At 74.2% G+C, this 57,671-nt stretch carries 48 protein-coding genes (2 of these 48 cut by a window edge); 26 read left to right on the top strand and 22 right to left on the bottom strand.

Annotation, left to right across the window (positions count from 1 at the left end):
* On the bottom strand, positions 1–209 hold the 5' portion of the coding sequence (locus IRY44_RS24345; protein WP_194802534.1) for a GNAT family N-acetyltransferase. It extends 328 nt beyond the left edge of the window; 209 of the gene's 537 nt are visible here — the first part of the coding sequence; it begins with the start codon at positions 207–209; its stop codon lies beyond the left edge, outside the window.
* A gap of 184 nt (positions 210–393) precedes the next feature.
* Here IRY44_RS24345 and IRY44_RS24340 point away from each other — a divergent pair, with 184 nt between their 5' ends.
* Complete coding sequence (locus tag IRY44_RS24340) at positions 394–1,044, top strand: LysE family translocator (protein WP_194802533.1); 651 nt, start codon at positions 394–396, stop codon at positions 1,042–1,044.
* Between the two features lie 49 nt (positions 1,045–1,093).
* Here the strand turns inward: IRY44_RS24340 and IRY44_RS24335 are convergent, their stop codons facing one another.
* Positions 1,094–3,094, bottom strand: a complete 2,001-nt coding sequence (locus tag IRY44_RS24335) for a beta-galactosidase (RefSeq protein ID WP_194802532.1) — start codon at positions 3,092–3,094, stop codon at positions 1,094–1,096.
* 115 nt (positions 3,095–3,209) lie between these two features.
* On the opposite strand from IRY44_RS24335, the gene IRY44_RS24330 reads away from it, so the two are divergent.
* The 5 genes from IRY44_RS24330 (at position 3,210) to IRY44_RS24310 (ending at position 12,658) form a co-directional block, all read left to right on the top strand.
* Entirely contained in the window at positions 3,210–5,573 is a 2,364-nt protein-coding gene (locus IRY44_RS24330; RefSeq protein WP_194802531.1) for a TIM-barrel domain-containing protein, read from the top strand.
* A gap of 47 nt (positions 5,574–5,620) precedes the next feature.
* A complete protein-coding gene (locus tag IRY44_RS24325; RefSeq protein WP_194802530.1) occupies positions 5,621–6,817 on the top strand; it encodes an ROK family transcriptional regulator in 1,197 nt (398 codons plus the stop codon).
* Positions 6,818–7,059: 242 nt separating this feature from the next.
* Positions 7,060–9,468: a beta-glucosidase gene (locus IRY44_RS24320; protein WP_194802529.1), complete on the top strand. Its 2,409-nt coding sequence runs from the start codon at positions 7,060–7,062 to the stop codon at positions 9,466–9,468.
* A complete protein-coding gene (locus tag IRY44_RS24315; protein ID WP_194802528.1) occupies positions 9,465–10,484 on the top strand; it encodes a LacI family DNA-binding transcriptional regulator in 1,020 nt (339 codons plus the stop codon). Before IRY44_RS24320 ends, IRY44_RS24315 begins: the two co-directional genes overlap by 4 nt.
* Complete coding sequence (locus tag IRY44_RS24310; protein ID WP_194802527.1) at positions 10,481–12,658, top strand: glycoside hydrolase N-terminal domain-containing protein; 2,178 nt, start codon at positions 10,481–10,483, stop codon at positions 12,656–12,658. The genes IRY44_RS24315 and IRY44_RS24310 overlap by 4 nt, the downstream gene beginning before the upstream one ends.
* Here the strand turns inward: IRY44_RS24310 and IRY44_RS24305 are convergent.
* From IRY44_RS24305 to IRY44_RS24290, 4 genes are read right to left on the bottom strand one after another with little or no spacing between them, the layout of a single operon-like run.
* Positions 12,655–13,164, bottom strand: a complete 510-nt coding sequence (locus IRY44_RS24305; RefSeq protein WP_194802526.1) for an NUDIX domain-containing protein — start codon at positions 13,162–13,164, stop codon at positions 12,655–12,657. The two genes, IRY44_RS24310 and IRY44_RS24305, sit on opposite strands and share 4 nt — an antisense overlap.
* Positions 13,165–13,174: 10 nt before the next feature.
* Positions 13,175–14,047, bottom strand: a complete 873-nt coding sequence (locus IRY44_RS24300) for an SDR family oxidoreductase (RefSeq protein ID WP_194802525.1) — start codon at positions 14,045–14,047, stop codon at positions 13,175–13,177.
* Positions 14,044–15,351: an NAD(P)/FAD-dependent oxidoreductase gene (locus IRY44_RS24295; RefSeq protein ID WP_194802524.1), complete on the bottom strand. Its 1,308-nt coding sequence runs from the start codon at positions 15,349–15,351 to the stop codon at positions 14,044–14,046. The genes IRY44_RS24300 and IRY44_RS24295 overlap by 4 nt, the downstream gene beginning before the upstream one ends.
* 54 nt (positions 15,352–15,405) lie before the next feature.
* Entirely contained in the window at positions 15,406–16,068 is a 663-nt protein-coding gene (locus IRY44_RS24290) for a TetR/AcrR family transcriptional regulator (protein WP_228532688.1), read from the bottom strand.
* Positions 16,069–16,141: 73 nt separating this feature from the next.
* Here IRY44_RS24290 and IRY44_RS24285 point away from each other — a divergent pair, with 73 nt between their 5' ends.
* From IRY44_RS24285 to IRY44_RS24275, 3 genes are read left to right on the top strand one after another with little or no spacing between them, the layout of a single operon-like run.
* On the top strand, positions 16,142–17,494 hold the full coding sequence (locus IRY44_RS24285; RefSeq protein ID WP_194802523.1) for an MFS transporter: 1,353 nt from the start codon (positions 16,142–16,144) through the stop codon (positions 17,492–17,494).
* Between the two features lie 12 nt (positions 17,495–17,506).
* Positions 17,507–18,679: a hypothetical protein gene (locus tag IRY44_RS24280; RefSeq protein ID WP_194802522.1), complete on the top strand. Its 1,173-nt coding sequence runs from the start codon at positions 17,507–17,509 to the stop codon at positions 18,677–18,679.
* 60 nt (positions 18,680–18,739) lie between these two features.
* Positions 18,740–19,330, top strand: coding sequence for a pyridoxamine 5'-phosphate oxidase family protein (locus IRY44_RS24275; RefSeq protein WP_194802521.1), 591 nt, complete (start codon positions 18,740–18,742; stop codon positions 19,328–19,330).
* A 6-nt stretch (positions 19,331–19,336) separates the two neighbouring features.
* On the opposite strand, the gene IRY44_RS24270 is transcribed toward IRY44_RS24275, so the two are convergent.
* Positions 19,337–20,818: a peptide MFS transporter gene (locus tag IRY44_RS24270; RefSeq protein ID WP_194802520.1), complete on the bottom strand. Its 1,482-nt coding sequence runs from the start codon at positions 20,816–20,818 to the stop codon at positions 19,337–19,339.
* Between the two features lie 223 nt (positions 20,819–21,041).
* Between IRY44_RS24270 and IRY44_RS24265 the strand changes: the two genes are divergently transcribed.
* The gene (locus IRY44_RS24265) at positions 21,042–21,383 is read left to right on the top strand and encodes an RNA polymerase-binding protein RbpA (protein WP_007070998.1); all 342 of its coding nucleotides are present in this window, start codon (positions 21,042–21,044) and stop codon (positions 21,381–21,383) included.
* 162 nt (positions 21,384–21,545) lie between these two features.
* On the opposite strand, the gene IRY44_RS24260 is transcribed toward IRY44_RS24265, so the two are convergent.
* The 3 genes from IRY44_RS24260 to lnt are packed head-to-tail and all read right to left on the bottom strand — an operon-like array spanning position 21,546 to position 24,542.
* The gene (locus tag IRY44_RS24260; RefSeq protein ID WP_194802519.1) at positions 21,546–22,085 is read right to left on the bottom strand and encodes an FxsA family protein; all 540 of its coding nucleotides are present in this window, start codon (positions 22,083–22,085) and stop codon (positions 21,546–21,548) included.
* Between the two features lie 53 nt (positions 22,086–22,138).
* A complete protein-coding gene (locus IRY44_RS24255) occupies positions 22,139–22,930 on the bottom strand; it encodes a polyprenol monophosphomannose synthase (RefSeq protein ID WP_194802518.1) in 792 nt (263 codons plus the stop codon).
* 22 nt (positions 22,931–22,952) lie between these two features.
* Positions 22,953–24,542 (bottom strand): apolipoprotein N-acyltransferase, encoded by a 1,590-nt coding sequence (gene lnt, locus IRY44_RS24250; RefSeq protein ID WP_194802517.1) that lies wholly within the window; start codon positions 24,540–24,542, stop codon positions 22,953–22,955.
* A 112-nt stretch (positions 24,543–24,654) separates the two neighbouring features.
* Here lnt and IRY44_RS24245 point away from each other — a divergent pair, with 112 nt between their 5' ends.
* The 4 genes from IRY44_RS24245 to IRY44_RS24230 all read left to right on the top strand — a co-directional run bounded on the left by IRY44_RS24245 (position 24,655) and on the right by IRY44_RS24230 (position 30,955).
* Complete coding sequence (locus tag IRY44_RS24245) at positions 24,655–25,971, top strand: low temperature requirement protein A (RefSeq protein WP_194802516.1); 1,317 nt, start codon at positions 24,655–24,657, stop codon at positions 25,969–25,971.
* 51 nt (positions 25,972–26,022) lie between these two features.
* Entirely contained in the window at positions 26,023–29,133 is a 3,111-nt protein-coding gene (locus IRY44_RS24240) for a BTAD domain-containing putative transcriptional regulator (RefSeq protein WP_194802515.1), read from the top strand.
* Positions 29,134–29,201: 68 nt separating this feature from the next.
* Positions 29,202–30,176, top strand: a complete 975-nt coding sequence (locus tag IRY44_RS24235; protein ID WP_194802514.1) for an ATP-binding cassette domain-containing protein — start codon at positions 29,202–29,204, stop codon at positions 30,174–30,176.
* Positions 30,173–30,955 (top strand): ABC transporter permease, encoded by a 783-nt coding sequence (locus tag IRY44_RS24230; protein ID WP_194802513.1) that lies wholly within the window; start codon positions 30,173–30,175, stop codon positions 30,953–30,955. The genes IRY44_RS24235 and IRY44_RS24230 overlap by 4 nt, the downstream gene beginning before the upstream one ends.
* 417 nt (positions 30,956–31,372) lie before the next feature.
* On the opposite strand, the gene IRY44_RS24225 is transcribed toward IRY44_RS24230, so the two are convergent.
* The 6 genes from IRY44_RS24225 to IRY44_RS24200 are packed head-to-tail and all read right to left on the bottom strand — an operon-like array spanning position 31,373 to position 38,044.
* Positions 31,373–32,695, bottom strand: a complete 1,323-nt coding sequence (locus tag IRY44_RS24225; protein ID WP_370585001.1) for a glutamate mutase L — start codon at positions 32,693–32,695, stop codon at positions 31,373–31,375.
* 14 nt (positions 32,696–32,709) lie between these two features.
* Positions 32,710–33,102, bottom strand: a complete 393-nt coding sequence (locus IRY44_RS24220) for a hotdog domain-containing protein (protein WP_194802511.1) — start codon at positions 33,100–33,102, stop codon at positions 32,710–32,712.
* On the bottom strand, positions 33,099–33,854 hold the full coding sequence (locus tag IRY44_RS24215) for an OAM dimerization domain-containing protein (RefSeq protein WP_030502414.1): 756 nt from the start codon (positions 33,852–33,854) through the stop codon (positions 33,099–33,101). The genes IRY44_RS24220 and IRY44_RS24215 overlap by 4 nt, the downstream gene beginning before the upstream one ends.
* Positions 33,851–35,410: a lysine 5,6-aminomutase subunit alpha gene (locus IRY44_RS24210; protein WP_194802510.1), complete on the bottom strand. Its 1,560-nt coding sequence runs from the start codon at positions 35,408–35,410 to the stop codon at positions 33,851–33,853. Before IRY44_RS24210 ends, IRY44_RS24215 begins: the two co-directional genes overlap by 4 nt.
* Positions 35,407–36,978 (bottom strand): amidohydrolase, encoded by a 1,572-nt coding sequence (locus tag IRY44_RS24205; RefSeq protein WP_194802509.1) that lies wholly within the window; start codon positions 36,976–36,978, stop codon positions 35,407–35,409. Before IRY44_RS24205 ends, IRY44_RS24210 begins: the two co-directional genes overlap by 4 nt.
* Before the next feature lie 4 nt (positions 36,979–36,982).
* On the bottom strand, positions 36,983–38,044 hold the full coding sequence (locus IRY44_RS24200; protein WP_269696961.1) for a zinc-binding alcohol dehydrogenase: 1,062 nt from the start codon (positions 38,042–38,044) through the stop codon (positions 36,983–36,985).
* A 143-nt stretch (positions 38,045–38,187) separates the two neighbouring features.
* Between IRY44_RS24200 and IRY44_RS24195 the strand changes: the two genes are divergently transcribed.
* Positions 38,188–39,594, top strand: a complete 1,407-nt coding sequence (locus tag IRY44_RS24195; RefSeq protein WP_194802508.1) for a KamA family radical SAM protein — start codon at positions 38,188–38,190, stop codon at positions 39,592–39,594.
* A 64-nt stretch (positions 39,595–39,658) separates the two neighbouring features.
* Here IRY44_RS24195 and IRY44_RS24190 read toward each other — a convergent pair whose 3' ends face one another.
* The gene (locus tag IRY44_RS24190; protein ID WP_073829538.1) at positions 39,659–39,853 is read right to left on the bottom strand and encodes a CsbD family protein; all 195 of its coding nucleotides are present in this window, start codon (positions 39,851–39,853) and stop codon (positions 39,659–39,661) included.
* Positions 39,854–40,013: 160 nt separating this feature from the next.
* Here IRY44_RS24190 and IRY44_RS24185 point away from each other — a divergent pair, with 160 nt between their 5' ends.
* A complete protein-coding gene (locus IRY44_RS24185) occupies positions 40,014–40,625 on the top strand; it encodes a histidine phosphatase family protein (protein WP_194802507.1) in 612 nt (203 codons plus the stop codon).
* Here the strand turns inward: IRY44_RS24185 and IRY44_RS24180 are convergent.
* The 5 genes from IRY44_RS24180 to IRY44_RS24160 are packed head-to-tail and all read right to left on the bottom strand — an operon-like array spanning position 40,558 to position 44,765.
* Positions 40,558–41,061: an Lrp/AsnC family transcriptional regulator gene (locus IRY44_RS24180; RefSeq protein ID WP_128138189.1), complete on the bottom strand. Its 504-nt coding sequence runs from the start codon at positions 41,059–41,061 to the stop codon at positions 40,558–40,560. The two genes, IRY44_RS24185 and IRY44_RS24180, sit on opposite strands and share 68 nt — an antisense overlap.
* Before the next feature lie 59 nt (positions 41,062–41,120).
* A complete protein-coding gene (locus tag IRY44_RS24175; RefSeq protein WP_013286269.1) occupies positions 41,121–41,336 on the bottom strand; it encodes a DUF433 domain-containing protein in 216 nt (71 codons plus the stop codon).
* A 9-nt stretch (positions 41,337–41,345) separates the two neighbouring features.
* Positions 41,346–42,488 (bottom strand): acyl-CoA dehydrogenase family protein, encoded by a 1,143-nt coding sequence (locus tag IRY44_RS24170; protein WP_194802506.1) that lies wholly within the window; start codon positions 42,486–42,488, stop codon positions 41,346–41,348.
* Positions 42,485–43,594 carry a Xaa-Pro peptidase family protein gene (locus IRY44_RS24165; protein ID WP_194802505.1) on the bottom strand — a complete coding sequence of 370 codons (1,110 nt, stop codon included), beginning with the start codon at positions 43,592–43,594 and terminating at the stop codon, positions 42,485–42,487. Before IRY44_RS24165 ends, IRY44_RS24170 begins: the two co-directional genes overlap by 4 nt.
* Positions 43,595–43,604: 10 nt before the next feature.
* On the bottom strand, positions 43,605–44,765 hold the full coding sequence (locus IRY44_RS24160; RefSeq protein ID WP_269696959.1) for an FUSC family protein: 1,161 nt from the start codon (positions 44,763–44,765) through the stop codon (positions 43,605–43,607).
* Between the two features lie 225 nt (positions 44,766–44,990).
* Between IRY44_RS24160 and IRY44_RS24155 the strand changes: the two genes are divergently transcribed.
* The 10 genes from IRY44_RS24155 to IRY44_RS24110 all read left to right on the top strand — a co-directional run.
* Positions 44,991–45,461, top strand: coding sequence for a hypothetical protein (locus IRY44_RS24155; RefSeq protein ID WP_269698100.1), 471 nt, complete (start codon positions 44,991–44,993; stop codon positions 45,459–45,461).
* On the top strand, positions 45,461–46,858 hold the full coding sequence (locus IRY44_RS24150) for a hypothetical protein (RefSeq protein WP_194802503.1): 1,398 nt from the start codon (positions 45,461–45,463) through the stop codon (positions 46,856–46,858). The genes IRY44_RS24155 and IRY44_RS24150 overlap by 1 nt, the downstream gene beginning before the upstream one ends.
* Positions 46,855–48,177, top strand: coding sequence for a VWA domain-containing protein (locus IRY44_RS24145; RefSeq protein WP_194802502.1), 1,323 nt, complete (start codon positions 46,855–46,857; stop codon positions 48,175–48,177). Before IRY44_RS24150 ends, IRY44_RS24145 begins: the two co-directional genes overlap by 4 nt.
* Before the next feature lie 13 nt (positions 48,178–48,190).
* Positions 48,191–49,303 carry an AAA family ATPase gene (locus tag IRY44_RS24140; protein WP_194802501.1) on the top strand — a complete coding sequence of 371 codons (1,113 nt, stop codon included), beginning with the start codon at positions 48,191–48,193 and terminating at the stop codon, positions 49,301–49,303.
* Entirely contained in the window at positions 49,300–52,104 is a 2,805-nt protein-coding gene (locus tag IRY44_RS24135) for a DUF5682 family protein (RefSeq protein ID WP_194802500.1), read from the top strand. The genes IRY44_RS24140 and IRY44_RS24135 overlap by 4 nt, the downstream gene beginning before the upstream one ends.
* Positions 52,105–52,145: 41 nt before the next feature.
* Positions 52,146–52,526, top strand: coding sequence for a YccF domain-containing protein (locus tag IRY44_RS24130; RefSeq protein WP_175438877.1), 381 nt, complete (start codon positions 52,146–52,148; stop codon positions 52,524–52,526).
* Between the two features lie 650 nt (positions 52,527–53,176).
* Entirely contained in the window at positions 53,177–53,923 is a 747-nt protein-coding gene (locus tag IRY44_RS24125; protein WP_194802563.1) for an FkbM family methyltransferase, read from the top strand.
* Positions 53,924–54,128: 205 nt separating this feature from the next.
* Complete coding sequence (locus IRY44_RS24120; protein WP_194802499.1) at positions 54,129–55,130, top strand: LacI family DNA-binding transcriptional regulator; 1,002 nt, start codon at positions 54,129–54,131, stop codon at positions 55,128–55,130.
* 117 nt (positions 55,131–55,247) lie between these two features.
* On the top strand, positions 55,248–56,924 hold the full coding sequence (locus IRY44_RS24115; protein WP_194802498.1) for an ABC transporter substrate-binding protein: 1,677 nt from the start codon (positions 55,248–55,250) through the stop codon (positions 56,922–56,924).
* A gap of 87 nt (positions 56,925–57,011) precedes the next feature.
* Positions 57,012–57,671, top strand: the 5' portion of a protein-coding gene (locus IRY44_RS24110) for an ABC transporter ATP-binding protein (RefSeq protein WP_194802497.1). It continues 429 nt past the right edge of the window; the window shows 660 of its 1,089 coding nt (coding positions 1–660); its start codon is at positions 57,012–57,014; the stop codon falls past the right edge of the window.

The following is a 57,671-nucleotide window of genomic DNA, read 5'->3' as shown; positions in this document are numbered from 1 at the left end:
ATGAACCGGTGCCCGGCCGCCCAGCCCTGGTGGCTGCGCCGCAGGAACACCTGCGCCTGCGCCGGTCCGGTCACCGGATGCCTGGTCCAGGCGCGCAGCACCGGATCCCGGTACGCCTCGATCAGCGCGTCGGCGTCACCGTCGCGCCACGGGCGCAGCAGCAGGGCGGGAGCGGTCGGGGTGGCCGGTGCGGACAGCACGATCGACATGCGGCAAGTATCACCGCCGCAGCACCGGCACCACCGCCCCCCGCCCCGGCGATCATGAGGTTGGCGGCGACAAATCGGGCACCGCCGGCAGTCAACTTCATGATCGACGCAGTGAGGGCGGGCGGGGACAGTGCGGGGCGGCGGGTGGGCGTAGGGTCCGGGAAGGCGGCAACGGGGAGGCGACGTGGTCACTGTCGGCGCGGTCATGGGAATCGCCCTGGTGGCGCTCGGTCTGGTGCTCACGCCCGGGCCGAACATGGTCTACCTGGTGTCCCGGTCGGTGACGCAGGGGCGGCGGGCCGGGCTGGTGTCGCTGCTCGGCGTGGCGGTCGGCTTCCTGGTCTACCTGGCCGCCGCGGTGGCCGGCATCGCCACCGTGTTCGTGCTGGTCCCGCCGCTGTACACGGCGGTGAAGCTGGCCGGCGCGGCGTACCTGCTGTGGCTGGCCTGGCGGACGCTGCGCCCCGGTGGCACGTCGGCGTTCACCCCGGCGCCGCTGCCGCCGGACCGGCCCCGGCGCCTGTTCATCATGGGCCTGGTCACCAACCTGCTCAACCCGAAGATCGCCATCCTGTACGTGTCGCTGCTGCCGCAGTTCGTCGACCCGGCGCGGGGGCACGTGGCGGTGCAGAGTCTGCTGCTCGGCCTGACCCAGATCGCCGTGGCGCTGACCGTGAACGCGCTCATCGTGCTGAGCGCCGGCTCGGTGTCGGCGTTCCTCACCCGCCGTCCGGGCTGGGCGCGCGTGCAGCGGTGGGTGATGGGCACGGTGCTGGCGGCGCTCGCGGTGCGGATCGCCGCCGACCGCTCCCGCGCCGCCGTCGCCACCCCCTGACCCGGGGTACGCGCGTCAGCGCCCGCCGCAGTCCCACCGCCGGAGCGCGTCACGGGATCTCCTCGCGTACCACCGCCACGCCACCGGGCGCCACCGTCAACTCGCCGTCGACGGTCGCGCCGGTCAGCAGCTCGAACCCGGCAGTCGGCACCCGCTGCGGCCGGTCGGTGTGGTTGAGCAGGTAGAGCAGGCCGTCGTGGCGGCGTACCGCCTCGACGCCCTCGGGCGCGCCGGGACAGGCCGGGGTCACACCGGCGAGCCCTGCTGCCTTGGTGAGCAGCCGCCGGTAGGTGTCGTCGTCGGGGCGGGTGGAGACGTACCAGGCGTACGCGTCACCGACCCGGTGCCGGATGATCGCGGGCCGCCCGTCCAGCACTCCCCCGGCGTAGGCGCGCACCGTCTCCGCGCCGGCCGGGTGCACCGTCTCCGACCAGATCCGGCCGGTCCCGCCCCCGCTCAGCGGCACGTGATCGTCGTCGGCGAGCGGGTGGAACTCCTCCACCCGCACCCCGAGCAGATCCCGGTACGCGCCCGGGTAGCCGCCGAGGCGTACCCGGGCGTGCTCGTCGGCGACGCCGCTGAGCCAGGTCACCAGCAGGTGCCCACCGTCGTGAACGTGCCGGCGTACCCAGTCGACTGTGGCGTCCGAGGCCAGGTAGAGGGCGGGTAGCACGAGCAGCCGGCAACCGTCGAGCGGGGTGCCGGGCGGCACCACGTCGGCGGTGACGCCCGCGTGCCACAGGGCCCGGTGCGCGACGGCGGCCTCGCCGGGGTGGTCGAGTGCGTCGCGGGGCATCCCCGGGTGCCGCAGCGCCCAGCCGCTCGCCGCGTCGTACGCGATGGCCACCGCCGCCTGGACGCGGCCCGCCACGGTTCCGGCGAGGCGGCCCAGCGCGGCGCCCAGGTCGGCGGCCTCGCGGAACACGCGGGTGTCCGCCCCGGCGTGCGACACCACAGCCGAGTGGAAGCGTTCCGCGCCGCCGGCCGGGGCGCGCCACTGGAAGAACATCACGCCGGCGGAACCGCGTGCCACGTGGGCGAGGCTGTGCCGGGTCATCCGGCCGGGTTCCTTGGTGTGCATGCGCCCGGCGGTGTGGATCTGGTTGGGGGCGCTCTCCATCAGCAGCCACGGCACCGGACGGCCGGCGCCGTGGCGGGCCCAGCCGCGGGCCACGTCGGCGGCGAACGCGGTCTGCTCCTCGGCGCCCATGCCGGTCGCGGACGGGTAGTGGTCGATCGCGACCAGGTCGACCTCGCGTGCCCAGCGGGCGTGGTCGACCGGCACCCAGTCGCCGAGCACGTAGTTGGTGGTGACAGGCACCGCCGGGTTGGCCACGCGGAGCAGGTCCCGCTGCTCGATGTACGCGGACAGCAACGTGTCGGACCAGAAGCGGCGGAAGTCGAGCAGCTGGCCGGGGTTGGCGAGGTACTGGGTGGCGCGGGGTGTGCCGACCTGAGCCCAGTCGGAGTAGTGCTGGCTCCAGAAGCTGGTGACCCAGGCGTCGTTGAGCGCGTCGAGGTCGCCGTAGCGGGTGGTGAGCCAGCGGCGGAACGCCGCCTCGGTGTGCGGGCAGTGGCAGGTGGTGCCGTACTCGTTGTGCACGTGCCACAGCGCGAGCGCCGGGTGGTGCGCGTACCGGGCGGCCAGCACCTCGGCGATGCTGCGGGCGGCGTCGCGGTACGCGGGCGCGGCGGCGCAGTAGGTGTCCCGGCTGCCGTGGGTCAGGCGTACGCCGTCGGCGGTGACCGGCAGCGCGTCCGGGTGCTGCAGCGAGAACCACGGCGGCGGCGACGCGGTGGGGGTGGCCAGCGCGGCCCGGATGCCGTTCGCGTGCAGCAGGTCCAGGACGTCGTCGAGCCAGCCGAGCGTGTAGCGGCCGGGTTCGGGTTCCAGCCGGGACCAGGCGAACACGCCGACGGTGACCAGGTCGACCCCGGCCGCGCGCATCAGGGCGACGTCCTCGCGCCACACCTCGGGCGGCCACTGTTCCGGGTTCCAGTCCCCGCCGTAGCAGAGCCGGCCGTCGTCCCACGGCGTTTTAGTTGGCATCCCGGCCAAAATAGGAACAGGTGAGAAGGAAAGTCAATGCCGTCGATCATTGACAGTTAGTTGGGCTTCCAAAGAAACTGGCGGGACCGCCCGTGGACGCCGCGAGGAGACGCCCATGCCGTACCGCCCGCCGCTGGTCCCGTACGAGACGTTCGTGGCCGACCCGCCCGACCTGCCGGTCCGCGCCCCCGGCGAGGAGGGCGCCGACGACGTGCTGCGGGCCGAGGTCGCCGCGACCGACGCGCACGGCGTCACGCTCACCGCGACCTGCGCGTCCGGCCGCACGCTGGTCGCGCGCGTCGAGGCCGCCGGAGACGGGATCATCCGGGTACGCCTCGCCGACGACCTCTCCGTCCGCAGCCGGTCCGCGGCCGCGCTGACGCTGGTCCACCCGCAGCCGCACCCGGCGACGGTGACCGTGGCCGACGGGCACGTCCGGGTGGGCGCCGGCGGCGTGGTCGCCGAGGTGCGCCTGGACCCGTGGGGGCTGCGCTTCCTCGCCTCCGACGGGCGGCTGCTGCTGGCCTCCGACGGTGGTACGCGGGACATCAGCGGCCGCCGCCGCACGCTGCCGCTCGGCCGCTCCACAGTCGACGGCGAGCCGGTCGCCTGGCACGAGAGCTTCGTGGCACCCGGCGACGAACGGTTCGTCGGCTTCGGCGAGAAGTTCACGCCGCTGGACAAGCGCGGCCAGCGACCGCTGATGTGGAACTTCGACGCCTTCGGCGGCGAGTCCGACCGCTCGCACAAGAACGTGCCGTTCTACCTGTCCGACCGCGGCTACGGCGTCCTCGTCGACAGCGGGCTGCCGGTGCAGTTCGACGTGTGCGCGAGCACCCACAGCAGCGTGCAGATCCTCGTCCCGGACGACCTGCTCGACTACTACGTGCTGGCCGGGCCCACCCCGGAGCGGGTGCTCGACCGGCTCGACTCGCTGACCGGGCGGCCGTACCTGCCGCCGCGGTGGGCGTTCGGCGCGTGGATCTCGTCCGGCTTCTTCCCGGACAGCCAGCAGCGGGTGCTGGAGCGGGCCCGGCGCCTCCGCGAGCGGGACGTCCCCTGCGACGTGCTGCACCTGGACTGCTACTGGCAGGTCGCCGGGCACTGGTCGGACCTGCGCTGGGACGCCGACGCCTTCCCCGACCCGGACGGCATGCTCAAGGACCTCACCGAGCAGGGCTTCCGGGTGTGCCTGTGGATGAACCCGTACCTGATGACCGGCAGCCCGCTCTACGCCGAGGCCGAGGCCGCCGGGTACTTCCTGCGCCATCCCGACGGCGGCACGTACGTCGCCGACACCTGGCACGGCAGCTACCCGGCTGGCGCCGTCGTGGACCTCACGAACCCGGCCGCGGTGCGCTGGTTCCAGGGCCTGCTGCGGCCACTGCTGGCGCAGGGCGTCGCGGTGTTCAAGACCGACTTCGCCGAGGGCGTACCCGCCGACGCGGTCGCCCACAACGGCATGACCGGTGTGGAACTGCACAACGTCTACGCGCTGCTGTTCAACGACGCGGTCGCCGACGTCACCGAGGAGGTGGCCGGGCACCGTACCGTGTGGGCGCGCTCGTCGTACCTGGGCGGGCAGCGGCACAGCGCCCAGTGGAGCGGCGACGTCAACGCCACCTGGCCCGGCATGGCCAGCACGCTGCGCGGCGGCCTGTCCCACGGGCTGTCCGGCGTGCCGTTCTGGAGCCACGACACCGGCGGCTTCCACGGCACCCCCGAACCGGACCTGTACGTGCGCTGGACCCAGTTCGGCGCGCTCTCCCCGCTGGTACGGCTGCACGGCACCACCAGCCGCCTGCCGTGGGAGTTCCCGCCCGAGGCGGAACGGCACGCGGTGGACGCGCTGCGGCTGCGCTACCGGCTGCTGCCGTACCTCTGGTCGGCGGCGGTGGCGAGCGCCCGTACCGGCGGCCCGATGATGCGGGCGCTGCTCGTCGACACCCCGGACGACCCGGCCGCCTGGACCGCCGACCTCCAGTACCGCCTCGGCCCCGACCTGCTGGTGGCGCCGGTGCTCGACCCGTCCGGCGAACGCGCCGTGTACCTGCCGGCGGGCGACGACTGGCTGGACGCGTACACCGGGCAGCGGCACCCCGGCGGCCAGCACCTGCGGGTGCGCGTACCCATCGACCGGCTGCCGCTGTACGTGCGGCACGGCGCGCTGATCCCCACGGTGGCGCCCGCGGCGACGGTCGGTACCGGCCCGTTCCGGGACGTCACGCTGGTGGCCTGGGGCGGCGGCGACGGCGTGGGCGTGGTGCGGGACCCCGACGGCGACACCACGATCACCGCCGCACGCGACGGGGACACGCTGCGTGTACGCGTGGACGGGCCGCTGGACGTGCGGCGGGTCAGCGTGGTCGGGGAGGATCCGCCGCGCCGGGTGGTGCTCGGCGGCGAGCCGGTCCCGGTGACGCCGTTCGCGCCGTGGTTCGGCGGCGGAGACCGGCCGGCCGGAATCTCGCCCATTTAGTTTAAGCTGTAGCCGAACTCGGGCCGGGCGCAGGAGGCGGGCAGTACGTGATCAGCATCGACCGGCCGACGGCCGATCTCGGCGACGTGCGGGTGACCAACCGGGCCGCGGTGCTCCGGCACGTCCGCCGGCACGCCCCCTGCTCCCGGGCCGACGTCGCCGCGCGCACCGGGCTGAACAAGGCCACCGTCTCCAGCCTGGTCGCCGAACTGATCGAGCACGGCCTGCTGCGCGAGACCGGGCTGACCGAGAACCGGGTCGGCCGCCCGGCCACCATGCTCGTGCTCGACGGCTCCCGCTACGCCGGGCTCGGCCTGCGCGTCGGCGCGGACGAACTGGTGGCGGTCGCCGCCGGGCTGGGCGGCGACCCGGTGCTCACCTGGCGGCGCGCGTTCCCCGCCGCCACCGCCGGCCCGGAGGAGACGGTGAAGGCGCTCGCCGCCCTGGTCCGGCGGGCCGTCACCCGCATCGGCGCCGACCGCACCGTGCTCGGCCTGACCGTTGCCGTACCAGGGCTGGTCGATCCGGACGGCGACGTGCCGGCCGCCCCGGCGCTGGGCTGGCGCGGTGTGCCGCTTGCCGCGTCGGTGCGCCGCGCGCTGCGCGACAGGGGCTTCCCCGTCACCGTCGACACCGAGGCCAACCTCGCCGTGCTGGCCGAGCGGCGGCACGGCCCGTACGCCGCCACCACCGACCTGGTGCACCTCACCGGCGGCCCGACGATCGGCGCGGGCCTGATCAGCGGCGGCCGGCTGCTGCGCGGCGGCCGCGGCTTCGCCGGCGACATCGGGCACCTGCCGCTGGCCGCCGACGGCCCGCCCTGCGACTGCGGGCGGCGCGGCTGCCTCACCGCGCTCCTCGGCGTGGACGCGGTGATCGGCCGGCTGCTGCCGGACGCCGGGCCGGTCACCGACCACCTGCCGGAGATCGAGCGGATCCAGGCCCTGGCCCGCGCCGGGGACGAGCCGGTACGGACCGGGCTCACCGAGATCGGCCGGCTGCTCGGGCAGGCGGTGTCGGTGCTGTCCGGGCTGCTCGACCCGGAGGTGGTGGTGGTCGGCGGCCACCTGGCGGCGCTCGCGCCGTGGCTGCTGCCGGCCGCCCACGCCGAACTCGCCGCCCGCACACCCGTCCCGCCCGGCGTACGGCTGGAGGTCAGCACGCTCGGGTCCGCGGCCGGCGCGCTGGGTGGGGCCACCGCCGCGCTGGCCACCGTGGAGGCGGGACGCCTGCCCGCCGGATGACCCCCTTGACTGCACCCGCCGGAAGGTGTCAACCTCGGTAGCGCCGCGTTCCGGGACCGGGCAACCTGCGAAGCGGCGTATTTTTCGGCGATTGTCGAAGCGCTTCACCACCGCTCCGGGCCGACACCGCCGAACCCCACCACCACCCCTTTCTCGCGTACGCGCCGCCGCATCACCGGCTCGTTCGTCGAAGCGCTTCGACGAAGGAGCGGCGGCCCGAACGCCGACCGGAGGCGCCCACCATGACCGACCTCGTCCCCCACCGTCTCGACGACCTGCTGGCCCGGCTCACGCTGCCGGAGAAGCTCGGCCTGCTGCACCAGTGGCAGGCGCCGGTGCCCCGGCTCGGCCTGCGCGCGTTCCGCACCGGCACCGAGGCGCTGCACGGCGTCGCGTGGCTCGGCACCGCCACCGTCTTCCCGCAGGCGATCGGCCTCGCCGCGAGCTGGAACCCGGACCTGATCCGGGCGGTCGGGTCCGCCGTCGGCGACGAGGTGCGGGTCAAGCACCGGGCCGACCCGGACCGCGTCGGCCTCAACGTGTGGGCGCCGGTGGTCAACCCGCTGCGCGACCCCCGGTGGGGGCGCAACGAGGAGGGCTGGTCCGAGGATCCGTGGCTGACCGGCCGGCTCGCCACCGCGTACGCGCTGGGGTTGCGCGGCGACCACCCGATCCGGCTGCGGACCGCGCCGACGCTCAAGCACTTCCTCGGCTACAACAACGAGACCGACCGGGCCACCACCTCCAGCGACCTGCCGCCGCGGGTGCTGCACGAGTACGAGCTGCCCGCGTTCCGCGCTCCCCTGGCGGCGGGCGCGGCGGTGGCGGTGATGGCGTCGTACAACCTGGTCGACGGCGTACCGGCGCACCTGAGCCCACTGATCGAGGGTGAGCTGCGCGGCTACGCCGACGACGAGATCATGGTGGTCGGTGACGCCGGGGCGGTCGGCAACATCGCCGGCGTGCAGGAGTACCTGCCCGACCACGTGGCCGGCTTCGCCGCTGCGCTGCGCGCCGGCATCGACAGTTTCACCGAGGACGACGAGGACAGCGCCCCCACAGTGGAGCGTCTCACCGAGGCGCTGGCGCGCGGGCTGATCGAGCCCTCCCACGTGGACCGGGCGGTGCGGCGGATCCTGTCCGTCCGGTCGCGGCTGGGCGACCTGGCCCCGGACCCGCACGACGACGTGCCGCCGGACACGCTCGACAGCCTCGCCCACCGGGAACTCGCCCGCGAGGCCGCCCGCCAGTCGGTGGTGCTGCTGCGCAACGACGGCCTGCTGCCGCTGCGCCCCGGCACCCGGGTCGCCGTGCTCGGCCCGCTCGCCGACACCGTGCTCACCGACTGGTACAGCGGCACCCCGCCGTACGCGATCAGCCCGTACGGCGGGCTGCTCGGGCGGCTGCCCGCTGTGACCACCCACCCCGGCACCGACCGGATCACCCTGCACGTCGGCGACCGGGCGGTACGCCAGGGCGACGAGGGCCCGCTGGCGCTCGGCGACAGCCCGGCCGAGTTCGACGTGGTCGACTGGGGGCAGGACGTGGTGGCGCTGCGCGCCGTGGACACCGGCCGCTACGTCGGCGCCGACGACACCGGGGCGCTCGTCGCCGACCGCGACGGGCCCGGCGGCTGGGTGGTACGCGAGACGTTCCGCCTGCACCACCGGCCCGACGGCACCGCGCTGCTGCACCACCTCTCCACCGGCCGGTACGTCGGCGTCGCACCTGACGGGCGGCTGAGCGTCGCCACCGGCGACCCGGCCGTGTTCACCGTGACGCTGCTCGTCGACGGAGCTGCCGCTGCCGCCGCGCTCGCCGCCGCCGCCGACGTGGCCGTGGTGGTGCTCGGCAACCACCCGATGGTCAACGGCCGGGAGACCGAGGACCGGGCCGACCTGGCGCTGCCCACCGGCCAGGCCGATCTGCTGCGGGCCGTGCACGCCGCGAACCCGCGTACCGTGCTGGCGCTGACCAGCAGCTACCCGTACGCGGCAGGCTGGGCGCAGGAACACGTGCCGGCGGTGCTGTGGAGCGCCCACGGTGGACAGGAGCACGGCAACGGGCTGGCGGACGTGCTGCTCGGCGCCGCCGACCCGGGCGGGCGGCTCACCCAGACCTGGTACGCCGACGCCGCCGAACTGCCCGACCTGCTCGACTACGACGTCATCGGCGCCGACACCACCTACCTGTACCACCGAGGTGAGCCGCTGTACCCGTTCGGGCACGGGCTCAGCTACGCCACGTTCGACTACGCTGACCTCCGGTTGAGCACCGGCACGGCGCGTGCCGGCGAGGAGGTGGAGGTGAGCGTCGAGGTCACCAACACGGGCCGCCGCCCGGGCACCGAGGTCGTGCAGCTCTACACCCGGCAGCGGCGCTCCCGGGTCAAGCAGCCGCTGCGGCAGTTGCGCGACTTCGCCCGCGTCACGCTCGACCCGGGCTGCGCCGCCCGGGTGACGCTGCGGCTGCGTACCGCCGATCTGGCCTGGTGGGACGAGACCCGCGCCGCGATGGTGGTGGAGGACGCCGTCCATTCCGTGCTGGTCGGCCGGTCCGCGCGCGACATCCGGCTGGCCGGCACGCTCGCCGTCACCGGCGGCGACGCCACGGCCGAGCCCGCGGGCACCAGCTTCGGGGCGGCCCGGTGACCGGCCGGACCCCCGGCGAGCAGGTCACCATCGCCGACGTGGCCCGCCACGCCGGGGTGGCCGCCAGCACCGTGTCGTACGTGCTCAGCGGCAAACGCACCATCTCGGCCACCACCCGCAGCCGGGTGCTCGCCAGCGTCCGCGCGCTCGGCTACCACCCGCACGCCGGGGCCCGCGCGCTGGCCAGCCGCAAGGCCAACGTGATCGCGCTGGTGCTGCCGCTGCGTACCGGCATGCAGGTGCCGGTGGTGATGCGTTTCGCCACCGCAGTGGTCACCACCGCCCGCGGCTACGACCACGACGTGCTGCTGGTCACCGCCGACGAGGGGCCGGCCGGGCTGCACCGCATCGCCGGCAGCGCACTCGTCGACGGCGTGCTGCTGATGGACGTGGAGCTGGAGGACTCCCGGGTGCCGCTGCTGCGGGACCTGGCGCTGCCGGGTGTCCTGATCGGGCACCCCGCCGACAGCACCGGGCTGGCCTGCGTGGACCTCGACTTCCGGCGCGCGGGCGAGCTGTGCGTGGAACACCTGGCCGCCGCCGGGCACCGGCGCATCGCGCTGCTCGGCGCGCCCGCCGCGGTCTACGACCGGGGCACCGGGTTCGCCCACCGCACCCGCGCCGGGGTACGCGCCGCCGCCGAGCGGCTCGGCGTCGACGCGGTGACCCGGCCCTGCGAGGAGGGACCGGCCGCGGTACGCCACGACCTGGAGGCGCTGCTCGCCGACCACCCGGACGTCACCGGGCTGGTGGTGCAGAACGAGTCGGCGGTCGGGCCGGTGCTCGCCACGCTGCCGCTGCTGGGCCGCCGGGTGCCCCGCGACGTGTCGGTGGTCGCGATCTGCCCGGACGAGCTGGCCGAACAATCGGGGCTCACCTGCGTACCGGTGCCCGCCGAGGAGGTCGGCAAGCAGGCGGTGGCGCTGCTGATGCGGCGGTTGAGCGGCGAGGGAGTGCCGGAGGTGACGTTGCTGGAGCCGCACCTCACCGTGCGGGACACCAGCGCCGCCCGGTGACGGCGCACCGCATCCACGACACCGCACCGGCAGGCCACTGGACGGACGCGTTCCTCACCGGCAACGGCGAGCTGGGACTGATGGTCCGCGGGCGGCCGCACGCGGAACGGATCGTGGTGAACCACCACCGGCTCGTCCTGCCCAACGGCACCCGGAACGCCCGCGCGCCCGAGCTGGCCGACCGGATGCCGCACATCCGCGCGCTGGTGCTCGCCGGGCGCCGGGCCGAGGCCGCCCGGCTGCTCACCGGCGGCCGGGAACTGAAGTGGACCCAGTCGTTCCACCCCGGGTACGCGCTCACGGTCGACGCGCCGCCCGGACCGGTACGCGACTACCGGCGCGACACCGACTTCACCAACGGCGAGGTGACCGTCGAGTGGTCGGGCGGGCGGCGGCGCTGCTTCGCCTCCCGCGCCGACGGCGTCGCGGTGCTGCACCTCGACCAGGGCGACTGCGTGGTGGGGGCGACCGGTGAGCTGCCCGGCAAGCCGGCCGACGTGGTCTACGAGCACGCCGCGTACCGCCGCGACGGGTTGGTGTTCCTGCGCGTACGCGCACGCTACCCGGACGCCGGCGGCGCGTGGGGGTTCGAGGGGCTGACCCTGCTGCGCGGCGACGTGACCGTCGACGGCGACCGGGTGCGGGTACGCGGACCGGCGCTGCTCACCACGCTCGTCGACCGGCCCGACGCGCCGCCCTGGCGGACCCGGGCCTCGGAGCGGCGGCTCGCCGCGGTGGCCGCCGACTACGGCACGCTGCTGGCCCGGCACGTACCTCGCCATCGTGGTCCGTACACCCGGGTCGGCCTGGACCTCGGCGTGCCCGCCGCCGACCGGGCGTTACCAGTCGGTGAGCTGCTGGCCAGGCAGGCCGCAACGCCGGACCGGCTGGACCCGGCGCTGCTGGAACGGCTGTTCCATGCCGGCCGGTACCTGCTGTTCAGCGCCAGCGGGGTGCTGCCGCCCCGGCTGACCGGGCTGTGGCTGGGCTCCTGGGACGCGGCGTGGGCCGGTGACTTCACCACCGACGCGAACCTGAACCTCCAACTGGCAGGCGCGAACGTGGGCGCGCTGCCGGAGGTGACAGCGGCGCACGCCCGGCTGGTCGCCGCCCAGGTGGACCACTGGCGTGCCAACGCCCGCGTGGTGTACGGGGCACGCGGGCTGCTGGCGCCCAGCCGCACCGACGGCGAGCACGGGCACCTGTTCCACGTCCACCCCGACTGGCCGTTCACCGCGTGGCTGGCCGGCGCGGACTGGCTGCTGCACCCGCTGCACGAACACCACCTGGTCACCGGTGAGCCGCTGGGCGAGGTGGCCGGCTGGCTGGCCGAGGTGGCGGACTTCTTCGCCGACGTGCTGACCGCAGTGGACGGCCGGCCGGCGCTGGTGCCGTCGTACTCGCCGGAGACCGGCCCGTACGACGGCACTCGCCGGATCGCGCCGGTCGCGGTGAACGCCACGATGGACGTCGCGGCGGCCCGGCACGCGCTGCGGCTGGCCGCCGAGGTGACAGGCGACGACAGGTGGGCCGGGGTGCGACCGCCGGACTACCTGGTGGACGGGCGCGGCGCGCTCGCCGAGTGGGCGTGGCCCGGCAGCACCGGCGACGAGGACCACCGGCACGTCAGCCACCTGTATCCGGTGTGGCCGCTGCACGAGATCGACAGGGACGACACCCCGGAGCTGGCCGTCGCCGCCCACCGGGCACTGACGCTGCGCGGCGACGAGAACCGGTCCGCGCACGGCAGCCTGCACCGGGCGCTGGCGGCGGCACGGCTGCGTGACGGCGACCTGGTCGCGGCGAACCTGCGCAAGATCGTCGGCGCGGACATGTTCTTCCGGTCGCTGATGAGCGCGCACAACCCGGGCCGGACCACGTACAACGCCGACGCCGCGCACGCGCTGCCGGCGGTGCTGATCGAGTCGCTGGTGCAGTCGCGCCCGGGAACGCTGCGGCTGCTGCCGGCGCCGCTGCCGGATCTGCCCGCCGGGACGCTGCGCGGCATCACCTGCCGGGGCCGGGTCACCGTCGAGGAGCTGACCTGGGCGCCGGGCCGGATCCGGGCGCGGCTGGTGTCGCCGGTGGCGCAGCGCGTGGTGGTGCACGCGCCCGGCGGCCACTGTGCGGTGGATCTGGCCCCGGACCGGCCGTACGAGGTGCTGTTCGCCTAGAGGTTGTCGGGCTGGTGCAGCGCCGGGTGGCTCTCGCCCGGCGCGGCGTACCAGGGCGGGGCGTCGTCGGTCAGCGCGGTGCCGATCCGCAGCCGTGCCCAGTCGTCCAGGTCGGGCAGTGCGTCCGGGGCGAACCAGGCCACCGCCAGCGACTCGTCGCCGTCGGCGGTCGGCGCGCCGCCGACCGCCCGGCAGCGGAACCAGATGTTCAGGTATTCGCAGGCGTCGCCGTTGGGGTAGACCACCGGGTGGGTGGCGACGCCGGCGAGCCGGTCGATCGCCACCTTGACGCCGGTCTCCTCGTGGACCTCGCGCACCAGCGCGTCGGCCGGCTGCTCGCCCGGGTCGACGGTGCCCGCCGGCACGGACCAGCGGCCGTTGTCGCCCCGGCGGGCCAGCAGCACCCGTCCCGCGTCGTCGGTGACCACGCCGCTGACGCCGTACAGCATGAGCAGGTCGTGGCCGACGTGGCGGCGCAGCCGGGCGATGTAGGGCGAGACGGCCATGCCGAGCAGGCTACCGGCGGTCCTGCCGGTGCCGCCGGACCATGCCCTCGGCCAGCGCCGCACCGTCCAGGTCACCGGCGGCCAGCCGGGTGGCGACGGTACGGCGCACCATCCGGTCCGCGAGGGCCGGAGCGTGGCGGGCCAGCGCCAGTTCGATCCGGCCGCGCCGGGTGGTGGCCACGTCCCGTGGCGCGCGCCGGGCGGTGGCGGCGCGCAGGATCGCCGCCACCACCCCCTCGACCGGCTCCGGGCGGGACACCCCGCTCAGCGACAGTCCGGCCGCCACCGTGCTGTCGTGGATCGGGGAGGCGACCATGCTCGGGTAGACGACGCTGACGCCGACGTGGGTGCCTACCTCGTGGCGCAACGCGTCGGCGTACGCGACGAGCGCCCGCTTGCTGACGCCGTACGCGGCTGCGAGGGGCAGCGGCAGCACCGCCATCCGGCTGGCCACGAAGATCACCCGGCCGCGGGCCGCCTCCAGGGCGGGCATCGCGGCGGCGGTGGTGCGCCAGGAGGCGAGCAGGTTCACCTCGATCTGGCGGCGTACCACCTCGTCCGGCGGCAGCTCGGCGGGCGCGGGCCCGCCCACCCCGGCGTTGTTGATCAGCAGGTCCAGCCCGCCGAGCCGGTCGACCGCTGCAGCCACCGCCGGTGGCGTCGCGGCCGGGTCGGTCAGGTCGACGCCGAGCACCGGCGGCGTGGCGTCGAGGTCGGCGTGCAGGTCCAGCCCGACCACCTGCGCGCCGGCGGCGGTCAGCGCCGCGCCCAGGTGCTGCCCGAACGTGCCCCGGGCGCCGGTGACCAGCACCCGCCGTCCGGCCAGCCCGCTGCCACGGACCGACGCGTCCACTCCGGCCCGCCCCTTGCCTGCCGCGCTCATCGTCCCGCTCCCGCGCGGCGCCGACCGGCGGCCAGTTCGCGGCCCAGCTCGGCCAGGTAGACGTCGAAGTCGACGCGCATGTGCGGGCGGCGCTGCCCCCACCGGGCGGTGGCGGCGCGCAGCTCGTCGCGGCAGGCGGCGGCCTGCCGGGCCGGGTCCGGTGGCGCCCAGGTGCCGGCCAGGCGCGCGGCCACCAGCCGGGCCTGCGCCTCGACCAGGGGGAACGCCGCGCCGGTGGACTGCATGAGCCCGACGAACGCCAGGCCAGGGGCGTCCAGGTGGAACACGTGCCGGTACAGCGGCAGCCGGTCGGCGCCGTCGCCGAGCAGCGCCGGGTCGAGGAACGGCATCTCGACCCGGTAGCCGGTGCACCAGACGACCAGGTCGACGTCGTCGTGGCGGCCGTCGGTGAACTCGACCCGGTCGCCGTCGAAGCGGGCGATGCCGGGCCGGGCCTGGATGTCGCCGTGGGTGAGCCGGGACAGCAGCGCGTCGGACAGCGTCGGGTGGTCCTGGAGGAAGCCGTGCGCCGGTGCTGGTAGCCCGTACCGGGTGGGCGGCCCGACCGCTGTGGTGATCATGGTCTGGCTGATCCGCTGGCGCAGCCGCCACGGCAGCCGGCGGGCCAGCGCGCCGTTGAGCGTGTCCGACGGGCGGCCGAGCAGGTACTTGGGTACCACCCAGACGCCGCGGCGCAGCGACAGCAGCGTCCGCGCGGCGGCGTACGAGGCGTCGACGGCGATGTCCATGGCGGAGTTGCCGCCGCCGACCACGAGGACACGGCGGCCGGCGAGCTGTTCCGGGCCGCGGTAGTCGTGGCTGTGCATCTGCTCGGCGGTGCACTCGCCCGGGTACGGCTCGGGCCGCTTCGGCACCCGGTTGTGCCCGTTGGCGACCACCACCGCCTCGACGTCGACAGCGACCGGGCCGTCCGGTCCGGTGGCCCGCACCCGCCAGCCGTCGCCGGTGCGGGTGACCCGGTCGACGGTGTGCCGCAGCCGTACCGCCTCGCGCAGCCCGAACCGGTCGGCGTAGTCGCCGAGGTAGCCCGCGATCCGGGTGTGGTCGGGGTAGTCCGGCCAGTCGGCGGGCATCGGGTGGTCGGCGAACTCGGTGCGTCCCCTGCTGGTGTTCAGGTGCAGCGTGCGGTACGCGGGCGAGCCGGGTGCGCCGTACACCCAGAGGCCGCCGAGCGTGTCGGCCGTCTCGAACGCGACGGCCGGGACACCGGCGTCGGCGAGCGCCTTGAGTGTGGCCAGGCCGGCGGCTCCGGCGCCGACGACAGCGACCCTGGGTGCGGCCATGCCCGCCTCCTTAATCCAACGACCGATGGATAATCCCCGGAGCGCGGGCCGGCGTCAAGGGCGGGTGCCTCCCGCGCCGCCGGCGTACAGCGCGTCGAGGAACCGGTGCACGAACGCCCGGAACTCCCGCCGCTCCCGCGCATCCGAGCCGGTCCCGGCGGCGAGCGCCACCACGTGCCCGTGCACCGCCCAGACCAGGGAACGCACCGTCACGTGCGGGGTCGGTTCGGTCAGGGCGCCCGCTCCGGACGCCGCCACCAGCAGCTCCTCGACCAGCCCGTACAGCGGGGCGGCGTAGCGGCGGTCCAGTTCGCCGTGCCGCTGCGGCTCCAGCCAGCGGCGCAGCCACAGCGCTGTCGTCTCCGGCCGGTCCTCCAGGAAGTCGACGAACACGTCCAGCAGGTCGTGCAGCGCGCGCAGCGCGTCCTGCGGGCCCGCCGCCAGGGCCGCCCGGGCGCGTTCCCCCGCCGCCTCGACGACCTGCCGCTCGGCGCTGAACACCCGGGCGAAGCAGGCGTCGTAGAGCTGCGCCTTGGTGCCGGTGTGGTGCACGACGGTGGCCGCGTCCACGCCCGCGGCGGCGGCGACGTCGCGGACGCTCACCGCGTCGAAGCCCCGCTCGGCGAACAACGCGGTGGCGGCGGCGAGCACCAGGTCACGGGTCGGCCGCTGGTCGTCGCGGCGGGGCCGACCGGGCCGGCGGCGGGGCATGGTCATCCGGCCATTGTTCCCCCTACAATCCAGCAACCGTTGGATTGGGGGCGGCGTGCCCCGAGGACAGGAGACCGCCATGACCGGGCTGGATCAGCGCTCCGACGCGGTCACCCTGCCGCGCGGCCCGCTCGTCGGGTTCGCCACCGGCTCGCTCGGCATGGGCGTCTGGGTCACCGTGCCGGGGCTGCTGCTGCTCTACTTCCTGACCGACGTGCTGGCCGTCGCGCCGTGGCTCGCCGGGCTCACGCTGCTGCTGCCGAAGATCGCCGACGTGCTGCTGCACCCGTGGATCGGGCACCGCTGCGACGTCGAGCAGGCCCGCCGGGGCCACCGCCGCCGGCTGCTGCTGGCCGGATGTGTGCTGCCGCTGGCGTTCGCCGCGCTGTTCGCGGTGCCCGGCGGCCTCACCGGCGCCGCCGCGGCCGGCTGGGTGGCGGTGTTCTTCGTCGCCGGCAACCTGCTGTTCGCCGCGTACCAGGTGCCCTACCTGGCGACCCCGGCGGACCTGCGGATCGGCTACCACGAGCGGACCCGGCTGATGGCGTTCCGGATGGTGGTGCTGACGCTCGGCATCCTGGTCTCCGGACTGCTCGCGCCGCTGCTGGCCGGCGGCGACGACGCCACACGCGACGGTTACCTGCGGATGGGCGTGGTGCTGGCGGCCGGGATGCTCGCCGCGATGCTGGTCGGCGTCGCCGGGATCGGCCGGTTGCGCCGTACCGCCGCCGACACGGCCCCGCCGCACGGCCCGGGCGGGTGGCGGGCGCTGGCGGCGAGCCTGCGGGACCGGCAGTTCCGCTGGCTGGTCGGCGCGTACCTGGCCATGTCCACCACCACCCACCTGGTGCTCGCCGGGGTGCCCTACTACGCCGAGTACGAGCTGGGCCGCCCCGGGCTCACGACGGTGCTGGTGGCCGGGTTCGTCGCACCGGCGCTGCTCGTCACGCCGGGCTGGCTGGCGGTGGCGCGGCGGATCGGCAAGCAACGCGCCCTGCTCGCCGCGCAGGCCGCGTTCGCCGCCGGGTCGCTGGTGCTGGCGATCGGCCGCCCCGCCGGGCTGCCGGTGCTGGTGGCCGCCGTGGCGGTGCTCGGGGTGGCGTTCGCCGGCATGCAACTGCTGCCATTCTCGATGCTGCCCGACGTGATCCGCGCGGCCGGCGGCACCGAGCGGGCCGGCACGTACACCGGGGTGTGGACCGCCACCGAGGCCACCGGTGCGGCGCTGGGTCCCTACGCGTACGCGCTGTGCCTCGCCGCCGGCGGGTTCGTGGCCTCGACCGCCGGGCAGAGCGTGACCCAGTCCCCGGCCGCGCTGGACGCGCTGCGCTACGGCTTCGGGTTGCTGCCCGCCGCCGTGATGGTGGTCGCGGTGCTGCTGCAACGCCGCTACACCCTCGACGGCGCGGCCCGCGCGGACGCGGCCCACTAGACTTCGCCCCCGATGGACGCCGAGCCCGCCACCGACACCCGACCCTGCGCCCACTGCGGACGCGACGTGCCGCAGCGCGTCGGCGCGGGCCGCCCGTTCCGCTACTGCCGGGACAACGACGGCGCCTGCCAGCGGGCCGCCCGCAACTCGCGGATGCGTCACCGCAACTCCCCCGGCCTGCCCGGGCAGGTGGCGCGCACCTGGGAGGCGGTGGACCGGCTCGACCAGATCGTGGAGACGCTCACCGAGGCGCTGCACGCCGAACTGTCCCCTGCCGGTGTGGAGCGGCAGCTCGCCGACCTGCGCGCGGAGACCGCCGCGCAGGTCGCCGCCGCGCACGCCGAACGCGACGAGGCCCGCCGTGAGGCCGAGGACGCGACCGCCGCGGCGGCCCGCGACCGGCAGCAGACCCACGCCGCATACGCCGACCGCGACGCCGCCGCCGACCGCGCCGAACGGGCGCAGGCCACCGCGTCCGCCGCCGCCGAGCGGGCCGCCGCCGCGGAGGAAGCCCGCGACGCCGCGCGCGCCGAGGCGGGTGCCGCGCAGGCGCTGCGGGTGCAGGCCGAACGCGACCGCGACGCCGCCCGGCACGAATTGCGCACGGTACGCACCGAACGCGACGCCGAACGCCGCCGCGCGGCCGAGCTGACCGCCGAACGGGACGCCGCCCGGGCCGACGCCGAGCGGGCCACCCGCTCCGCCACCGAGGCCCTGGACCGGGCCGAACAGTCCCGCGCCGAGGCGCAGGCCGCCCAGGCCCGGGCCGGCGAGGCGGAACGCGCGGCCCGGGCCGCCGCCGAACGTGCCGACGCCGAGGCCGCCGCCGCGCGGCAAGCAGTCGCCGAGCGGGACCGCGCCGACGCGGCACGCGCCGACGCCGAGGCGGCACTGGAACGAGCCCACGCCGAGGCTGCCGGTTCCGTCGAGCGCGCCCGTGCCGACGTGGCCGCCGCCGTCGAGCAGGCTGCCGCCCGTACCGCCGAACGGGACGCGCTGGCCGCGGAGCTGGCCGACGCGCGGCGGGCGGCGAGCGCCGCGGAGGCCCGGGCGGCCGACCTGGCCGCGCGGACGGCGGTGATCGAGGCCGACCGGGACGCCGCGCAGCGCCGGGCCGGGCAACTCGCCGACCAGGTCAGCGATCTGGCGACGGCGCTGGCGCGACTCGGTACGCGTACCGGCTGATGCCGCCACGGGCTGGGAACGGGGCAGCGCCACACCCGGGCCGGCGGCGAGGATCGGGGCATGGGAAAGACGTACGAGCGCATCGACGGCCGGCTGCGGGACTTCATCGAGGCGCAGCCGATGTTCTTCGTGGCCACCGCCCCGCTGTCCGGTGACGGCACCGTCAACCTGTCCCCGAAGGGGCTGCGCGGCTGCTTCGCGGTGCTCGACGAGCACACCGTGGCGTACCTCGACTTCGCCGGCAGCAACGCCGAGACCATCGCCCACCTGCGGGAGAACGGCCGGATCACGCTGATGTGGTGCGCGTTCGCCGGCCCGCCGAACATCGTGCGGGTGCACGGCCGAGGCGAGCCGGTGTTCCGCGACGACCCGCGCTGGCCCGGCCTGCTGACCCGCTTCCCGGACATCGACCCGGGCCCGCACGGCCTGCGGGCCATCATCGTGGTGCGCGCCGAGCTGGTCCGCGACACCTGCGGCTACGCGGTGCCGTTCATGACCTACGACGCCGACCGTGACCTGCACGAACGGCGGTTCTCCCGGGAGGACGACGCGTCGCTGAGCGCATACTTCGCCGGCAAGGACCACGTCGCCACCAGCATCGACGGGCTGCCCGGCCTGCCGCTGCCGCTGCCGCCGACCCCGGCGGGCTGAGCGCGGTCAGTGGATGCCGGCCATCAGGTGCCGGATCTGGCGGGTGAACATCACCGCGGCCAGGCCCAGCACCACCGAGGCCAGCCCGAAGGTCAGGAAGTACACCGGCTGGGACCACGTGCCGGCCAGCCGGGCCACCTGGCCGCCGATGGCGTCGCCGACGGCGGTGGCGAGGAACCACAGGCCCAGCATCTGGCTCGCGTACTTCACCGGGGCGAGTTTCGTGGTGGCGGACAGGCCGACCGGGCTCAGGGACAGCTCACCGGCGACCTGGACCGCGTACACCGCGACGAGCCACAGCGGTGAGACCAGGTCGCCGCCGACGGCGGCCTGCGCGGCGGCGGCCATCAGTACGAACGACAGGCCGTTGAGTACCAGGCCGACGGCGAACTTCGTGGGCGTGGACACCCGGTGGCCGAGTTTGAGCCACAGCGCGGCGGCCAGCGGCGCGCCGATGATGATGAGGATCGGATTCACCGACTGCAACCAGGACGCCGGGAACGTGAACCCGCCCACCGACCTGTCGGTCTGGTCGGCGGCGAAGATGTTCAGCACCGACCCGGCCTGGTCGTAGATGAGCCAGAACGAGGCGGCGAACAGGAAGAGCCACACGTACGCCTTCATCCGGCTGCGTTCGGTGTCGCTGATCTCCCGGTCGGTGAGGATCCGCGCGAAGTAGCCGACGGTGACCAGCACCGTCACCACTGTGAGCAGGTTGACCACCGTGTCGACGGTGAACCAGCCGGCCACCAGCAGCACCAGCAGGACGGCGAGCACCACCACCGATGCCACGCCGATGCGGGTCAGCGCGCGCCGCCGGTCGGCGCCCAGCAGCGGGTCCGCCGGACGCGCGCCGGCGTCACCGAGGTTGCGGCGGCCCAGCACGTACTGGAGCACGCCGAAGGTCATGCCGACCGCGGCGGCGCCGAACCCCAGATGCCAGTTGATCTTCTCGCCGAGGAAGCCGGTGATCAGTGGCGCGATGAACGCGCCCAGGTTGATGCCCATGTAGAAGATGGAGAACCCGGCGTCGCGGCGCGGCGAGTCCCGTTCGTACAGGTCACCGACCATGGTGGAGATGTTCGGTTTGAGCAGGCCGGTGCCGAGCACGATCAGCGCCATGCCGGCGAACACGCTCCACCCGGCAGGGATCGCCATCACGTAGTGACCGGCGGCGATCACCACGCCGCCCCACAGCACGCTGCGCCGCGCGCCGATCAGCCGGTCGGCGACCCAGCCGCCGGGCAGCGCCATCAGGTAGACCATGGCGTTGTAGGTGCCGTACACCGCGTTGGCGCTGGACTCGCCGAGGTCCAGTCCGCCGTCGGCGACCGCAGCGGTCAGGTACAGCACGAGGATCGCCCGCATGCCGTAGAAGCTGAACCGCTCCCACATCTCGGTGAGGAAGAGCGTGGACAGCGCGCGGGGGTGACCGAAGAAGGTCTTCCCGGCTGGTGGTCGGGCCCCGACCGGCGCGTCACTGCTCATCGTCACCTCCGGCACGCAAACAGGTGGGTAACATCCCCGTTGACAGGCGAAACACTCCACCGATTCGGCCCGGCCGGGGACGACCCCGCCGGGCAGCTGTCATGGCCGGTTACCCTTGACACTCCCGACCCGCGTACGGCCCTGCCGCGTGGGCCGGGAATGGGCGAGCGGTGACCGGCCGTTACACCTGAAGACCAGCACCACGAACGAGGGGAAGTCGATCATGGGCGAGCGCATGCTGCGCGGTAGCCGGCTGGGAGCGGTCAGCTACGAGTCCGACCGCAACACGGAGCTCGCGCCGCGCCAGACCCGCGAGTACCTCTGCGCCAAGGGCCACCAGTTCGAGGTGCCGTTCGCCGTCGACGCCGAGGTCCCGACGACCTGGGAGTGCAAGTTCGACGGCAGCGTCGCCCGCCTGGTCGACGGCACCGAGCCGGAGCAGAAGAAGGCCAAGCCGCCGCGTACCCACTGGGACATGCTGCTGGAGCGGCGCTCGATCGCCGAGCTGGAGGACATCCTCGCCGAGCGGCTCCAGGAGGTCCGGACCCGCCGCGGTCGTGCCTGACCGTCCGTAACGCGCCGAAACGCCCCCGGGATCACCCGGGGGCGTTGTCGTTGCCCGGGCGAAGCCCCGCCAGTTCGGGGAGGTGGCGGTATCGCACGCGCTCTGATGCCGCCACCTCCCCGAACTGGTGTCGATCAAGCGAGCGGGGTGGCGGGGCGCACGTCAGCGGTCGACGATCTCGCCCTCGATGGCCTTGCCCGGGTCGGTGACCGGCTGCGGCGACGGCACGGGACCAGGCGACGGGGCCGGAGCGGGCTCCGGGGTCGGCTGCGGCGCACCCCGGTACACACGCACCCGGCGCGGCCCGAACAGGTCACCGGCGACCATCGACGACACCCGCCGCTCGGTGGCCCGGCGCACCCCGCCACCGGCCAGCCGGCGCAGCGGCGGGACCAGCAACAGCAGGCCCACCACGCCGCTGACCAGGCCCGGCATAGCCAGCAGCAGCGCACCCAGCAGACCGACGAGGCCGTCTGTCACCTCGGCACCCGGCGGCCGGCCGGCCTGCGCCGCCGCGCGGAAACCGCGCCACGCCCGCATGCCCTCGCGGCGCAGCAGCACCAGCCCCAGCAGGGACGCCCCGAACACCAGCAGCACCGCCGCGCCGAACCCGACGGCCCGGCCGACCAGCACGAAAACGGTCAGCTCCAGCAGCGCGAACAGCAGCAGGGCCGGTGGTACGTACTTCAGTCCTCGGCGCATCTCACCTCATCAGCCCGGGGTCATCACGCCCCTCAAGCATGACACGCCCTCGCTCAAGGCCAGCGCGCGAGCGCGTCCGGGCGGGCAGGAGCGGTCGCCAGGCGGTCCCGCACCCCCCAGCGGGTGACCCGCCACAACGCCTCCGCCACGATCAGCGGGCTCATCTTGCTGTCGCCGTGTTCCCGCTCGGCGAACGTGATCGGCACCTCCACGATCCGGACCCCGGCGCGGTGCGCCAGCCGCGACAGCTCCACCTGGAACGCGTACCCCTGGGACCGCACCGAATCCAGGTCGATCGCGTCCAGCGCACTGGACCGGTACACCCGGTAGCCGCCGGTGGCGTCGCTGACCGGCATGCCCAGCGCCAGCCGCGCGTACAGGTTGCCGACCCGGGACAGCAGCAGCCGCCGCCACGGCCAGTTCAGCACCCGCGCGCCGCGCGTCCACCGGGAGCCGATCACCACGTCGGCGTCGCGGGCGGCGTGCAGCAGCGCCGGCAGATCCTCCGGGGCGTGCGAGCCGTCGGCGTCCATCTCCACCACCGCGTCGTAGCCGCGGGAGCGCGCCCAGGCGAACCCGGCCAGGTAGGCCGCGCCGAGTCCTTCCTTGCCGGCCCGGTGCAGCACGTGCACCCCGGGGTCGCCGTCGGCGATCGTGTCGGCGATCGCGCCGGTGCCGTCGGGGCTGTTGTCGTCGGCGACGAGGACGTCCACCGCCGGTGCCGCCTCGCGTACCCGGGCGACGATGCGCCCGACGTTGTCGGCCTCGTTGTAGGTGGGGATGACCACCAGGACCCGCCCCACCCCGGGATGGCCGACCGTCCGCCTGTCGGCTGCCACGCCCACCGTCGCACCGCCTCTCGTCGGCTCAGCCGGGAGCGACCTCCCGGCGGCGGCGCAGCACGGCCGCGCCGGCCAGGGCCGCGACCGCCAGCGCCGTCAGCGCCACCTCCGGCCACACCCCGGCCGTGGTCGCCGGGGTACGCCCGTCACCGAGTTCCATCTGCCGCACCACCACCGCGGCGGTGTTGAACCCGGTCGCACCGTCTACCCGCCCGTCCGGGGAAACGAACCCGGACACACCGACAGTGGATGCCATCAACGCGGCCCGGCCGTGCTCCACGGCCCGCAGCCGCACCATCGCCAGCTGCTGGCGGGCCTCGGCCACGTCGAACGTGGCGTTGTTCGTCTGCACCACCAGCAGCTGCGCGCCGCCGGTGACGGTGTCCCGGACGATGCCGTCGTAGGCGACCTCGAAGCAGATCACGTCGCCGAGCACGGCCGGGCCGGTGTTCAGCACGCCGGGACGGTCACCGGCTACGAAATCGGACCGGACCCGGTCGACCTGGGAGCTGACCTTGCGGGCGATGGAGCGCAGCGGCACGTACTCGGCGAACGGCACCGGATGCCGCTTCGTGTACACCTGGTCCAGATCCGGGCCGGTGCCCGGCCGCCACAGCAGCCCCGCGTTGCGCACCTCACCCGGCCCGGGCCCGACCAGCACCGCGCCGACCAGGATCGGCGCGCCGATCGCGTCGGCGGCCTGGGAGATCCGCTCCCCCGCGCCCGGGTTGCGCAGCGGGTCGATGTCGCTGGAGTTCTCCGGCCACACCACCACGTCCGGACGGTCCTGGCCGCCCTCGGCGACCCGCCGCGCCAGCTCCAGCGTCGCGTCGACGTGGTTGTTCAGCACCGCCTGCCGCTGGGCGTTGAAGTCCAGCCCGAGGCGCGGCACGTTGCCCTGCACGATCGCGACGGTGACGGTGTCGCCCGCGCCGCGTACCCCGGTCGGCACGGCCGTGCCGGCGGCGAGCAGCGCCACCAGCGCGGCGGTGAGCCCGGCGACCGGCCGCCACTGCCCGGGCGCACGCCGCCAGTCCCGCCACGCGGCGGTGACCAGCAGCCCACCGGCGACCGCGACGGCGAACGTGACCAGCGGAGCGCCGCCGAGCGCGGCGAGTTTCAGCAGCGGCGACGTGTCCTGGCTGAACGCGAGCCGGCCCCACGGGAACCCGCCGAACGGGGTGCGGTCACGCAGCGCCTCCTGCCCCACCCACAGCACACCGGTGAGCAGCGGCCACGACGCCCGGTGCCGGTCGGCCAGCGGCGACACCCAGGCGGTGGCGGCGCCCAGCAGCGCCAGATAGGCGGCCTGCAGCAGCGACAGCAGAGCCCACGGCAGGTAGCCGGTGTGCAGGTTCGTCCACTCCAGCAGCGGCGCGAACAGCGCCACCCCGGTCAGGAAGCCCAGTCCCGCGCCGGCGCGCAGCCGGCGCCGGTGCGCCGCGGCGGCCAGCAACGCCACCCCGACCGGCGCGAGCGGCCACATCCCGTACGGTGGGAACGCCAGCAGCAGCGCCAGCCCGGCCAGCACGGCGGCCGGCACGGCGAGCGTCAGCGGCAGGGGACGCGCCCCCTCGGCGATGGTGCGCGACTGCTCCTGCTCCAGCGTCGTCACCGGCTTCTCCCCACGGTCACGGGCCGAAGGCTACCCGCCCGTACCGGTCGTCGGCCCGCACCCCTGTGCCACCGATCGGACAACAGCGCCGCGTCGGGCGGGGCCCGCTGCCATGCTCGGCAGCATGAGCGTTGAGCGGGGACGGGGCCGTGTCCTGCCGACCGCGCCCGGCTCGCGCGTCACCCGGGTGGAGTTGTTCTACGACCTCGTGTTCGTGTTCGCGTTCCTGAACGTCACCAACGTCCTCTCCGAAACCCTGAGCGGCAGGTCGTTGCTGGCCGGGCTGGCATTGCTGTTGCTGCTGTGGTGGTGCTGGGTGTCCTTCGCCGCCCTGGGCAACGTCGTCCGCACCGACCAGGGGGTGATGCCGCTTGTCGGCGCGGTGACGGTGGCCGCGCTGTTCGTGCTGACGCTGAGCACACCGTCGGCGTTCGCCGAGGAGCCGGCGCAGCAGCAGTCCGGTCCGCCCGGTCTGGTCTTGTTCGCCTGCTGCTACCTCATCATCCGGGCGGCCCAGGTGCTGGTGTTCCTGGCCCGCAGCAGCCGCCGCGGACGGACCGCCCTGCGCCTCGGTCTCCCACCGCTGACCAGCGTGGCGTTGATCCTCTCCACCAAGGCCCTGCCCGAGTCACCCCAGCAGCCCTGGGGGAGGTGGCTGCCGCTGGCGCTGTGGCTGGCCGCGGTCTGCATCGAGTACACCTCCGGGGGACTCGCCCCCAGCGCCGGGCTGACAGTCGTGTCCGCCGCCCACTGGGCCGAGCGGTACGCGCTGATCCTGCTCATCGCGCTCGGCGAGTCGATCATTTCGCTCGGGCTGGGACCGAAGCTGAGCGCCGGCTTGCCGGCCACGTGGCCGGTGATCGTGGCGTCGGTGCTCGGCGTCACCATCATCGCGTCCCTGTGGTGGCTGTACTTCGACACTCTGGCACCCGCGCTGGAGCAGCGGCTGCATCGCACCCGCGACGTCCGGGCACGGGCGGCGCTCGCCCGCGACGCCTACGCCTACCTGCACCTGCCGCTGATCACCGGGATCATCCTGTTCGCCCTCGGGCTCAAGCGCTACCTCACCGTCATCTCCCACCCGCACGGCGATCCCTGGTGGGAACACGCCGCCGAGCTGGACAGCCGGGTGCTGTTCGCCGGGGTGGTCATCTACATGTTGGGACTGCTGGCGCTGGCGGTGCGGGCGACCGGCCGGATTCCGGCGGTCGCCACCGGTGTGGTGCTCGTGCTGGCGGTGGGGCTGCCGTGGGCGGGCCGGCTGCCGGTGGTGGCCGCTCTGGCGATCCTGGCGGCGGTCAGCGTCTTCCTGGTGCTGTTCGGTCTGCGCGCGGGTGATCCCTGGCGTCGTCAGGTGCGCCGGACCGCGTTGGACGAGCAGGTCGCCGCCGAGCGGGAGCAGTCCGAATGGCGTCGGCGTCACCTGTGACCGGCGGGTGGGGAGTGTGGGCGGTGCCGGCGACAGGCGACAATCGGGCGCATGCGGTTCGGTGTGCTCGGCGCGACCCAGGCGTACGCGGCCGACGGCAGCGTGCTGCCCGTCGCCGGTGGGCGGCTGCGCGCGCTGCTGGTGCTGCTGCTGCTCGACGCGGACCGCACCGTGGCGCCGCAGCGCCTCGTCGACGGCGTGTACGGCGACCGGCCGCCCGAACAGGCCGCGAACGCCCTCCAGTCGCAGGTGTCGCGGCTGCGGCGGCTGCTGCCGGACGCGCACATCGAGTTCGGTCCGGCCGGCTACCGGCTGGCGGTCGACCCGCAGCGCGTCGACGTGCACCGGTTCACCGGGCTGGCCGCGGCCGGGCGGGCGGCGCTCGCCGCCGGTGATCCGGCCGGCGCGGCGGCCCTGCTGCGTGACGCGCTCGGGCTGTGGCGCGGCGAACCCCTCGCGGACGTGACCGGCGCGCCGTTCGCCGACGCCGAGGCGGCCCGGCTGCGGCAGGCGCGGCTGGCCGCGGTCGAGGACCGGGTCGAGGCGGAGCTGGCGCTGGCGCCGGCCGGGGCGCCGCTGATCGCCGAGCTGCGGGACCTGGTGGCGGCGCATCCGCTGCGGGAACGGCTGTACGGGCAGCTGATGCGGGCCCTGCACGGTGCCGGCCGCCGCGCCGAGGCACTCGCCGTCTACGCCGATGCCCGCCGGGTGCTGGCCGAGGAACTGGGCACCGACCCGTCGGCGGAACTGGCCGCCCTGCACACGGCGCTGCTGCGCGACGAGCCCGCGCCGGCCGTCCGGCTGCCCAGCCCGCTCACCAGCTTCGTCGGCCGGGAACCGGAGCTACGGCGGGTGCACGAACTGCTCGGCGCGGCGCGGCTGGTCACCCTGCACGGCCCGGGCGGCGCCGGCAAGACCCGCCTGGCCACCACCGTCGCGTCCGGCCGCGACGGGCCGGTGTGCCTGGTGGAGCTGGCCGCCGTGGCCACCGGCGCGCCGGTCGCGCCCGCGGTGCTGGCCGCGCTGGACCTGCGCGACGCCGCCCTGCGCACCCCCGGCGGCCCCGCCGACCTGACCGGCCGGCTGGTGGCGGCGCTGGCCGACCGGCGGCTGCTGCTGGTGCTGGACAACTGCGAGCACGTGATCGACGACGCGGCCCGGCTGGCCGGCCGGCTGCTCGCCGCCGCGCCCGGACTGCGGGTGCTCGCCACCAGCCGGGAACCGCTGGGCCTCACCGGCGAGGCGTTGTGCCCGGTCGGTGGGCTGCCCGCCCCGGACGGGCCGGCCGCGCCGCAGGCGGCTGCCGCGTACCCGGCGGTGCGGCTGTTCACCGACCGCGCCGCCGACGTGTCGCCCGGGTTCACCCTCGACGACGCCACCACCCCGGCGGTGCTGCGGATCTGCCGTACCCTCGACGGGCTGCCGCTGGCCCTGGAGCTGGCCGCGGCGCGGCTGCGGGCCCTGCCGGTGACGCAGGTCGCGGCCCGGCTCGACGACCGGTTCCGGCTGCTGCGCCGCGGCGACCGCACCGCGGCGCCCCGCCACCGCACGCTGGAGGCGGTCGTCGGGTGGAGCTGGGACCTGCTCGACGAGCCGGAGCGGCGGCTGGCCGCCCGGATGAGCGTGTTCGCCGGCGCCGCCGACCTGGCCGCCGTGCAGGCGGTGTGCGCGCCGGACGCCGGTGACGTCCTGGACGTGCTTACCGGCCTGGTGGACAAGTCGCTGGTGGAGGCCACCGGCGGGCGCTACCGGATGCTGGAGACGATCCGCGAGTTCGCGGCGGCCCGGCTGGCCGAGCACGGCGACACCGGGCGGGTGCGCGACGCGCATGCCGCGTACTTCCTGGATCTGGCACAGGCCGGCGACGCGGCGCTGCGCGGCGGTGGTCAGGAGCGGTGGCTGCGCCGCCTCGACGCCGCCCGCGACGACCTGCACGCGGCGCTGCGGCACGCGGACACCGCGACCGGGTTGCGGCTGGTCGCGGCGCTGGCGTTCTACTGGTGGCTGCGGGGCCTGCGCGGGGAGGGCGCGGCGCTGGCCCGGCGGCTGGTCGACCGGCTCGGCGGCCCGCCCGACGGCCTGGCCGAGGAGTACGCGCTGGCCCTGCTGGTCGCCACGCTCGCCGGCGGCGGCGAGCGCGGCGACGTGGACGTCGCGTCGCGGATCCTGTGGACCCTGGCTCGGCCGCCCCGGCATCCGTTCCTGCTCTACCTGTCCGGCATGGCCAGCGGCCCGCCGTCGCCGCAGGACGCGGCGGCGCTGCACGAGCAGGCCGTCCGGGACCGGCTGCTCGGCGCCGACCCGTGGAGCCGGGCGCTGGGCCTGCTGGGCACCGCGATGGTCAGCCTGCTGCACGGCCGTCACGCCCAGGCCCACGCCGACCTGGACGGCGCGCTCGCCGGTTTCCGGGCCCTCGACGACCGCTGGGGCATGATCGTGACGCTGTCCACCCACGCCGAGGCGGCCTACCGCACCGGTGACGTGGCGTCGGCGGCCGCGCCGATGGCGGAGGCGCTGGAGCTGGCCGAGCAGCTCGGCTCCACGCTGGACCTGGCGGAACTGCTGCGGACCCGCGCCGACGGGCGGCTCGCCGCCGGTGACCTGACCGGCGCGGCCGAGGACTTCCGGCGGGTGCGGCGCATCGCCGGGCCGGCCGGCGCGCCGGAGCTGGTCGCCGCCGCGTACCTGGGGCTCGGCGAGATCGCCCGCCGTGACGGCGACCCGCAGCGGGCGCGGACGTTGTGCGAGCGGGCGGTCGCGGAGTGCCCGTCGGGCTGGTTCGGCGCCGATGTGGTGCGGCTCGCGGCGCTGGTGACGCTCGGGCAGCTCGCCGACGCCACCGGCGACCCGGCCGGGGCCCGCGCCCACTACCGGCAGGTCCTCACCGCCGGTGTCGGGGTGTGGGACGTGCCGGTGGTGGCCGCCGCCGCGGACGGGCTGGCCGGGCCGCTGCTGCGCGACGGCGATCCCGAGTCGGCGGCCCGGCTGCTGGGCGCGGCGGCGGCGCTGCTGGCCGGCACCGGCGCGGCCGACGCCCCGGCCGGCACACCCACCGCCGCCGAGCTGCGGGAACACCTGGGTGAGGCGGCGTTCGCCACCGCGTACGCCCGGGGTGCGGACCTGCCCCGGCAGCGGGCGCTGGCACTGGTCGACGGGCGCTGACCGGCGCGGCGCCGCCCGGTGCGCGCGCGGTACGCGCCCGGTCAGCGCCGCCGGTGACGCTGACCGCCATGACCGACGACGCGACGGCCGTACTGGCCGACGGGATACGAAAAACGTACGGACGCACCACCGCGCTGGACGGCTTCGACCTGGCCGTGCCGGCCGGCACCGTGTACGGCGTGCTCGGCCCGAACGGGGCGGGCAAGACCACGGCGGTGCGGATCCTCACCACGCTGCTGCGTTTCGACGCCGGCCGGGCCCGGGTGGCCGGGCATGACGTCGCCGCCGAACCGGACCGGGTTCGTGAGGCGATCAGCCTGACCGGGCAGTACGCGGCGGTCGACGAGGTGCTCAGCGGACGGCAGAACCTGGTGCTGTTCGGGCGGCTGCGCCGGCTGTCCGCGCGCCGGGCCCGCGGCCGCGCCGACGAGCTGCTGGACCGGTTCGGCCTGACCGAGGCCGCCGACCGGTCGGCCGGCGGCTACTCCGGTGGGATGCGCCGCCGCCTGGACCTGGCGGCCAGCCTGGTGGTGCCGCCGCGGGTGCTGTTCCTCGACGAGCCGACCACCGGCCTGGACCCGCGCAGCCGCAACGGCCTGTGGACGGCGGTGCGGGAACTGGTCGACGACGGCACCACCGTGCTGCTGACCACCCAGTACCTGCAGGAGGCCGACCATCTCGCCGACCGGGTGTGCGTCATCGACTCCGGCCGGGTCGTGGCCGAGGGCACCCCGGAGCGGTTGAAGGCCCGCATCGGCGCCGACCGGCTGGAACTGGTGGTCCGCGACGCGGCGGACCTGCCCGCGGCGGCAGCCGTCGTGGAACGCGCCACCGGCACGACCGCGACTGTTGACGTCGAGCTGCGGCGCGTGGACGCGCCGGTGGCCGACCGGATCGCCGTGCTCACCGCCGTGCTGCGGGCCCTCGACGACGCCGGGATCGCCGTGGACGACGTCCTGGTCCGCCGTCCCACACTGGACGAGGCGTTCCTGCGGCTCACCGGCGGCCACGCAGACGCACAGCGGGTGGGGGTGGCGTCGTGAGGGCGCTGACCGACGGATGGCTGATGGCCGGGCGGAACATGCGGCACGTGGTCCGCGCCCCCGAGGAGATCATCATCTACTTCAGCCTGCCGATCATGTTCGTGCTGGTGTTCGGCTACGTGTTCGGCAGCGGCATGTCCGTGCCGGGCGACGGCAGCTACCGGGAGTTCCTGCTGCCGGGCGTGTTCGTCATGACGATGCTCTACGGGCTCGGCGCGACCGCGTCGGCGATCGCGGCCGACGCCGGCCGGGGCGTGGTGGACCGGTTCCGGTCCCTGCCGATGGCCCGTTCGGCGCTGCTGTCGGGCCGCGCCGGCGCCGACCTGGTACGGGCCTGCCTGGAGATGACCACGCTGGTGGTGTGCGGGCTGCTGGTCGGCTGGCAGTGGCGCGAGGGCGCCGGCCCGGCACTGGCCGCGGTGGCGCTGATCCTGCTGCTGCGCGTCGCGATGACCTGGGTGGGAATCCTGTTCGGGCTGCTCGTGCCGAACCCGGACACGGTAGCGGTGGTGGTGTTCCCGCTGGCGTTCCCGCTGACCGCCCTGTCCAACGTGTTCGTCGCGCCGGAGCTGATGCCGGACTGGTTGGGCGCGATCGCCGCCTGGAACCCGCTGTCGGCCACGGTGGCGGCGGCCCGGGACCTGTTCGGCAACCCGGGCCTGAGCGGCGACTCATGGCCGGCCCGGCACGCGCTGGAACTGGCGATCGCCTGGCCGCTGGCGCTGATCGCGGTGGCCGCCCCCGCGGCGGTGCGCCGCTACCGGCGGCTGGGCCGCTGACACGGGGACCATCGGGGGGATGAAATCGGGGCGCGGCCGAAGCCGCGCCCCGATGCTCCCAGGCCCTTCCCGGCCGGTGGGGCGAAGACGATCGGCGCCGACCTTCGGACCGACCCGACGTGGACTGGCTGCCCCCGCCTGGCCGTTGTCTACTGGCCGTGCCTCTCATCCTGCCCGTACACCGGTAACCGCGGCCGGTTCGCGCCGCCCCGCCGACCCCCGCCCGCTGGACCTGGCCGCCGCAACCTTCCGGTCGCTCGGCCAGCGGACGAAGGGACGAAGCGAACAACAGCCGCTTCCCGTGGTAGGACTCAAAGACGGTACGGCGTAGACCCCCGCCGCTGTCAACCCACCCGGGCCTGTCGTGTGTTGCGACACGGCGTGTCGCGTCGGCGCGTCTCGATTCGTGAGGCCGGTTCAGGCGCCGAGGTGGTGCCGCAGCATGGCCGCCGCCGCACCCGGATGGTCGTCGGCGAGCAGCCCCGCGGCGGCCAGCACGTAGTCCACGTCGACGACCGGGCGGGCCGCCCGCGGCAACGCCCACCCGCCGGCGTGGTCGGTGAGCACCGCGTCGAGCACCGCCGCTGCGTCGCCCGGGTCGGCGTGCCGCAGCACCCCGCCGGAACCGACGAGCAGCTTCACCTCCCGCAGGTCCCGCCCGGCCCGCTCCCCCGTCGCCGCACCACGCGCGTGCCGCCGCAACGCCACAGTCGCGGCGAGGGCCGCGATGCGCCGGTCCACGGCCCGCTCACCGTCACCGGCGGGCAGGAACCCCGGGTCGGCGGCCCGTACCGCCGCCGCGACCGTCAGCTGCGCCTCCTCGGCCGCGTCCAGCAGCCGCTCCTCGGCCGCGGCGCGCACCACACCCGGCGCGCTCCACCGCATGCCCAGATCCCCCTCGACGGTGCGGGCCCGCCACAGCGTCCCGGCGACCTCCTGACTGGGGCCGCTGTCCCGCTCGTCGGGCGTGAGCACCGAGTACACGTCGGTGGTCGCCCCACCCACGTCCACCACCGCGAGGTCACCGCCGAGCGTGCCGGCGAGGACCTCCACGCCGGTGAGCACCGCGTCGGGGGTGGCGGCGCGGACCAGCCGCGCGAACCGGGTACCCCGGGACAGCTTCTTGCCGCCGATGACGTGCCGCAGGAACACCTCCCGGATCGCCGCCCGCGCCGACGTCGGCTCCAGCACCCCGATGCGGGGCAGCACGTTGTCCGCCACCGTCACCGGCACCCCCGCACCGGCCAGCAGCGCGTGCAGCTCGTCGCGCACGTCGGCGTTGCCCGCCAGGACCACCGGCACCCGCAAGCGGGCCTTCCCCAGCCGCGTCGCGTTGTGCGTCACCGTCTCGGCGTCCCCGCCGTCGGTGCCGCCCACCAGCAGCACCACGTCCGGGCGGGCCGCCCGCAACGCCGCCACGTCCGCCCCGGCGAGCCGACCCGCGGCCACGTGCACCACGTTCGCGCCCGCCGACAGACCGACCCGCCGGCCCGCCTGAGCGGTCACGAGCGGCTCGTAACCCACCACCGCCAGGCGCAGCCCACCCCCGGCCGACGAACACACGTACCAGGGAACCTCAGCGACCCCGGCCGACGCGGTGGCCGCGCCGACCGCGGCGTCCAGGCCGTGCAGGACGTCAGTGCCCACCGTGGTGGGCGCCGACGCCGCCGCGACCAGCCGGCCGCCGTCGAGGTCCACCACCGCGGCCTTCGTGTACGTCGACCCGACATCGGCGCACACGACGCTCCTCGGGCTCACGCCGGACTTGGCACGACCACCGTGCCGGTCGCGGTGACCGCCACGATCGGCTCGTCGAGCACCTCGGCGGCCGACTCGCCCCTGTCCGGGCGGCCCCGGCACACCACGGTCGCGGCGAAGTCGATGGTGCGGCTGCGGGTGCCCACCCGGGTCACCGTCGCCGTCACCTCCAGCACGTCACCGGCCCTCATCGGCGCCCGGAACTGCACGTCGGCGTACGAGGCGAACAACCCCTCGTCGCCGTCGGTGCGGATGCACACCTCGGTCGCCACGTCCCCGAACAACCCCAGCGCGTACGCCCCGTCGACCAGGTTGCCCGCGTAGTGGGCGTGGGAGTACGGCACATACCGGCGGTGGGTGACTGTCAGACCGACACGCGGATCGCTCATGCGACGTTCGCCTTCCTGGAGGTGATCAAAGCGTGGACGAGGTAACTGGCGACCTCACCCGGGGTGGTGCCACGGCCGAAGATCCGGTCCACGCCCAGCTCACCGGTCATCGTCTCGTCGAACCGCGGCCCGCCGACGATCAGCAGCGGCCGCCGCCCGGCCGGCATCGCCTCCCGGAACGCCGCCGACATCTCCCGCGTGTTGTGCAGGTGCGCGTCGCGCTGCGTCACCACCTGCGACACGAGCACCGCGTCGGCGCGTTCCCGCCGGGCCGCCTCGACCAGCTCCGGCACGCTCACCTGCGCGCCCAGATTCGTGACCTTCAGCTCCCGGTAGTACTCCAGGCCCTTCTCGCCGGCGATGCCCTTGACGTTGAGGATCGCGTCGATGCCCACGGTGTGCGCGTCGGTGCCGATGCAGGCGCCCACCACCGACAGCTTGCGGCGCAACTGCCGCTTCACCACCGCGTTGACCTCCTTGGCCGACAGCAGCGGATAGTCGCGCTCCACCACCTGCACCTTCGCCAGGTCCACCAGGTGGTTCACCCGCCCGTACACCACGAAGAACGTGAACCCGTCACCGATCGGCTTGGCGTGCACCAGCATCGCCGGGTCCATGCCCATCTTGTTTGCCAGCTGCACCGCCGCGCCCTCGGCCCGCTTGTCGTGCGGCACCGGCAACGTGAACGACACCTGCACCATGCCGTCACCGGTGGTGTCCCCGTACGGCCGCACGACCGTCTTCTCGCTCATGAGGGTTGCTCCAGGATCTCCGTGGCCGGGTTGTAGTAGTCCGCCTCGTGCCGCGCCACCCCGGACAGGCCCTTCCCGCGGTCCGCCGGCCGCTTCATGATCCCGAACGTGCCCTCGGCGATCGCCGTCAGCAACGACTGGTCCCCGATGCGCTCCAGCAGGTCCACCGCCTCACCGAGCACCCGGTGCGCCCGCTCCTGGATGAACCCGCCCGGCGCCGGCACGAAGTCCTCGTGCAACCCGCCCGCCGCGCCCAGCACGTACCGCACGTTCTGCAGGGCGATGTCCCGGTCCGACAACCACGGCGTCACCACCGCCTCGGTCATCATCCCCACCAGCAGAATCCCCTGCCCGGTCATCGTGCCCACCAGGTTGAAGAACCCGTCCAGCAGGTTGCCCCGGAACACGTCCCCGGTCATGTGCTTCGTCGGCGGCATCCACTTCAACGGCGCGTCCGGGAACAACTCCCGCGCCAGCAACGCGTGCGCCAGCTCCAACCGGAACGACTCCGGCACATCCGGGTTGATCTCGAACGCGTGCCCCAGCCCCAGCTGCCAGTCCGCCAGCCCCGCCTCGTGCGCGAAGAACTCGTTCAGCAACTGCGACACCGTCACCGTGTGCGCCTCGTCCACCGCATCAGCGGTGGTCAGGTAGTTGTCCTCACCGGTGTTGATGATGATCCCCGCCCGCGCGTGCACCTGCCGCGAGAACCGCTGGTCCACGAACGTACGGATCGGGTTGATGTCACGGAACAGGATCCCGTACATCGAGTCGTTGAGCATCATGTCCAGACGCTCCAACCCGGCCAGCGTCGCCATCTCCGGCATGCACAGACCCGACGCGTAGTTCGTCAGCCGCACGTACCGGCCCAGTTCCCGCGACGACTCGTCCAGCGCCGCCCGCATCAACCGGAAGTTCTCCTGCGTCGCGTACGTGCCGGCGAACCCCTCCCGGGTCGCCCCCTCCGGCACGTAGTCCAGCAGCGACTGCCCCGTCGACCGGATCACCGCGATCACGTCCGCGCCGGCCCGCGCCGCCGCCTGCGCCTGCGGAATGTCCTCATAGATGTCACCCGTCGCCACGATCAGGTAGATCCACGGCCGCCGCGCCGGATCCCCGAACCGCTTGACGAGGCGGTCCCGCTCCGCGCGCCGCCGGTCGATACTGCGGATCCCCGCCGCGACCGCCTTACGCGACGCCCGCCGCGCAGCCGTCGCCGCCTTCCCCGACGGCTGCGCGAACCGCACCGACCCGGCCGCCGCCTTCTGCGCCAGCAACGTCACATCCGTGACGCCCTCACGCGCCAGCGCGTCGAACACCGGCGCCGCCACCCCGTGCCCCAGCCCCACGTCCGCGACCACCGCGTCCACGAGCCGGTTCACCCACGGAATACCGTCCGGGTCCGCGCCGGTCACCCCGGCCAGCCGCAGCACCGCCCGCTCCACCGACACCGTGGTGTGACTACGCGCCAGATCCACCACCGGCTGCCCGGCGCGGCGCGCCAACTCCCGCGCCCGCGCCACCAGCGCCGGATCCAGCCCAAGCTTCCCTGTCACGAAGACCCTTCCTGATAGATCACGTCACCGCGCAACACAGTGGCCCGGCACACCGGCAGCGGCGTCGGATCGTCCGCGCCCCGCAACTCCGGATCCTCGGCCAGCACCACCGGCAGCCCCCGCTCGACGCCCGCCGGGGTGTCCCACACCGCGAACGTCGCCGGCGCCCCCAACGCCAGCACACCCTCGTTGTCCAGGTGCACCGCCCGCCAGCCGCCGCGCGTGTGCGCCGCGAACGCCGCCCGCACACTCATCCGCTGCGCCGGGTTGTGATGCGCCGCCGCCGCCCGCACCGACCCCCACGGATCCAGCGGCGTCACCGGCGCATCCGACCCGAACGCAAGCGCCACCCCGACGCCGTGCATCGCACCCATCGGATTCGACTCCAGCGACCGCGCCAACCCCAGCCGCGACTCGTACATCCGGCCCGCGCCGCCCCACAACCTGTCGAACGCCGGCTGCATCGACGCCACGATCCCGTACTCCACGAACCCGGCGATCAACGCCTTGCTCATGATCTCCGCGTGCTCCACCCGGTGCCGGGCCGCCCGCAACCGGTCCACACCCAGCGACCGCGCCGCCAGCCCGAACCCCGCGAGCACCGTCCCGATCGCCGCGTCCCCGATCGCGTGGAACCCGCCCTGCAACCCGTGCGCCGCACAATCAAGCAGATGATCACGCACCTGCTCCGCCGACACGTACCCGTGCCCGCACGCCCCCGCCTCACCGTCCAGGTACGCCGCCGACACGTGCGCCGTCCGCGACCCCAGCGCCCCGTCGGCGAACAGGTCACCACCCGCGCCCACCGCGCCCAACTCCCGGGCCTTCGCCGCACCCAGTAGCTCACCCCAGTACCCGTACACCTCCGGCACCCCCGCCCCCGAGATCGCCAGCAGCCCGGTGAAGTCCTCCTCGTCGGAGATGTCCGGACCACCGCACTCGTGCACCGCCGCGATACCCAGCGACGCCGCGTGCTCCAGGGCCCGCCGCTGCGCCGCCACCCGCTGCGCCCGCGTCACCGACGCGAACGCCGCCGCCCGCACCACGTGATGCGCGTCGCGCCGCAGCCACCCCGACGCCTCGTACCCGGCCGCCGACACCACCTGCGGGCACGCAGCCAGCAGCGCCGCCGACACCAGCGCCGAATGGATCGACGCCTGCGACAGATACACCCGCCGCCCACCGGCCGCCCGGTCCAGCGCCGCGGCGTCCGGCAACGTCGCGTCCGCCCAGCCCGACTCGTCCCAGCCGTGCCCCAGCACCACCGCGTCACCCGGCAGGCCCGCCGCGAACGCCGACACCGCCTCCAGCAGCCCATCCGCCGACCGCACCGCCGACAGATCCAGCCCCGACAACGCCAACCCGGTGTCGGTCGCGTGCACGTGCGCGTCAACGAACGCCGGCGTCACCAACGCACCGCCCAGCTCCACCACCCGGTCCGCCCGCGGCGCCTCCGCGTCGGTTCCCAACCAGGCGATCCGCCCGTCCCGTACCAGCAGCGCCGTCGCGCTCGGGTCGGCCGGACAGTGCAGCACTCCGCCGCGATACAGCGTCGAGGGGTTCGTCATGGTCTCAGTCTGCCGTCAGACGCGCCTCGAACAGGCCGCGCACCCCCGGCTCGGCCCGCAACAGATCCAGCGCCAGCGCCGCGTGTCCCGGCACGTACCCGTTGCCCACCAGCATCGTCACGTCCGCCGCCAGGCCCTCCGCACCAAGCGCCGCCGCCGCGAAGCTCGTCGCCATCGAGAAGAAGATCACCGTACCGCCGTCCGCCGTGGCCAGCACCGCGCCGTGCTCACACCCCGGCACGTCCACGCACACCACAGTCACGTCTGCCGGCACACCCAGCGCCGTCGTCACCGCCGTCGACAGCCCCACCGGATCCCGCGCGTCCGCCAGCGCCACCACGTCGGCCAGCCCGACCGCCGTCAGCGCGTCCCGCTCCGAGTCCACCGGAACCACCCCGACGGTACGGGCGGCACCCGCCCGCCGCGCCGCCGCGAGAGACAACGACCCGCTCTTGCCGGCCCCACCGATCACCGCCACCGACACCGGACGCGGATCACCCTCACGCGAGCGCCGCGCCACCTGCTCGGCCACCACCCGCGCCGTCAACGCCGGCGCCCCGCACACGTCCAGCACCGCCAGGGACAGCTCGGGGTGCAGGTCCGGCGGCAGCACCGCCGCGATCGACCGGGCGAACAGGATCGCGTACCCGTCGCACGGCACCTGCTCGCTGCGCCCGTCCCAGCGGGCCAGCCCGTCGGTGATCGTCAGCGGCGTCAGCGTCAGCGACACGAGCGTCGCCACCCGGTCACCCGCCTTCAGCCCCAGCGGCGAGCGGCGGCCCGCCTCCTCGACGGTGCCGATCAGCATGCCGCCGGAACCGGTCACCGGGTTCTGCATCTTCCCCCGGGCCGACACGATCTCCAGCACCTCGGCGCGGACCTTCTCCCCGTCGCCGCCGTGCTTCTCCGCCAACTGCCGGAAACTCGCCGCGTCCAGGTTCAGCCGCTCGACCCGGATCCGCACCTCGTTCGCCGCGATCCGCGGGTCCGGGTCCAGCCGCCAGGCCGCCTGCGGGAGCACACCCACCGGTTCCACGACTCGGTGCAGACCCACCGGTGACGTCACGCCGACCCCCTATGTCCAGCCGCCCGAACCCCCGGCCAGGGGTCGCGTCGCGGGAAAACTTCCGGCAGACTAATTTCTTCACCGCAGATTTTCCAGTAGCCTACGCATCCGTTGATCAACCCGCACGCTGACGAGGAGGGGCCGTGACCCAGACCCAACCGGTGGAGACCATCCCGACGCCCCGCCCCGCGCCGGTCGCCGTCCCGACCGCCGGACAGCCCTACGAATACCGCCGCGCGCCCCTCGTCGAACCCGACTGGACCCGCTTCCCCGGCTGGCGCCACATCACCCGCGAACAGTGGGAGAGCGCCCAGTGGCAACGGGTCAACTGCGTCAAGAACATCAAGCAGTTGCGCGCCGTCCTCGGCGACACCGTCGACGAGACCTTCTACGCCGACCTGGAGGCCGACCAGAAGGCGCTGGCCACCATGTCCATGCTGGTGCCGCCGCAGATGCTCAACACCATGGTGCCGTTTGAGCCGATGAGCACCGAGGCGCTGCTCGCCGACCCGATCCGCCGCTACATGATCCCGGTCGCCTCCGACCGGCGCACCGACTGGCCGTCCCACCCGTACGCCAGCCGCGACAGCCTCCACGAGCACGACATGTGGGTCGCCGAGGGTCTCACCCACCGCTACCCCACAAAGGTCCTCGCCGAGCTGCTCTCCACCTGTCCGCAGTACTGCGGCCACTGCACCCGCATGGACCTCGTCGGCAACTCCACCCCCGCCGTCGACAAGCTCAAGCTCACCCTCAAGCCGGTCGACCGCTACGACGCCCACATCACCTACCTCAAGGCCCACCCCGGTGTGCGTGACGTTGTCGTCTCCGGCGGCGACGTCGCCAACGTGCCGTGGCGCAACCTCGAGTCGTACCTGATGCGCCTGCTGGAGATCGAGACGATCCGCGACATCCGGCTCGCCACCAAGGCACTCATGGGCCTGCCCCAGCACTGGCTCCAGCCCGACGTGGTCGAGGGCCTCGAACGCGTCGCCCGCACCGCCGCCCGCCGCGGCGTCAACCTGGCCATCCACACCCACGTCAACCACGCCCAGTCGCTGACCCCGCTGGTCGCCAAGGCCGCACAGACCGCGCTCGACGTCGGCGTCCGCGACGTCCGCAACCAGGGCGTGCTCATGCGCGGCGTCAACGCCACCAGCGCCGACCTGCTGGACCTCTGCTTCGCGCTCCAGGGCGAGGCGGGCATCCTGCCGTACTACTTCTACATGTGCGACATGATCCCCAACGCCGAGCACTGGCGCGTCCCGGTCTGGCACGCCCAGCAGCTCCAGCACGACATCATGGGCTACCTGCCCGGCTACGCCACCCCGCGGATCGTCTGCGACGTGCCGTTCGTCGGCAAGCGCTGGGTGCACATGCTCACCGACTACGACCGTGAGCGCGGCATCTCGTACTGGACGAAGAACTACCGCACCTCGATCGAGTCGGCCGACCTGGAGGCGCTGAACAAGCGCTACGCCTACTACGACCCGATCGACACGCTGCCCGAGGCCGGCCAGGCCTGGTGGCTGGCGCACCGCGACGACTGACCTCGGCCGCCAGACCCACGACGGCGGGCCACCTCTGCAAGAGGTGGCCCGCCGTTTCGCGTACTCACTTGTTGAAGGCGTCCTTGACGTCGCGGCCCGCCTGCTTGGCGTGCTCCCCGGCCTGCCGGGCGCGCGCCGTGCTCTGCTCGGAGGCGCCCTCGGCCCGCAACCGCTCGTTGTCGGTCACGTCGCCGATCCGCTCCTTGGCCATGCCGCTCATCTCCTGGGCCTTGTTCTTCGCCTTGTCGGTGAAGCTCATGTCGCCCTCCCTCGTCCGGCTACGCCTTGCCCTTGTCGCGTCCCCGGTGACTGTCGGGTCAAACGCTGTTGACCGGCGCACATCGCGTAGGGCGTCCTAGGATAATAGGTTGGAGAATCCTCGCCCGGTCGGGAAGTCCCCGGCGTGGTTGACTGAGCCGGTGAACGAGATCCTGCTGATCCGGCACGGCGAGACCACCTGGAGCGCCGCGCACCGGCACACCTCGTACACCGATCTGGAGCTGACCCCCGACGGCGAGCGGCAGGCCGGCGCGCTGGCCCCGCTGCTCGTCGGCCGGCGATTCGCCCGGGTGCTGTCCAGCCCCCGGCAGCGCGCCACCCGCACCGCCGCCCTGGCCGGGCTCACCGTGGACGCCATCGAGCCCGACCTGGCCGAGTGGAACTACGGCGAGTACGAGGGCCGCACCACCGCGGACATCCAGGCCGACCGGCCCGGCTGGTCGATCTGGGCCGACGGCGGCCCCGGCGGCGAGTCACCGGAGCAGGTGGGCACCCGCCTGGACGGCGTGCTGGACCGGATCGCGCCGCTGCTGGAGCAGGGCGACGTCGCGCTCGTCGGACACGGGCACAGCCTGCGCGTGCTCGGGGCGCGCTGGATCGGGTTGCCGCCCTCGGCCGGGGCGCTGCTGCGGCTGGACACCGCCACGCTCAGCGTGCTCGGGCACGAGCACGGCCGACGGGTGCTCAGGCGGTGGAACCTGCCGGCTCCGCCGACGGGCGGGGACGCCCCCGGCCGGTCAGCTCGCCACTGATCTTCGGCGGCCGGTTCTCGTACGGCGTGGACAACACCACTGTCGTGCGCGTGGTGACGTTCGCGGCGGTACGGATCTCCTGCAGCACCCGCTCCAGGTCGGCCGGGCCGGCCACCCGCACCAGCAGGAGATAGAAGTCCTCCCCCGCCACCGAGTAGCACGAGTCGATCTCGGGCAGGTGCGCCAGCCGCTCCGGTGCGTCGTCCGGCTGCGACGGGTCGAACGGCCGGATCGCCACGAACGCGGTCAGCGGCAGGTCCAGCGCCTCGAACGACACCCGCGCGGCGTACCCCTTGATCACCCCGCGTTGCTCCAGCCGGCGGACCCGCTGGTGCACGGCCGACACCGACAGGCCCACCCGCTCGGCCAGATCCGTGTACGACAGCCGACCGTCCCCGGTCAGCGCGGCGACGATGGCACGGTCGATCTCCTCCACGCGCTGCACAGTAGCCGGAAAAGCGCTCCCACGCCGTACCCGGCCCGCCGCGGTGACGCTCAGCGCGCCGTCCGGTCGCGCACCGCGTCCGCCGCGTAGTTCAGCACCTCCGCCATGTCCTCCTCGTCCAGGAACGGCAGATCGGTGAGGATGTCCGTGACGGACATGCCCTCGGCCATCATGGCCAGCAGGGTGGCCACGGGGATGCGCGACTGCCGTACGCAGGGCGCACCCCCCATGACGTCGGGGTCCACGGTGATCCGGGGGAAGGTCACCGCGACAGGCTAGCCCTTCGCCAGCGCGCGGGAGATGACCAGCCGCTGGATCTGGTTGGTGCCCTCGACGATCTGGAGCACCTTGGCCTCCCGCATGTACCGCTCGACCGGGTGGTCGGCGACGTACCCGGCGCCGCCGAGCACCTGCACCGCGTCGGTGGTCACCCGCATCGCCACGTCCGTGGCGAACAGCTTCGCCTTGGCCGCCTCGATCGAGTACGGGCGTCCGGCGTCGCGCAGCCGCGCGGCGGCGAGCGTGAGCGCCCGCGCGGCGGAGATCTGGGTGGCGGCGTCGGCCAGGTTGAACCCGAGCCCCTGGAAGTCGATGATCGCCCGGCCGAACTGGCGGCGCTCCCGGGCGTAGCCGACCGCGTAGTCCAGCGCGCCCTGCGCCAGGCCCACAGCGCACGCGGCGATGCCCAGGCGGCCGGAGTCCAGCGCGGACATCGCGATGGTGAACCCGGCGCCCTCGCCACCGATCAGCCGCTCCGCCGGCACCCGGGCGTCGTCGAAGGCGATCTGCGCGATCGGCGAGGCGTGCAGGCCCATCGTGCGCTCGGCGGCCTGCGGGTGGATGCCCTGCGTGGACCGGTCGGCCAGCAGGCAGGAGATGCCCTTCGGGCCGGGGCCGCCGGTGCGGCAGAAGATGTTGTAGAAGTCGGCCACCCGGGCGTGTGTGATCCACGCCTTGGTGCCGGTGACCACGTACGCGTCGCCGTCGCGTACCGCCCGCGTGGTCAGGGCCGCCGCGTCCGAGCCACCCTGCGGCTCGGAGAGACAGTACGCTCCGAGCAGTTCCCCGCCGATCATGTCCGGCAGCAGTTTGCGCTGCTCGTCGGTGCCGAACTGGGCCAGCGGGTAGCAGGACAGCGTGTGCACGCTGACCGCCTCGGCCACTGCCAGCCACCGGCTGGCGAGGATCTCCAGCACCTGGAGGTACACCTCGTACGGCTGGGCGGCCCCGCCGTGCTCCTCCGCGTACGGCAGGCCGAGCAGGCCGGCCCGGCCCAGGGTGCGCAGCACCTCCCGGGGGAACTCGGCGCGGGCCTCGAAACCGGCGGCGGCCGGGGCCAGCTCCCGGTCGGCGAGTTCGGTGGCGAGGTCCAGCAGGTCGTGGGCCTCGTCGGTGGGCAGGATCCGGTCGACGTTCATAGCGCGATGAGCTCCGTGGGGGTGGTGTTGAGCCGTTGCCCGCCGTCCGTCGTGCAGACGACGATGTCCTCGATCCGGGCTCCGTGCCGCCCGGCGAGGTAGATACCGGGTTCGACCGAGAAAGCCATGCCGGCCTGAAGCGGCCGGGGGTTGCCGGTCACCACGTACGGCTCCTCGTGGCCGTCGAGGCCGATGCCGTGACCGGTGCGGTGCAGGAAGGCGTCGCCGAATCCGGCGGCACCGATGACGTCGCGGGCGACCGCGTCGAGGGCCTCGGCTGTCACGCCCGGCGCGACGGCGGCCACGGCGGCGCGCTGCGCCTCCCGCAGCACCGCGTAGTAGTCCACGAACTCGGCCGGGGCGGGGCCGCCGGCGACGTACGTGCGGGTGCAGTCGGAGCGGTAGCCCGACGGCATGGTGCCGCCGATGTCGACCACCACCGGCTCGCCGGCGCCGATCGGGCGGTCCGAGGTGCCGTGGTGCGGGCTCGCGCCGTTCGGCCCGGCCGCGACGATGACGAAGTCGACGGCGGCGTGCCCGGCCGCCCGGATCGCGGCGGCGAGGTCGGCGGCGACCTCGCGCTCGGTGCGGCCGGGGCGCAGCCATTCCCCCATCCGCAGGTGCACCGCGTCGATCGCGGCGCCCGCCTCGGCCAGCGCCGCCACCTCGGCCGGCGACTTGCGGATCCGCATCTCCCGCAGCACGTCGGAGGCGAGCCGCTGGGCCGTACCGGGCAGCGCGTCGCGCAGCGCGAGGACCTGCTGCGCCCACATCCGGTCGGCCAGCCCGACGGCGCGGACCGGGCCGGGCAGCGCCGCGCGCACCAGCGGCCACGGGTCGGTGCCGTCGGCGTGGTCGACGATCCGGTACCCGGTGCCGGGCGCGGCCTCGGCGTCCGGCCGCTCCAGCACCGGCACGATCAGCGTCGGCTGCCCCTCGGCGGGCAGCACCAGGCAGGTCAGCCGCTCACCCTCGCGGGCGTCGTAGCCGGTCAGGTAGCGCAGGTCGGAACCCGGGGTGAGCAGCAGCGCGTCCAGGCCCGCCGCGGCGGTGGCGCGCTGGGCCGCGACGAGACGCCCGGCGGGGTACAGTTCCTCGATTCCCACACCCCGAAGCTTAACGGTCGTTTGGGTCCGGGCGGGAGTCCGGACGATGCCCGCAGACGCCGGCCAGCCGGTCCGCCTCGATCTTGGTCATGCCCGATGCCTGGAGCAACTCGCCGACCACGATGAACAGCTGCGAGGCCACGATCGTGCCGGAGAAACCCAGACCGGCGGCACGCGCCCGGCCGGCGTCCCGCGCGGCGTCCCGCGCCCGCGCCCGCGCGATGTCCGGCGGCCGCCCGGCGAGGAAGTCCCGGTGCAGCAGCCGCAGCGACTGCCCGAACGCCTCGACCCCGGCCGGCAGGGCCGCCGGAACCGGCTCCCCGGCCTCCAGCAACGCCACCACCCGGCGCACCATGTTGCGGCTGTTCGTGTACGCCAGCTCCAGGTGGGCGCCCGCGTTCTCGTAGCGGCGCAACTGGGCCCGTCGCCGCCACCGCCACGGTGACAGCGACGTCACCTCCCGGGCCGCCGCGACGATCTCGGTGGTCTGCTTCCGCTCGGCCTCGGCCGCCTCCAGCCGGCCCAGAGCCGCCTCGGCCGCCCCGGCGTCCCGGGCGGTGAGCGCGTCCGCCGTGGCCGTCAGCTCGTTGGCGAACAGGTCCAGCGTGGGCCCGGCCGCGCGGTGCACCACCCGGACCGGGTTCAGCGGCAACAGCAGCAGCGCCACCACCACCGCCACCGCGCCGCCCACCAGCGCGTTCGCGGTACGCGGCACGGCCAGGTCGGGCGCGTTGGGCTCCACGGTGCCCAGCAGCACAGCGGTGCTGCCGGCCTGTACCATCACGGCGCCGTTGCCCCGGATCACCACCGCCAGCGAGATGGCGAGCGCGACCACCAGGCCGGTCTGCACCGGACCGGCCCCGATCAGCTTGATGATCAGGTCGCCGACCAGCACGCCGACGATCACACCGCCGAGCAGTTCGGCGGTACGGCGGATCCGGTTGCCGATCGCCGCCGCGATGGTGCCCACCGCAGCCGCCGGCGCGAACAGCGGCTGCGGGTTCTTGAGCAGCGTGCTCGCCACGTACCAGGCCAGACCGGCGGCCAGACCGGCCTGGAGAGCCACGATGAAGTACCGGCGCAGCCGCTCGTACGCCTCCCGGACCTCGCGGCGCGCCGCCGGAGCCACCGGGGTCACCGCACCACCCGCCTGCCCGGGCGCCACAGGCACGACGGCTCCGGCTCGATCACGCCCCCCTCTACCCGCCGGGCCGCACGGTATTCCCGGCGCCGCCCGCGACGGCGCTCCTGTCGTACCCGTGGTCCATGATCCTTGTCGTCACAGCGGCACGGATCACGGCCGGCGACGGCGTCCCGGCGTGCCCGGCGGCGGCCGGCCGGCGGGGAGGTCGGGAAGATGACGGAGGCGACTGACGCCTCGTGGCGACGGCGCAGCGTGCTGCGGGTGGCGCCGCCCGCGCGGGCCCGCAAGCTGGCCAAGGTGCCCTTCGTGGAGCTGGCCGACGGGCGGTTGCAGGGGGTGGTGTCCAGCGGCTCCGACGTGGAACGGGTCTACGTCTCCTCGGTGACCGCCGGCACGCACGCGGTCAACTGCAGCACCAACAACAACCGGCCCTGCGGCGGCCTGCGCGGCACCATGCTCTGCAAGCACCTGCACGCGCTGGCCGACGAGGCGGTCCTCCAGTACGGCGCCGAGCAGGTCGCCCGCTACCTGCGGGTGGACGTGGGCGACGGCGTCGACAGCGGCACCGCCCTGCTGGCCCGCACCGACGCACGGCACGAGCCGGGCCCGGCCGCCGTGGTGTTCAGCCGCTTCCTGCGCCACCTGGCCTACCTCGAGATACCCGCCGACACGGCAGCGGTGCCGGAGCTGCACTGGTTCCCGGCCACTGCGGCGGTGCGCTGATGCTCGCCGCACAGCTCACGCAGCTCCACGACGGGACGATCCCCGCGCTGGCCGAGACGCTCGCCGTCGTCGACGGTGCCGACGACACACTCACCGCCGGCCTGGCCCGCCTCGACGAGCCGGGCGCCGCCGCCTGGGCCGCACTGGCCGGCGCGGTCGGCGGCACGCCGCTGGGCGCCCGCGTCACCGAGGCGGCCGGCGCGGTGCGCACCGGCGCGCTCACCGAGGACCACCTGGCCGCCCTCGCCGGGGCCCGCGCCGCACTGCTCGGCGCGGCACACGACGCCCTGCTCGACCGCCTCGACACGGCGCTCGGCCGGCTCCGCGCCCCGTGGGCCGCCGCGCCCGAGGCCCCAGCGGCGCCTCCTCCCGCCCTGGCCGGCGCACAAGCCTGGCTGCACGAGCTGGCACTCGCCGGCTGGCGCGGCGCCGACCACGAGCTGCTCTCCGGCGCCGCCGCGCCGGTCGAAGCCGCGCTCGCCGAACCGGCACTGCGCCGCATCGCGGTGCTGCTCGACGGCCTCGCCGCCGAGCTGCGCGCCGCCCTGCCGGTGGCGGCCCTGCCGCAGGTGCCCACCCGCCGGTGGGCCGACCTGTGGACCCGCGCCGTCCTGCTCAGCCACGGTACGCACGGCGAGACCGCGCCCGGCGAGCCGGTCTCCGGACGGCTGCTCCCCCTCGGCGTCGACGTGCACGAGCACGACACCGCGTTCCAGGCACAGGTGCACGCGCTGCTCGAACCGGCCGGCGGCGGCACCGTCCGGCTGGTCCGGGTCACAGTGGTCGCGGCGAAGGTCGCCACCATCGTCGGTCCGGCCGGCTGGCGGTTGCTGGAGGCGTACCCGATCCTGCTCACCGCCCTGGCCCAGCGGCGGTCGATCACCGTCACCGACCTGACCGCCCACGGCGCGGACCTGCGCTGGGCCGAGGAGCGGGCCACGCTCGGCGAGCCGGCCGACCCGTTCGCCACCGCCCGGGTGCTGCTCACCGGCGCCACCGCCGCGGCGACAGCACCGCTGCTGCGCCATCCCGCCGCCATCGCCGAACCGGTCCTGGTCGAGGGCTACACCGTCCGCGACGACGACGGCGCCCCGGCGCTCGACCTCGACGGCCGGTCCCTGCGCCTGGCCACCGGCCGGCTGCCCGCCGCCGGTCCGCTCACCCCGGCGCTCGTCGCCGCCTCCACCGCCTGCCTCGGTCTGCTCCGCTGGGACGACGGCCGCTGGCTGCTGCAACCCCTCGCGGTCCGGGCCACCGTCAGGAAGCAGACCGTCGAGGCGCACAACGGCGACTGGGCGTGCGGCGTCACCGACCCGAAGACGGCGAAGGCCGAGGCCAAGGCGGGCGACGCCGTGGCAGTGCTGCGCGAACGCGCGGGACGGTTGCTGCGCCGATGACCGACGACCGCACCCACGCCAACCGCCGCCAGGTGCTCTACTGGCGGCTGCTCGCCCGCCTGTTCAGCCCCGACGAGCAGCCCGGGCTGGAGTCGGCGAGCGTCGCCGTCGTCGACGACCTCGGCCTGCCCGCCGCGCTGCTCGACCCGGCCGTCTCCGTCGACACCGTCGTCCAGCGCTTCCCGGCCCTCGCCGACGAGCTGCGCGGCCTGCTCACCCCCGGCGACGACACCACCGCCGCCGGGCCGTTCCAGCCGGCCGAGACCGAGGTACGCCGCGCCGCGCTGGCGTCCAAGCTGCTGCTCAACGTCTTCGCCACCGGCGGCGGTGAGGTCAGCGCCGGGCAGCTCGCCCGCTGGCAGGCCGACGCCGGCTGGTTCGAGCAGGCGTGCGGCGCGCAGGCCGGTGAGCTGCGCCGCGGGGGCACCGGCCTGGGTGCCACCCTCGCCGGGCTGGAGGGGGACCTGGTGGCCCGGATGCGGCTGCGCGAGGTGCTCGCCGATCCGTCGCTGGCCGCCCGGCTGACCCCGAGCATGTCCCTGATCGAGCAGCTCCTGCGGGACAAGTCCAACCTGTCCGGAGTGGCGCTCGCGAACGCCAAGTCGCTGATCCGCCGCTACGTCGACCAGGTCGCCGAGGTGCTGCGTACCCAGGTCGCGCAGGCCACCGTCGGGGCCGTCGACCGGTCCGTGCCGCCCAAGCGGGTCTTCCGCAACCTCGACCTGGACCGCACCATCTGGCAGAACCTCACCAACTGGAGCCCGGACGACGAGCGCCTCTACGTCGACCGGCTCTACTACCGGCAGACCGCCCGGCGGACCACCCCGTCGCGGCTGATCGTGGTGGTCGACCAGTCCGGCTCGATGGTCGACTCGATGGTCAACTGCACCATCCTCGCCTCGATCTTCGCCGGCCTGCCCAAGGTCGACGTGCACCTGATCGCGTACGACACCCGGGCGCTGGACCTCACCCCGTGGGTGCACGACCCGTTCGAGGTGCTGCTGCGCACCAACCTCGGCGGCGGCAACGACGGCCCGGTCGCCATGGCCCTGGCCCGCCCCAAGATCGTCGAGCCGCGCAACACGGTCATGGTCTGGATCTCCGACTTCTACGAGTTCGACAGGTCCCAGCCGCTGTTCGACGGCATCGAGGCCGTGCACCGCTCCGGGGTGAAGTTCATCCCGGTCGGCTCGGTCAACAGCTCCGGCAGCCAGAGCGTCAACCCCTGGTTCCGGCAGCGCTTCTCCGACCTCGGCACCCCCGTCATCTCCGGCCACATCCGCAAGCTCGTCGCCGAGCTGAAGAACTTCCTCACCTAGGAGAGCACCCCTGATGTCCGACATGCTCCGCGCCCCGGCCGAGGTCAAGTACGCCGACGAGCTCGCCTACCTGGAATCGGTCGACACCGGGCCGAAGCCGTTCTCCTGGCGACTGAGCCCTCGCATGGTCCGGCTGTTCGTGCTCGGCTCCGAACGCGCCGACGGCCTCGACCGGGAGATCCCGCAGAAGTGGTTCGGCGACCGCAGCTTCGTCGAACGCAGCATCGTCACGCTCGCCTCCGACCGCGGCCTTCTGCTCATCGGCGACCCGGGCACCGGCAAGAGCTGGCTCGCCGAGCTGCTCGCCGCCGCGATCTGCCGCAACTCCACGCTCGTCGTGCAGGGCACCGCCGGCACCACCGAGGACCACATCAAGTACTCGTGGAACGTCTCCATGGTCATCGCCCGCGGCCAGTCCCGCGACTCGATGATCCCCTCCCCCATCATGACCGCGATGGAGCAGGGCGTGATCGGCCGGTTCGAGGAGCTGACCCGCTCCACCAGCGACGTCCAGGACGCACTCATCTCGATCCTGTCCGAGAAGTACGTCTCCATCCCCGAGCTGGACCACGACAACATCGTCTTCGCCAAGCCCGGCTTCTCGATCATCGCCACCGCCAACAGCCGCGACCGGGGCGTCAACGACCTCTCCTCCGCGCTGAAGCGGCGGTTCAACTTCGTCCGCATCCCGGTGGTCACCAACAAGCGCAGCGAAGCCGAGATCGTCCGCTTCCGCACCGAGGAACTCCTGCGCCGGCACCGCATCGAACTCGACGTGCCGCCCACCCTGCTCGGCATCCTGCTCCAGAGCTTCGCCGACCTGCGCGCCGCCGCGTCCGCCGCCACCAGCGACGACGAGAAGCTGGAGTCGGCGCTGTCCACCGCCGAGCAGATCGGCGTGCTGGAGGACGCGATCCTGCACAGCCAGTTCTTCGGCGACCGCACCCTGCGCGCCCAGACGCTCGCCGGTTCGCTGATGGGCTCACTGGCCCGCCGCGCCCCGGAGGACCTGGCCATCCTCAACAAGTACCTGCACGGCGTGGTCGAACCCCGCGCCAAGGCCGACGGTGGCGACTGGGAGGGCTTCCTCGACGGCGGCCGCCAGGCGATCGCGTCGCTGTCATGACCGCGCCCGCACCCACCGGACTGTTCGGCCCGCTGCGCGAGCAGCTCACCGAAGCAGCCGCCGCGTTCGCCGGCTCCCCGGACGCGCTCGCCGGCATCCTCGCCGGGATGGTCAACGACGTCGACCGGGCGCTCCGCGAACGGCTGGAGATCTTCCCGGTCTGCCACCACTCCCCCGCCTCGGCGCTGGCCATGGCGCGACGGCTGCGCGCCCGGCCACCCAAGGTGATCTACCTGGAGCTGTGCGAGGACCTGCGACCGCTGCTCGACGAGCTGCGCAACTGCCGCCTGCCGGTCGCGGTGCAGGCGTTCGCCACCGAACTCGACGGCTTCCCCGCCGAGTGGAGCCCACTGAGCGTTGTCGCGCCGGTCACCGAGGCGTCCGCCGAATACCAGGCCATCGCGTACGCCCTGGACACCCCCGGCGTGGAGCTGGTGCTCGTGGACCGCTCCACCGACCACGTGTTCCAGTGGACGCACCGCGACGACACCGGCCCGGAGTGGGGCTCCGGCGCTCCGTCCTCGGATGAGGACGCGGGACTGCACGGCGACGCGGTCGGCGTGGAGATCGGCGACCTGCGCCCCCGGTTCGCCGAGCTGGAGGCCCACCTGCTGCACCACGGCAAGGTGCGCCATTGGTCGGAATGGTGGGACCAGTACGTCGAACGGCCGCTCGCCGACGCCGACCACGACACCTACCGGCAGGTCATGGTGCTGATCGGCAGCCTGTTCCGGCGGCTGCGCCCGTCCCGGTCCGCCCGCGACGAACGCGACGAGGACCGCGAACGGTACATGTGGACCCGGATGCGGCAGCACCTCGCCGAAAGCGGCGCCGACCCGGCCGACTGCCTCTACGTCTGCGGCGCCTTCCACGCCGCCAGCCATGTGGAACAGTTCGGCCTCGACTCGACCGCGCCGGACTTCCCGATCAGCCCGCGCACCGGCACCCGCTGGCGCTACGGCCTCATCCCGTCCAGCCACTCGGCCATCGAGGCGCAGTTCGGGCTGGCCCCGGGCACCGTGTCCATCGCCGCCGCCAACTGGACGGCAGCGGTCGGCCGCACCCGGCTCACTCCGTACCGGCTGGCCGGGCAGCGTACCGAGAAGAAGGGCCGCCGCTCCCGCTCCGCCGCACCGGTCCCGGCGGGCCCGGCCACCGACCGGCTCAGCGGGTTCCTCGCCGCCCCGCCCGTCCTCGACGAGTTGGACGAGGCCGAACTGCGCGGCTGGTGCGTCGACATCGTCCGGCTCGCCCGCCGCAACGGCTACCTCGCCAGCACCGCCGACGCGATCGCCGTGTTCGAGACGTCGATCCTGCTCGCCACCATGCGCAACCGCGCACGGCCCACGCCGTACGACTTCGCCGACGCCGCCGTGACCTGCATCGAGAAGGACGTGGTGCCCGGCCGCCGCGACGTCCGCCGGCTCTGCGAGATCCTCCTCGGCGGCGACCGCGTCGGCCAGGTCGGGTACGACTCCCTGCCGCCGCTGGCCCGCGACGTCCTGGACCGGCTGCGCCCCCTCGGCCTCGACCTGGAACGGCGCACCGTGCAGCGGGCGCTGCTCGACCTGCGGGCCGACCCGGCGCTGGCACCCTGCTCCGACCTGCTGTGGATGCTGCGGCACCTGCTGCCGGCCGACGCGGTCCGCCCGATCATGGGCGAGCGCCGCCTCGGTCACCGCTCCGAACAGGAGAGCTGGGACCTCGCGCTCGGTCGCAACCAGCGCGCCCTGATCGAGCTGGGCTACGAGGGCGTCACCGTCGAGCAGGTGCTGGAACAACGGCTGCGGCGGGCGGTACGCGGCCCCGACGCGACAGCCGCCCGCGCGCTCGCCGCCGTCGAGGACGCCATCCGGCTGCTGGACAGCCCGCGCCTGGTCGACGAACTCGGCGCGCGGGCGGTGGAGCTGCTCGCCGCCGAACGCACAGTGGACGACGCACCGGAGGTGCTGCGCCGCATCCGGCGGCTGCTCGCCCACCACCGCACCACCGGACCGGTGCTGCCCGCCTGGTGCCGGACGTTCGTCACCACCGGATACGCCCACTACTGCACGCTGCTGCCCACCGCGTTCGTGGACGAGTCCACCGGCGTACGGCAGGTCGGCGCGATGCTCGGCTTCCTGTTCAGCATGGAGAGCCTCGCGTTGTCGCTCGGGTGCGACCGCACCCAGCTCGAACTGGCCGTCGCGCAGGCCCACCCGGAGGCGCCGGCCAAGCTCGCGCTGCTCTGGGCCGCCCGCCACCAGCTCGGCCTGCTGCCGCTGGCGCGCCTGCGCGAACAATGCGCCGAACTGCTCGCCAATCCGCTCGTGGTGCCCGCGTTCCCGCAGTACCTGTCCGGCTTCGTGCACGCGCTCGAACCGGTGCCGGGGCTCGCGCCGTTCGTGGTGGAGACCATGTCGTCCGCCTTCACCGGACTGCCCGACCCGGTGCTGCTGCCCTGGCTGCCGACGCTGATCACCACACTGCGCGAACACGGTCCGGAGCTGGTGCCGCTGCTGGTCCGCGAGGCGGAACGCACATTCCCCGCCACGCTGCCCGCGCTGGACGCCTGGTCACCGCCGTGGGCGGCCGCGCCCACCCCGTCCGCCGCGTCCGCGCCGTCCCCGGGAACCGGTCCGGTACACGGTCTGCTGGTCGCTTACCCGGAGGCGGTCGACGCGGTGGCGGCGCTGCTCGGCTGCTCCGGCGACTGGCAGCCGCTCGTCGACGACGGCACATCGCCGGATGACGGGGCGTCGGTGCTGCTCGCCGCGCACCCGGCGACGGCTCACGCGGTGGCGGCGCTGCTGGCGGACTGATCGACGTCGGCGGGTTTGCGAGGGCAGGCGACCATGGAGTGGTGATCCGCTTTCTGCTGAACCTCCTGTGGCTCGTCTTCGGCGGCGGCTTCGTCCTGGCCCTCGGCTACGGCATCGCCGCCCTGATCTGCTTCGTCCTCGTCGTCACCATCCCGTTCGGCGTCGCCTCGCTGCGGCTCGCCTCGTACTCGCTGTGGCCGTTCGGCCGCACCCTCGTGTCGAAGCCGGGTGCCGGGCTCCCCTCCGGACTGGCGAACGTGCTCTGGCTGGTGCTGGCCGGCTGGTGGCTGGCCCTGTCGCACATCCTCGCCGGCATCGCGCTCTGCGTGACGATCATCGGCATCCCCTTCGGGGTGGCGAACTTCAAGCTGGTCCCGGCGGCGCTGTGGCCACTCGGCCAGGAGGTCGTCGAAACGCCGTAACCGCACCGTCGGGCCGCCCGCCTCACCGTGCCGACTGACCAGCATAGGCCGGCACGGCCGAAGGGCCGACCGCCAGTTGCAGGCAGGCGGCGGTGTCGCCGCCAGTCGGCGCGGCTGACGGATCGGCCCGCCGATCCCCTGCCCCGGCCGTCCATCCTTCCCAGCCACGGGGAATTCGCCGGCCACTGGAACGCCATGGGTGTCTCCCGCCCTGTTTGACACCCACGGCGTTCCACTCACACCACAGTCGCGCGGCGACGTGACGTTCGCGGCCGAGGACCACTCGCGAGCATCTCGGCAACCAGGATCCGTGTCCTGCGATGCGGGACGGCATCGAGATCTCGGTACGAAGTGGCCCCTCTGAGGGCCGTTTCGTACCAAGATCTCGCGGGCCCCCCGACCGCGACGAGGGCCCAGCCGCCGCGAGACCGGCACCTCACCGCAGCGGCCAGCTCCCCGTTCGCGGCGGGCGATCGGCGTTGCTAACCGTGCGAGCGGCCTCACCACCTCTGGAGCATCCTAGGAGGGTGGGGTGATCTCGCAACGTCGGCGGCGGGAAGGATGCGAATGCGGCTCGCACCAGCGCGGCGCTGGCTAGCGTCGAGGGGGTGCGAGACGGAGTGATCGAGGCGCTCAAGGCGGACCCGGCGATGTCCGGTCTGCGCCGGTCGCTGGACTTCTACCACGGCGACCCGGCACGCGAGGCCGCCCTCGACGCGTTCTACGCCCCGCTGGTCCGCGCCGGCGACCTGGTCTTCGACGTGGGCGCGCACGTGGGCGACCGGCTGGGCAGCTTCCGCCGCCTCGGTGCGCGCGTGGTGGCGGTCGAGCCGCAGCCGCTGTGCGCCCGGGTGCTGCGCGAGATGTACGCGGGCGACGACGGCGTGACAGTGGTGGAGGCGGCGTGCGGGCGTACCGCCGGGCCGGTGCGACTGCACGTGAACTCGGCCAACCCGACGGTCTCCACCGCCTCCCCCGGGTTCGTCCGCGCCGCCGACGGGGCGCCCGGCTGGGCGGGCGAGACCTGGGACGCGCAGATCGAGGTGCCCGGCACCACGCTGGACGCGCTCGTGGCCGCGTACGGCGTACCGGCGTTCGTGAAGATCGACGTGGAGGGCTTCGAGGACGCCGTGCTGGCCGGGCTGAGCCGGCCGGTCCCCGCGTTGTCGTTCGAGTTCACCACCATCGCGCGGGTGGCGGCGGCGCGCTGCCTGGACCGGCTCACCGCGCTCGGCTTCACCCGGTTCACCGTGGCGATCGGTGACGAGATGGAATTCGCGCTACCCGGCTGGCGTCAGGCCGCCGCTGTGGCCGCGTACCTGCGCACGCTGCCGGACGAGGCCAACTCAGGGGACGTGTACGCCCGTCCCCTGAGCGTCCATTTCGGACAGTCCTAGACGAGGAAACAAGGCATCGACCCTGCTCATCGCCGTGATCGGCGGAGTAGCAGCCCGGGCACTTTTTTCAAGGCTCGAACTTAGCAGTGCATCGTTACTCATCTGTGATTGACGTGAGCCGCGCCACTTGGGTTGACTGCCACGGAACCGCTTCCGCAACCGGTTCCGAAACACCCCGCTCATCCCTGCGACCCGGGAGCGTCACGTGCCGATCACCATCGCCGACGTCGCCACCCGCGCCGGGGTGAGCAAGACGACGGTCTCCCGGGTGCTGAACGGCAAGGGCGAGGTGCACATGCGCACCGCCGACCGGGTCCGCGCCGTGATCAGCGACCTCGGATACGTGCCGAGCGCCCGCGCGGTCGGGCTGGCCCGGGGCCGTACCCGGGTGGTCGGGATGCTGGTCCCGGCGCTGACCTGGCCCTGGATGGGCGAGGTGCTCCAGGGCGCGGCCGACGTGGTCGAGGCCGCCGGCTACGGCATGCTGCTGTTCACCTGCACCCACGGCGACGAGTCGATGCGCCGGTTCGCCTCCCAGGTCTCGGCCAAGTCGTTCGACGGCCTGCTCGTGGTCGAACCCGAGGGGACGCTCGACTACATCACCGAGCTGCACCGGCGCGGCCTGCCGGTGATCCTCATCGACGACCGGGGCCACCAGCCCGGCTTCCCGTCGGTGCGGACCACGAACGAGGCGGGCGCACGGGCCGCCGCCACGCACCTGCTGGCACTCGGCCGGCGACGGCCGCTCGTCGTCACCGGCCTGCGCCGGTTCGGCTGCACCCGGGAACGGCTCGCCGGGTTCGCCGGCGCCTATGCCGACGCGGGCGTACCGGTCGACCCGGACCGGGTGGTGGAGGGCGACTTCACCTTCGAGTGCGGGCGCGCGGCGGTGCGGCGGCTGCTCGCCGACGGCGTACCGTTCGACGCCGTCTTCGCCCACAACGACCTGTCGGCGGCCGGGGCGTTGCAGGCGCTGCGCGACGCCGGGCGGCGCGTCCCGCAGGACGTGGCGGTGGTCGGCTTCGACGACCTTCCGCTGGCCGGGCACACCCACCCTCCGCTGAGCTCCGTGCGCCAGCCGCTGCGGGAGATGGGTACGGCAGCGGCCCGCCTGCTCATCGGCCACCTCACCGGCACCCCGCTGCCGGACACCCCGACCGTCATCCCGACCGGCTTCACCGCCCGCGACTCGACCCGCGTCACCTGACCCCACCCCGCCGTACCGGCGACCACGCCGGCGGGCCCGCCCGCCGGTGGCACCACCGCACACCCTCCATCCACCACATCCCGCCCGAGGACTGCGGGACCACCGAGGGAGACCTCCATGAGAAGACGGCAACTCCTCGCCCTCGCGCTGGCCGGCGCGATGGTCACCGGCGCCGCCGCCTGCGGCGACAGCCCGAACGCGAACAAGAAGAGCGGCCAGGCCGCGACAGTGCTGAACGTCGGCATGCCCAACGGCCCGCAGGCGGAGAACAACAACCCGTTCCTCACCACCTCGGCCGCCGCGTCGCTGGGCTACCGGTGGCAGATCTACGAGCCGCTGATGATGTGGAACCCGGTCAAGCCGGCCGAGCCGTTCAAGCCGTGGCTGGCCACCAAGGCCGAGTGGTCGTCGGACTACAAGACGGTCAAGGTGACCGTCCGGGAGAACGCCACCTGGTCCGACGGGCAGAAGGTCACCGCCGAGGACGTCGCGTTCACCTACAACCTGGTGAAGAAGTTCCCGGCCCTCAACGACCAGGGCGTGCCGTACACCGACGCCGTGGCCAGCGGCAACGAGGTCACCATCTCGATGGCCAGCCCGCAGTTCGTCAACCAGCAGAAGGTGCTGTGGCGGGTGCCGATCGTGCCGAAGCACCTGTGGGAGAAGATCGCCGACCCGGCCACCGACCCGGTGAAGCAGCCCGTCGGCAGCGGCCCGTACACGCTGAAGTCGTTCACCCCGGCGAGCATGACGCTCGCGGTACGCGACAGCGGCTACTGGCAGGACGCGCCGAAGGTCAAGGAGCTGCGGTACACGTCGTACACCGACAACAGCGCGCAGACCACCGCGCTCGCCAACGGCGAGTCGGAGTGGAGCTTCGTCTTCATCCCGAACTACCAGACCGTGTTCGTGGCGAAGGACCAGAAGAACCACAAGATGTGGGCGCCGCCGGTGCTGGGCATCCACGGCCTCTACCTGAACACCACGAAGAAGCCGTTCGACGACCCGACGCTGCGTAAGGCGATGAACATGGTCATCGACCGGGCGGACATCTTCACCACCGCCGAGGCCGGCTACTTCCACCCCGAGGTCAAGAGCGTCACCGGCCTGCCCAGCCCCGCCGGTGACTCGTTCATCGCGCCCGAGTACAAGGGCCAGGAGCACAAGGTCGACGTCGAGGGCGCCAAGGCGCTGCTCACCGGCGCCGGCTACAAGCTGGACGGCACCACGCTCAAGGACAAGAGTGGAAAGCCGGTCACCATCCGGCTCACCGACCCGGCCGGCTGGTCCGACTACCAGACCAGCCTGGAGATCGTGAAGGGCAACCTGGCGAAGATCGGCATCGCGGCCACCGTCGACAAGGCCAACCAGGACGCCTGGTTCCGCAACGTCGAGCAGGGCAACTTCGAGGCCACGTTCCGGTGGACCGAGAGCGGCGCCACGCCGTACGACATCTACCGGACCGTCATGGACGGCCGCGTGCTCAAGCCGATCGGCACCGCCTCCCCGGCGGGTAACTTCGGCCGGTTCCAGAGCAAGGAGGCCACCGACGCGCTGGTGTCGTACGCCAACGCCACCGACGACGCCACCCGCACCACCGCGCTGGCCACCCTGCAGAAGATCTTCGTCGAGCAGATGCCGATGATCCCGGTCGGCGCGGACAACATCGGCGGCGCGTACAGCACGAAGAACTGGACCGGCTGGCCGGACGACTCGAACCCGTACGGCGCGCTCCAGCCCACCCAGCCCAACGCGGTGGACGTGGTGCTGCACCTCGAGCCGGCCAACGGCTGACCCGGTGCCGCTGGCCCGGCCACGATCGCCCGGCCGGGCCGGCGGCACCCGCCCCTCGCTACCGGCAACCCCAGACAGGAATGCGGCATGACGTTGACCGAGAGCGCACCGGCGCCGGCCGACGAGGTGGTGCTGGAGGCCGTCGGCCTGACCAAGCACTTCCCCGTCCGCCGGCGGTTGCGTGACCTCCTCTCCCGCACCCCGGCGGTGGTGCACGCCGTCGACGACGTATCGATCGCGCTGCGGCGTGGCCGGGTGACAGCGCTCGTCGGCGAGTCCGGCTCGGGCAAGTCCACAGTGGCCCGGCTGCTGGCCCAGCTCTACCCGCGCACCGCCGGCGACATCCGGCTGCACGGCGAATCGATCCGGGTACGCGGCGGGCGCCGGTTCCGGGCGTACGTGCGCCGGGTGCAGCTGATCCTGCAGGACCCGTTCGCCTCGCTGAACCCGGTGCACACGGTCCGCTACCACCTGACCCGGTCGCTGCGCATCCACGGCAACGCCGGGACCGGGCCGGACGGGCTGGAGAAGGCGCTCGCCGACCTGCTGACCCGGGTCGCGCTCACCCCGCCGGAGCGCTACCTGGACGCGTTCCCGCACGAACTGTCCGGCGGGCAGCGCCAGCGCGTCGCGATCGCGCGGGCGCTCGGCGCCGACCCCGAGGTGCTGCTCGCCGACGAGCCGGTGTCGATGCTCGACGTGTCGATCCGCCTCGGCGTGCTCAACCTGCTCCAGGACCTCAAGGGC

Source organism: Micromonospora sp. ANENR4 (assembly GCF_015354395.1).
Lineage (GTDB): Bacteria > Actinomycetota > Actinomycetes > Mycobacteriales > Micromonosporaceae > Micromonospora > Micromonospora aurantiaca.
This window is presented reverse-complemented; position numbering and strand designations above follow the sequence as displayed.

Excerpts from the sequence above, each read along its gene's own strand:
- IRY44_RS24140 (WP_194802501.1), top strand. The coding sequence starts at position 48,191 with ATGTCCGACATGCTCCGCGCCCCGGCCGAGGTCAAGTACGCCGACGAG.
- IRY44_RS24215 (WP_030502414.1), bottom strand. The coding sequence starts at position 33,854 with ATGAGCGAGAAGACGGTCGTGCGGCCGTACGGGGACACCACCGGTGAC.
- IRY44_RS24125 (WP_194802563.1), top strand. The coding sequence starts at position 53,177 with ATGTCCGGTCTGCGCCGGTCGCTGGACTTCTACCACGGCGACCCGGCA.
- IRY44_RS24245 (WP_194802516.1), top strand. The coding sequence starts at position 24,655 with ATGCTCGGCAGCATGAGCGTTGAGCGGGGACGGGGCCGTGTCCTGCCG.
- IRY44_RS24270 (WP_194802520.1), bottom strand. The coding sequence starts at position 20,818 with ATGAGCAGTGACGCGCCGGTCGGGGCCCGACCACCAGCCGGGAAGACC.
- IRY44_RS24260 (WP_194802519.1), bottom strand. The coding sequence starts at position 22,085 with ATGCGCCGAGGACTGAAGTACGTACCACCGGCCCTGCTGCTGTTCGCG.
- IRY44_RS24145 (WP_194802502.1), top strand. The coding sequence starts at position 46,855 with ATGACCGACGACCGCACCCACGCCAACCGCCGCCAGGTGCTCTACTGG.
- IRY44_RS24335 (WP_194802532.1), bottom strand. The coding sequence starts at position 3,094 with ATGCCAACTAAAACGCCGTGGGACGACGGCCGGCTCTGCTACGGCGGG.
- IRY44_RS24305 (WP_194802526.1), bottom strand. The coding sequence starts at position 13,164 with ATGGCCGTCTCGCCCTACATCGCCCGGCTGCGCCGCCACGTCGGCCAC.
- IRY44_RS24115 (WP_194802498.1), top strand. The coding sequence starts at position 55,248 with ATGAGAAGACGGCAACTCCTCGCCCTCGCGCTGGCCGGCGCGATGGTC.
- IRY44_RS24275 (WP_194802521.1), top strand. The coding sequence starts at position 18,740 with ATGGGAAAGACGTACGAGCGCATCGACGGCCGGCTGCGGGACTTCATC.
- IRY44_RS24295 (WP_194802524.1), bottom strand. The coding sequence starts at position 15,351 with ATGGCCGCACCCAGGGTCGCTGTCGTCGGCGCCGGAGCCGCCGGCCTG.
- IRY44_RS24240 (WP_194802515.1), top strand. The coding sequence starts at position 26,023 with ATGCGGTTCGGTGTGCTCGGCGCGACCCAGGCGTACGCGGCCGACGGC.
- IRY44_RS24170 (WP_194802506.1), bottom strand. The coding sequence starts at position 42,488 with ATGAACGTCGACCGGATCCTGCCCACCGACGAGGCCCACGACCTGCTG.
- IRY44_RS24150 (WP_194802503.1), top strand. The coding sequence starts at position 45,461 with ATGCTCGCCGCACAGCTCACGCAGCTCCACGACGGGACGATCCCCGCG.
- IRY44_RS24235 (WP_194802514.1), top strand. The coding sequence starts at position 29,202 with ATGACCGACGACGCGACGGCCGTACTGGCCGACGGGATACGAAAAACG.
- IRY44_RS24265 (WP_007070998.1), top strand. The coding sequence starts at position 21,042 with ATGGGCGAGCGCATGCTGCGCGGTAGCCGGCTGGGAGCGGTCAGCTAC.
- IRY44_RS24320 (WP_194802529.1), top strand. The coding sequence starts at position 7,060 with ATGACCGACCTCGTCCCCCACCGTCTCGACGACCTGCTGGCCCGGCTC.
- IRY44_RS24135 (WP_194802500.1), top strand. The coding sequence starts at position 49,300 with ATGACCGCGCCCGCACCCACCGGACTGTTCGGCCCGCTGCGCGAGCAG.
- IRY44_RS24290 (WP_228532688.1), bottom strand. The coding sequence starts at position 16,068 with ATGACCATGCCCCGCCGCCGGCCCGGTCGGCCCCGCCGCGACGACCAG.
- IRY44_RS24220 (WP_194802511.1), bottom strand. The coding sequence starts at position 33,102 with ATGAGCGATCCGCGTGTCGGTCTGACAGTCACCCACCGCCGGTATGTG.
- IRY44_RS24205 (WP_194802509.1), bottom strand. The coding sequence starts at position 36,978 with ATGACGAACCCCTCGACGCTGTATCGCGGCGGAGTGCTGCACTGTCCG.
- IRY44_RS24190 (WP_073829538.1), bottom strand. The coding sequence starts at position 39,853 with ATGAGCTTCACCGACAAGGCGAAGAACAAGGCCCAGGAGATGAGCGGC.
- IRY44_RS24280 (WP_194802522.1), top strand. The coding sequence starts at position 17,507 with ATGGACGCCGAGCCCGCCACCGACACCCGACCCTGCGCCCACTGCGGA.
- IRY44_RS24300 (WP_194802525.1), bottom strand. The coding sequence starts at position 14,047 with ATGAGCGCGGCAGGCAAGGGGCGGGCCGGAGTGGACGCGTCGGTCCGT.
- IRY44_RS24285 (WP_194802523.1), top strand. The coding sequence starts at position 16,142 with ATGACCGGGCTGGATCAGCGCTCCGACGCGGTCACCCTGCCGCGCGGC.
- IRY44_RS24330 (WP_194802531.1), top strand. The coding sequence starts at position 3,210 with ATGCCGTACCGCCCGCCGCTGGTCCCGTACGAGACGTTCGTGGCCGAC.